Here is a 57,671-nt window from a genome sequence, read left to right on the forward strand (position 1 = left end):
ATAGATGAAACAGATTACTGGATGCATCATCTTAAAGAATCAGAGATTACATCATGGCGTGGAATAGCATTTGAGGAGGTTTGTTTGCAGCATATAGAGCAAATTAAACAGACACTGCAGATAGCAGGAGTTTCATCTCGTGAATCATCCTTTATTCTTCGTGGCGATGATGGACAGGAGGGTGTGCAGATAGACTTGATTATCGATCGTGCAGATGATGTAGTAAATGTCTGTGAGATGAAATTCTGCAAATCTGAGTATATTGTTACAAAGGCGTATTCAGAGAAAATAACTCATCGCATAGAGGTATTAGAAAAGATGATGCCATCGAAGACATTCCATCCTACTCTCGTCAGTGTTGCACCAGTGCGTCGTAATGAATACTCTGACACATTCCTCTCTCAAATAACCATTGACGATCTTTTTATATAACATCTGCGCCTAAATGGACGAGAAAGCATTATTAGATTGGAAGGAAATATATAGAAAGGGCTTTTGAATGTCACAAAACCTCTGTGACTATCTGTGACACAAAAGCGGAGACTGAAATAAAATGTTTACGCATTGTTTACGCAAACATGAAAAAAAGGCGCTACGCGATTTGCGTAACTCCTTGATTTTTAGTGTGGACCAGCCAGGGCTTGAACCTGGGACCTCCAGATTATGAGTCTGTTGCTCTAACCAACTGAGCTACAAGTCCGAAATTTGGCTGCAAAGGTAAGGATAAAAACTGATACAAACAAATTTTTTTGTCGTAAAAAGCGTAAAAATAATGATTTGTCTGCATATTTTTCGCTAACTTTGCAGACGTTTCTATGAGAATAGTGTATTATCCTGACAATAGGCTCGAACAGGGCCGTTATGCTGCCACCATTGGTTTTTTTGATGGTGTGCATAAGGGACATCGCTTTGTGATAGACAACCTGAAGAGGGTTGCAGACAAGCAAGAGTGTAAGTCTATGGTCATTACCTTTGAACGGCATCCCAGACAAGTGGTACATTCTGACTGGCAGCCTCAATTGCTCACCACTTTAGAGGAAAGAATTCATCTTCTGGATCAGACGGGTGTAGATGTGCTGGTGGTATTGCGCTTTGATGAAGCAATGGCAGCCCTGTCGGCTCGTGATTTCATGAGCAAGGTACTACACGATGATCTGTATGTAACTACTCTGCTCACAGGCTATGATAATCGCTTTGGCCACGACCGATCGGAAGGTTTTGAGGATTATGTGGCTTTTGGAAAGCAGCTGGGCATTGAAGTGTTACAGGGCGATGCTTTGGATGTTGAACAGTATCGTGTCAGTTCGTCTGTGATAAGGCGCTTGCTGACGGATGGTGACGTGGCAGAGGCGGCTCATTGTTTGGGCAGATACTATTCGTTGACTGGCATGGTGGTTCATGGTGAACAGGTTGGGCGCCGTATTGGTTTTCCCACTGCTAATGTTCAGTCTGACTGTGATGAACGACTGGTTCCTGCCTCTGGCGTCTATGCCGTTCTCGTAGAACTGGAAGCCACACCGTCCCGCTGGTATCATGGGATGATGAATATCGGTACCCGCCCCACTTTTGGCGTACATCATCCTACGCTTGAAGTGAATATTCTGGATTTTGAGGGAGATTTGTATGGTCAGCGTCTTAGGATAAGATTTATAGAAAGGTTGCGTAGCGAGCAGCGTTTTGAAAGTCCTGAGGCATTGGCTACCCAGATAGAGAAGGACAGTAGGCAGGTGCGCGCTATCTGTTCTAAAATAAATATTTAATTAAAATTTGACATAAGATGAAGAATGCGTTGAAGTACACGCTCGTATTTGTAGCGATTCAAGTTGTGGCCTCTATCCTGGTAAACCTTACGCTTGAATTATCCGGACATTCTGAATTAAGACAGTCGCCTTATGCCATGATAGCTTTAGACCTGCTATTCTCTGTGGTGACATTAGTGGTATTTCTTAGGACCCGTTGGGCTGAGGCTTCTGCCGATTATCTTCGTTCACGTCCATGGACAGTGATTGTGTGGAGCGTAGTAGCTGCCTCGGGAGCGCTTGTACCATCGATTGCCGTGCAGGAGATGATGCCTGAGTTGCCTAATTTTGTGGAGGAAGAAATGGGAGGTATGATGAATGCCAGAGGAGGTTATTTTGTGATATGCCTGCTGGCCCCGCTGGTGGAGGAACTGGTGATGCGTGGTGCGGTGCTCCGTGCATTGCTTCTTTGGAGAAAGGATCGTCCCTGGACAATGATTGCCATCTCGGCTTTCCTGTTTGCCCTTATTCACATGAATCCGGCTCAGATGCCTCATGCTTTCGTAATTGGCCTATTGTTGGGATGGATGTTCTACAGAACGGGTAGCATCGTTCCTGGCGTTGCCTATCATTGGGCCAACAACACAGCTGCGTTTATACTTTTCAAATTATATCCCGATCCAAGCACTCATTTGATAGATATTCTTGGAACCCAGCGCAATGTAGCTGCAGCCGTAGCTTTCTCACTACTCATTCTGCTGCCAGCCATTTACCAGTTGAACATCTGGATGAAAAAGGAGTGAAAATGAAAAAAGGCCACTCATCACACTCGATGAAATGGCCTTTTTTGCATTCAGGAGGGCAACTTCACAGTTACGACTCTTTCCTGATTCTGATTGTTTTAATTCTTAAATGATCTATTATTATAGAGAAAGCATAGAAATTCCTCATCTATGTCACCCGTCAGATTGACGATGGTGAACTTATCGTTTTGCGGCTCTTCGCGGAGCATAACCATTTCCACTGTATTACCGCCTTTGTCTCTGCGAAGGAAGAAAGCTCCGTGAGAAGTCTCTTTCCTGAACTCGCGTTCGGCCTTGAAACGATTTTTATTTTTTTCCAGCAGCTCGACAGCTTTCTGGTAGTAGTCGGCATTACCGCTTACAATGCGTGCACTCTTCAGTTTTGAAATGGCCTGAATCATATTTTCTGTTCGGCCTTCTTCGTGCTTACCCGCCAGCTGCTCCATCATTTTCGGACTCACTGTGATGCATTTCAGGGTTGAATCACTTTTATAGAGCGTCATGAACTTCTCCGCGAAGTCGGGCGCATGCTGTGCAAAGACAGCGGCCTGAGCCAGTATGGCAGTGAACAGGAGAACAAACAATCGACAGCGTCTCATCTTCGGATGTATGTTATTGCACTTTCTTCAGTTCACTATAGAGTGAGTCGGTCTGTAGAACGGAGTCAGCCTTCTGTGCCTGACTGTACCCGTCGGAGATGAGTTGCAGTGCATCCTCTATCTTGTCGTAGGCCATGGCGGGATCGTCGTAGGTGTCTTTATAGTCGGCATAGTTGATGTCGTCGCCATTCTGACTGTCGTCCTGACGGAAGGTGATGTTCATGGCATTGCCTAATGTGAGCACGATAGCCACAATGGCAGCTGCGCGGAACAATGGACGCAAGCGTTCGCCCATGCTGATGGTACGGGCTTTTACCGTTACCTGTTTGGGCTCGTCTGCCTCAACAGTAAGTGCCAGCAAGCGCTCGTCGAAATCATCACCGAGTACGTCTTCTGTTTCCATTGCTGAAAAGAGAGGCTGGTACTGCTGTAATGGCTGGGGCAGTTCTTGCTCGTTCTGAGCGAAGAATGCTCTCAGTATCTGCTCTTCCTGTAGGGTTGTCTCGCATTGGAAGTAGCGTTCTATCAGCTGTTCTATGTACTTATAGTCCATATTTCTCGGTGTCTGTAAATTTCTGCTTAATAGCCTGTCTGGCTCGGAATATGTTGATTTTTACTTGCTGCTCAGTGATATTCATCACATCGGCAATTTCTTTGTAGGATTTTCCTTCGATATCGCGCAACTGCATGCAGGAGCGTTGTTTCTCGGGAAGTTGGTCAATGAGTCGTCGTACAAGATTGATGCGATCGCGCTGCATGACCTGTTCCTCTGGGTTTGAGGTGTAGGAACTGTCGGGCGGGTCGTGCCCTTCGTCGAGCTGAGCGTTCTGGTTCTCTGCAAGTTTTGTACGGTCGAGTGCCAGATTTCTGCAGATGGTCAGGCTGAATGCCTCTATCGACTCAATGTCGTCCCACTGCTCTCGGCGGTTCCATATTTTAATCATCGTATCCTGCACAATGTCCTCAGCCTCCGCAGGGTTGAGAGTGATGCGGAGTGCCAACCTGTAAAGTTCATTCTTCAGGGGCAGAACGTCTGTGCGGAAATCGATTTTTTTCATCCTCTCGTATAGAATGACGATTGAGCGGCACGAAAGTTACAGTATCTCTTCACTTTTTTGAAAAAAAATTTCCCAAGGAGAGAATTACTGTTCAAAACCATTGTATTCATTGCCAAAGTCCTCGCTAGCGCCCTGTTGATCGTCGCGCTGTGGCTTTTTCTTCTGGTTCATATTGCCAAAGTTCCAACTGAGCTGGATGTTGATGCGAGGATCGCGCCAGTTCTTTTGGTGGCGCCAGAAAGTGGGTCCCTCTGTATAATTCTCCCAGTGTTGTGTGTTGAACACGTCGCGCCAGTTGATAGCCAATGCGAACATTTTGTTCATGAACGTTTTGCGCATGCCTAAGTCGAGTGAACCGTTTGCCTTGCGATAGCCCTGCGTGATGACCTGACGTGAGCGGTAATTGCCTGTGGCCTGTACTGAAATGCTGTAAGGCAGGATGACCGAAGCCAATATGCGTGCATCCCACGCAAAGTTCTGGTCGGATTCACCCGTCACGCGTTGTCCTTCAATCATTGTTTCAAAACCGTCAAGGTGGTAGTAGTAGCCGTTGAGGGTAGTGGTGAGGTCGAGGATTTTCCACAGTTTGTCCTTACCGATAATCTCTATGCCCGCACTCTGACTCTTGGCAACGTTCATATTGGTCATGAACATAGTGCTCTGTCCGTTGTATTGTCCCTGATAGCGAATGCGTTGCATCACGTCTGTTGTGGGACGATAGTAGGTGCCTACTGACAGTGTGTGGCCTTCCCATGTCTTCAGGTAGTTCAGTGAGAAGGAATTGGTGAATTCGGGCGTAAGCTCAGGATTACCGAATTCTATCATTGATGCATCGCGGGTGTTCTTGAACGAATTGAGCTGTCCGCCCCACGGACGGCGCAAACGGCGTGAGTAGTTCAGCTGAATCTGCGAAGTCTTGGTCAGCTCGTAGTTCAGGAAGAGTGAAGGGAAGAGTTGGAAATAGTCTTTCTTGAAAGGTGTTTCCGTTTGATAGTAGTCAATACTCTTGGTATCCACTTTCCAGTATTCACCGCGCAGACCGGCCATTACGCCCAATCGTCCAAACTTCATGTTGGCTGTTCCATAGAAGGCGTGAACATCCATATCGTAGATGAAGCGGTTGTAGAAATAGGCTTCGTCTTCATATTGATTGGTTAGTTGGTTCCACATCTGTGACTCCTGCGGCGTGTTCTCGTGCGAGAATCTACCGTTATAGCCGGCTTCCAGTTTGAAAGTCTCTGTCAGTTGGTTCTCGTAGTCGAGTTTGGCTTCCCAGTTGCGATTGTTTACGTTCATGGGGCGATTTTGTCTGCTCCAGGTGGTGGGTGAACCATCCGTATAGGTAGTGTCGTTCTGATAGACGGTAGAATTGTTCATCTCCCATTTATTGAACGAGAGAGAGGCATCGAGCTTATGGGTTCCTTTTTCGTTGAACTTATGCGTATAGGCCAGTTCAGCGTTATACATGTTCATACTGCCGTCTTCAGAAGTGGCAGTGCGCGTCATGTGCTTGGTAACCTGTCTGGTTGAGAGTACTCCGTAGTCGTGACTGGTAACATTTTCCTGTGAAGGCTTACCTCTCATGAACATGCCCGATGCCGTAAGGTCGTCATTGTCTGTGAGGTGGAACGTAAGGCCTCCACGTCCGAAAAGTCCGCGGCCTTTATTCGTGTTGTCTGATTCGCTGTCCAGGAAGGTGTCTTGCAGTGGATAGTGCTGTTCGCTGATGTTGCCACCGTTGCCGCGTCTGCGGCGCAGTCCCAGATTGGCATAGGCATCTATCCACTTGCTGCTGTAGTTGATGTTTCCGCCTACGTTCCATCCCTTTTGGTTGTTGGCACCCGTTTGAACAGAACCGTAGTAGCCGGCCTTTCGGTCGCGTTTCAGTATAATATTGATGATACCGGCTGTTCCTTCTGGTGAGAACTTAGCCGACGGGTTGTCTATCACTTCGATGCGTTCAATGCTTTCGGCGGGAATCTGTTGCAGAATCTCTGCGCGGTTGTCACTGGTCAGTCCGCTTTGCTTGCCATTGATCCATACTTCCACACTGGTGTTACCGCGCAGTGAAATCTCACCGTCGGTGGTCACCTCTACTGATGGAATATTCTCCAGCAGGTCGGTCACTGAACCACCTGCTGCCGCCAGCACTTCATCTACAGAGAAAGTCTTTCTGTCAACTTCCAGTTTCATTTGCGAGCGCTGGCCCACCACTTGCACCTCTTTCAGCGTTTGTGCGTCTTCGCTGATGTAGAGCGCATTGTAGTGAACGCGTCGCTGTTGTGGGGTGATTTGAAATTTTCGTGTTGCTGTTTTGTAGCCTACGAAAGTAACCTGTAGTGTGTAGGCGCCGTCTTTTAAGTTGTTAACCTGAAATGAACCGTTTACGTCTGTCATGCCTCCGCCGACCATTTTTCCGTTGGAATCGGTGATTTTTACGTTTACAAACTGCATAACCTCGTCGGTCTGTTTGTCGAGAATACGGCCTTTCACTGTGCCTTGAGCCTGTGCTGCAATAGTGGCCAGCACTAACCATAATAAAAGAAAATAACGATGCATAATGTGTATTTGACATTGCAACCATAGAAAGGTTTAATGTCACAGTCTAAATAATGTTAAGTCTAATGATTCATGAAGTATAATATCACTGCAACAAGAACAAGCAGATAGGAGCATCCTTTCCATATCTTACCGAATATATAGCATGCTACCACGAGTAGAACAATCATTAAAATGTCGGAGAATGTCAGATTGAACCCTTCCACGCCATCCATCATCTCGTCCATTTCTTCCACTTCCTCCATACCCCTTCTGCCTCTGTCTGAGGCGCCGTAATCGTCTGACTGTGCGTGCGTCTGAAGCCACCATACAGTGGTGCAGATAAGGATGTAAATGCGTAGCGAGAAAGAGTTCATTTTAGTTTTGGCTTGTACTCCAACCGAGAATCGAACTCGGATCTACTCTTTAGGAGAGAGTTGTTCTATCCATTGAACTATTAGAGCCCATTTTTTTAGTGGATGCAAAAATACAAAGAAAAAGGGAGAAACGCAAATGTTTCTCCCTTTTTATGATTCATTTACCTATATAATAAGGTGTAATTACTTTCATAGAGATAGTGTCCCTGTCTTAGAAAGTGAGTGTGTTCAGATTGCGGTCACTCTTTTTCTTTCCGCCCCATGCTACATTCAGACCGAAGTTGAAGCTTACGTTTGAATCGAGGGGAATCATAGAAGCGCCTGTCTTACCAATCATGTGGTCCATACCCACGAATACGTTCATGCCTACGGGGTGGAAGTTCAGAATCCAGCCCATGGTGGTGCAGAACGATGTGAAGGCAACGTTGATGCCGCCATCTACCCAGCTAAGGGGTTTCACGTTGGCGCTGATGCGTTCTTCAGTCCATGAATACTTGCCGTCGAAACGATGGCTGAGCAGTGAACCGAAGGTCAGTTTGTCGTAGTAGGGCAGAGGATATTCCAGACCGAAGCGCATAGTTGCAGCCAGTGCTGTTGTTGAACCTCCGTTGCTGCCTTTACTCTGCAGATTGGCAAAATCCTTGAAGTCGTCAGAGATGTTGTCGCCGCCGTTGTCAAACGAGCGTTCGCCATCCTTGTCCTTATAGCCCATCTGGAAGCCTTCAAATTCAAATTTGTCGCCAGATGACTCGGCTACGATACCATCGCTCCAGCTGATAAAGCCCAGGTCGGTCAGTGCCAGGCTCACTTTCAGGTTGTCGAGCCATTCTACCGAGCAGTCCTTAAACTCATAGACACCACCCAGGTCGAGTCCCATACCGAAACCGGCCAAACCGGCTCCATCATTGTCGATTCCATCCACACGCTGGTATTTGCCAGGTTTAGACTTGTATTCCTCTTCCTTCTCCTTGAACTTCGCACCCTTCATGTTCAGTTCAGCCTTGGCCTTACCGTCAATCAGCCATTTGTCGCCACTCAGATTGGCATGCATATTCTCCATGGTCAGGTCGGCATGAACCGTACCGAAAAGGAGTTTCACCTTTGCGCCTACACGAAGATTTTCGAAAAGCTGGCGAGAATGTCCGAAGGCCAGTTCTGTATAGCTGAGAGCATTCATGCCCATGTCATCGAACGAATAGTCCTGGTTTGTCATGTTCTTGGCAAACTTGAAGAAGTCGTAAGGCATTGACAGACCAAGGTGAACACGTTCCTTCAGTTCAATGGTGTTGTAGCCTTCGAAGGCTTTGAAACCAACCGATACGATGGGTAGTTCCATGTCCATTAAGATGGTGTTGGCTCCTTTGTCAAAACCTTTCAGTGCTTCATCGGCTGAAATGCCCGGGTGCATGAAGGTTGTTGTTTTCTTGGCGCCTGGCTTTACACCGTAGTCGGGGTTCTTGAAGAAGAAGTCGCCCACGCCCAGTGAACCTTGCAGCGACATGTTCAGGTTACCCAAAATGGGAATGGCGGCATAGCCCTGTTCGTTTCCATAAGCCGGGTTCAGGTCGTGGCGATACTTGAAGTCATCGGTGAAATAGGCCGAATTCAGTATCTGGGCTGTCATGGTACCTGCTTGTGTCATCAGTGCCACAGCAAGTAAATATTTCTTATATGTCTTCATATTCATTGTCATGTTTGTTATGAATGTCTTCTATTTATTGCGTTTACACTGATTTATTAGTCTTCCACGTCGATGGTGAGGCGACCAGTCAACTTGATTTTAATATCTTTGATGTTGATAGTATGCTTCTGAGTGTTCAGTGCCTCAGGACTGCCACTGGTTGTCTTGGCTTGTACTTCAAACTTCACACCGTCCAGGTTCTCGAGGGTTCCTGAAACCTTCATGCGGAGCATCTTGTTGCCGTTTTTGTCGACAACAAGACCTTTGGGCAATACGTTTCCATTTTCATCGAGCAGTTCCACCTTTGCATCGTTAATAATCTTAGCATAGCCCTGTGCATCTCTCTCTACGCCAATAGCCTGAGGCTTGTTGATAACCAGCTGGTCAAGTGGGGTGTTGTTGTTCACCTCTGCTTCCACTATGATGCTAGCATCGTCATAGAAGTCAATCTTGTTGTCCTTGATATCCTTGTTCCAGTCGTTGATACTGTCGTTATATACAATTACAGAACCGGCTTCCAGTGCCAGTGGGGCAGAGAACTCATAGATTGGCTCAATCTCGTAGCCAGTACCTGGAGCACCAGGAACGTCCTCAGTTCCTTCTTTATAGAGGTCAATGGCTCCCAGCACATTTGTATTGGCATGAGCATCAAAGTTGAAATCGATGAAATCAGGAATTTTGTTCAGGATGTTGGCAATATCTTCCACTATCAGGGTCTTTCCGTCAGTGTCAGTCTTTGTTCCGGTTCCTCTCAACTCAATATACTGTGTGTTGGGGTCGGGATTTGCAGGCTTGTAGCGGCAGATCACAATCTTGTTTTTCTTGGTTACAGAGGCTTTCTTCATCACAATCATTTCCGTACCGCCCTTTGTCACGTCAATTTTTTTCTTGCTGCCATCATTGTAGGTAGCAGTCAACGTACCCGTCACGTCGGCCTCTACATCAATATTGTTGTTAATTTCAAAAACAATCTGAGGATTGTAGAGTTTGATGCTTACACGCTCATCGTTCAGAAAGTCAGGAATATCGTTGATATCCACATGACTCTCATTAATATTGATGTCAGGATCGAAATAGCCCTCAGCATGTGTCAGGTTTATGTTTTCGCTCAAGGTCAATCCAGTAGATATTTCGTAAGGCGTTATACTAGCGCAACCCGTTTGGAAATCCTTGGCGTTAAGCTTCATACGCATCTTTATCACAGCGTTCAGTTCCGGTCCGTTCTGATCAAACAGCAAGTAGGGGTCATCTTCACCCCACGAAGCTTCCTTCTTAGTAACAAAGCCGGTGAACTTCGTCACTTTCAAGGGAATCGCAAGGTTTTTGTCTGTAGGCACATTCACACATCTTAGAATCCAGAAATCTTTGAAGATTCCAGTGGTTCCGTGTTCAATCTCATAGCCTTTGGCTTCAATATCAGCCTCATCTACATTGATGAATTTGGGAATGAACAGTTCGAGCGTAGCCAGCGTAACCTTTCCGTTGAACTGTTTCAGACCGATGGTCAGTGTCACATTGCCATCCACGTCTGCCTCTGTGAGACTTACAATCTGGTCGTTTGGATCACCGTCAAATGAGAAACTGGCCACCTTCTTAGGATCTGATGGTTTTGAAAAATCGCCATCGTTGGGGAACCACACCGTTTTATCTTGCCCAAGATATGCTTCCATAGCTGTAGTAATATATACGGGCAAGCTTCCTGGATTTTGTGAAGGATTTTTCAGAACAACCTGTTTTACTTTTGGCTTGGCAGGGTCGATGGTGTCACCTTTTGAGAAGTAATAGTCGCCTGTGGCAGTAGTATCAATCACATCGCTGTTCTTTATGTCCAGCACGTCGCCTAAGCGAGTGTCCTTGGCCGAACCTCCGGGTATTACAAAACCGTCGCCGCCAATTCCGATCGTCTTGTCGAGATCGCCCAAATCGATATTGTCATCGGTGGAGCAACTCGTTACAAACGTGGTTCCTGCTAGCATGGAAAATGCCAACAGCATCCATCCTGTGGTTGTTGTTTTCTTCATTTTTCAGGTAATAATTAGTTAATAATTAATCTATTTAGGTGCAAATATAAATAAAAATAGGTAAAAAGCAATGAAAAAATATTAGAAATTTTAAAAAAGTAGTACATTTTGTCGGTTTTGGTTGAAAAAAGAAGAATAATGGCCAGAATTGCTATAATTCTGACCATTATTCTATTAAGTTTTATAAAAAGTGTCTAAGGGTGGATTACTCCAAATAGGTGTAACCATAAAGACCTGAGCGGTAGTTGGACAGGAACTCTTTGCCCTCTTCAAGGGTGATCTTTCCTTCTTTTACGCTCTTTGTAACCCAGATTTCCAGTTGGCGCACCAGTTTCTTGGGATTGTACTGAACGTATTCCAGCACCTCTTCCACGGTCTCGCCGTCGAAAATCTGATCGATGTGGTAATGACCGTCTTTCACGGTGATGTGCACAGCGGTGGTATCGCCAAACAGGTTGTGCATATCGCCTAAGATTTCCTGATAGGCTCCTACGAGGAATACCCCCAGATAGTAGTCCTCATTCTTCTTCAGCGTGTGTACGGGCAGTGAGTGGGAGTTGTGACGGTTGGTCACGAAGTTGGCTATCTTTCCGTCCGAGTCGCAGGTGATGTCCTGTAGTGTTGCGTTGCGTGTAGGACGTTCGCTCAGTCGCTGAATAGGCATGATGGGGAATATCTGGTCGATAGCCCATGAGTCGGGCAGACTCTGGAACAGTGAGAAGTTGCAGAAATACTTATCGGCCAGCAGCTTGTCAATGTTCATCAGTTCCTCTGGAATATGCTTCAGGTTCTTGGCCAGTGCATTGATTTCGTGACACACGCTCCAATACATAGCCTCGATTTCGGCCCTTGTCTTCAGATCGACAATACCGTGTGAGAACAGGTCCAACACCTCTTCACGAATCTGTTCGGCATCGTGCCAGTCTTCAAGTACGTTTCTGGGCGACAGGTTATCCCATATCTCGTAAAGGTCTTTTACCAGCTGGTGCGAGTTCTCATCGGGTTCAAACTCCTCCGGCATCTCGGGCAGTGAAGCCGTTTCCAGCACGTCGATCACCAGTACTGAATGGTGGGCAGCCAGCGAGCGTCCGCTTTCCGTGATGATGTTGGGGTGGGGCAGGTTGTTCTTGTTGGCAGCATCTACAAAGGTATAGATACAGTCGTTCACATACTCCTGTATAGAGTAGTTCACCGAGCTCTCACTCGATGGCGAGCGCGTTCCGTCGTAGTCAACGCCCAGTCCGCCACCGCAGTCCACAAACTCTACGTTATAGCCCAGTTTGTGCAGTTGAATATAGAACTGTGAAGCTTCGCGCAGGGCTGTCTGTATGCGACGAATCTTGGTGATTTGGCTACCAATGTGGAAATGAATCAGTTTCAGGCAGTCGCGCATGTCTTTCTTGTCCAGCATATCGAGTGCTTCCAGCAACTCGGCGCTGGTCAGTCCAAACTTTGAGGCGTCGCCGCCACTTTCTTCCCACTTTCCGCTGCCGCTTGAAGCCAGTTTGATGCGGATACCGATATTGGGGCGCACACCCAATTTCTTCGCCTCGCGGGCTATCAGTTCCAGCTCGTTCAGCTTCTCAACAACAATGAAGATACGCTTGCCCATTTTCTGTGCCAGCAATGCCAGTTCTATATAGCTCTGGTCCTTGTAGCCATTACAGATAATGATACTGTCGCTCTGGCACTGTACGGCAATCACGGCGTGCAATTCGGGTTTCGAACCGGCCTCAATGCCCAGGTTGAACTTGCGTCCATGCGAGATAATCTCTTCCACCACCGGTTGCATCTGGTTCACCTTGATAGGGAACACCACGTAGTTTTCTGCTTTATAGTCGTACTCTTTTGAGGCCTTTTTAAAACAGCTCCACGTCTTCTCAATGCGGTTGTCCAGAATGTCGGGGAAACGCAGCAACACAGGTGGAGTGACGTCGCGCAGCGACAGTTCGTCCATCACCTCGCGTATGTCTATCTCTGTGTTATCCTTACAGGGAGTCACATACACGTTGCCTTTGTCGTTGATACCGAAATAGCTTGTGCCCCAGCCGTTGATGTTGTATAGCTCGCGGGCATCATCGATGGTCCATTTCTTCATTTTTGCCTGTCTTATTAGTTAAATGGCTAAAAGTTCTCTTAGTTTCTCTACCGATATTTTTATTTTCTCGTAATTGTCCATCAGGCTCACATCGAGGGTGTAGCGGGCCTTGGTGTAGAACGGTTCACGCTTCTCGAGCTGTTCTTTGATAAAGGTGATCAGCTCTTCCTTGCTTTTCCCCTTCAACAGAGGGCGTTCCGTTTTTCCCATCATCAGATGCTTATGGAGCACTTCGGGTTCGCAGTGCAGATAGACCACATCGCCCTGACCGTTCATATAGTCGATATTGTCGAAAAAACAGGGGGTACCACCGCCGCAGCTGATGATGACATTCTCGAATTCTGCCACCTCGTGCAGCATGTTATACTCTATTTTGCGGAAGCCCTCCTCGCCCAGTTCGGCAAAGAGCTGGGGAACAGTCTTGCGCCGGCGGCTCTCGATATACCAGTCAAGATCATAAAAGGGAATGCCCAACTCTTTCGAGAGGGCCTTCCCTATTGTAGTCTTACCGGCACCCATATAGCCGATGAGGATGATGCGGCGGGGGAGCCTCTCAAGACTCTCCCCCAGTCCCTCCCTGTGAGGGAGGGGAGTGGTTAGACTGCTATGTTCTGTATTATTCATAATTGAAATAATGCTCTCTGTTACTTCCCTTCTTATTAGTAATACTATCTACTCCCCTCCTTATTACTTCTCTTCTTATTAGTAAGATGACCTACTCCCCTTTATTAGTAAAACTATCTACTCCCCTCTCCTTGGGAGAGGAGCAGGGGGTGAGGCTACTTATTCACAATCTTCATGCACTCCTCATACGTGAGCTGCTTGGCGCGGTCGTGCATAGATTTGGGCATGCGGTAGTTCTTTCCGTCATAGTACAGGTATGGGCCGTAGCGACCGTTCAACACCTCCAGTTTGGGATCTTCCTCAAACGATTTGATGTGCTTCTGAGTTTCCTGCTTACGCTTCTCCTCAATGAGACGTACTGCATCGGCGATATCGACGGTCAGAGGGTCGGCACCCTTGGGAAGCGACACATACTTGTTGGCGTGCAGAATATAGGGACCGTAGCGACCGGCACCTACTGTGACAGGCTCACCCTCATACTCGCCCAGCATGCGGGGCAGTTTGAACAGTTCCAATGCCTGTTCCAGGGTGATGGCCTCCATGCCCAGTTCTTTGGGCAGGTGGGCAAACTGAGGCTTATCCTTGTCTTCGGCAGTACCTATCTGAATCACCGGACCAAAGCGGCCAATCTTTACGAATACTGGCTTCTTGGTGCGAGGGTCGATACCCAGTTCGCGCTCTCCGGCTTTGTGCTCAGAACGGGCGTTCATGGTTTTCTCTACCGTGGGCTCGAAGTCTTTGTAGAAAGTTTTCATCATCTTGCTCCACGACTCCTTGCCTTCGGCTATCTGGTCGAAGTCCTGTTCCACCTTGGCGGTGAAATTATAGTCCATAATGGCGGGGAAGTTGTCCATCAGGAAATCGTTCACTACCATACCGATGTCGGTGGGCAGCAGTTTTCCCTTGTCGGAACCCGTCATCTCAACGCGGTTCTTCTCCGTGAGCACCTTGCCTTTCAGGGTGATGACGTTGTATTTGCGCTCTTCGCCCTTTTTGTCGCCTTTCACCACGTATTCACGCTGCTGAATGGTGGAGATAGTTGGTGCGTAGGTTGACGGACGGCCAATGCCCAGTTCCTCCAGCTTGTGAACGAGCGATGCTTCGGTGTAGCGCTGAGGACCGAGAGTGAAACGTTCGGTGGCGCTTACCTCGCGGCGTGTCAGTTCCTGGCCTTCTGTGAGTGGGGGAAGGATAGACACGGGGTTGTCTATATTGTTGTCATCTTCGTCCTGCGACTCGTGATAGACTTTCAGGAAACCGTCAAAATTCACTACCTCGCCTTGGGCAATGAATTGAGCGTTGAGGGCAGGGAATTGAGGATTATTGATTTGGATGTTGACCGTTGTCTTCTCTATCTCCGCATCGGCCATCTGACTGGCGATGGTGCGTTTCCAAATCAGCTCATAGAGGCGGCGTTCCTGTACGGTTCCCTCTATAAGTTTGGCATCCATATAGGTAGGACGGATAGCTTCGTGAGCCTCCTGCGCACCTTTCGATGAGGTGTGGTACTGGCGCACCTTGCTGTATTCCTGACCATATAGATTGGTGATTTCTTCCTTCGAGGCGTTGATACACAGACTGCTCAGGTTCACCGAGTCGGTACGCATGTAGGTGATGCGACCGTTTTCATACAGGTGCTGAGCCACCATCATGGTCTGGCTAACGGTGAAGCCCAGTTTGCGGGCTGCTTCCTGCTGAAGGGTTGAAGTGGTAAATGGAGGAGCAGGGGTACGCTTGGTTGGCTTCTTGGCTATCGTATCGACAGTGAAGGTGGCATCCTTACAAATTTCCAGGAACTGGCGGGCTTCCTCTTCAGTCTTGAAACGCTGACTCAGGGTGGCCTTCACCTCAGAAGCCGAACCATCGGGATTAAGAATGGCAAAAATACCATTTACATTATAGAAGGTCTCGCTCTTAAAGGCCTGCACTTCGCGTTCGCGCTCAACGATGAGGCGTACGGCCACACTCTGCACACGACCGGCAGAAAGGGCGGGCTTTACCTTGCGCCACAACACGGGCGAGAGCTTGAAACCTACCAAACGGTCCAACACGCGGCGGGCCTGCTGGGCGTTCACCAGGTTCATATCCAAATGGCGAGGATGCTGAATGGCATCCAGAATGGCCGATTTCGTAATTTCGTGGAATACAATACGACTGGTCTTTTCCTCGTCCAGTCCCAGCACCTCGCACAGGTGCCATGAAATAGCTTCTCCCTCACGGTCCTCATCGGATGCGAGCCATACCTTCTCGGCTTTCTTGGCTTGCGACTTCAGTTCGCTTACCAGTTTCTTCTTTTCTTCAGGAATTTCATATTCAGGTTCCAGCGTATCGTTGTCGATGCTGAGTTCCTTCTTCTTCAAGTCGCGGATGTGTCCGTAGCTTGACATCACTTTAAAGTCGTTGCCAAGAAACTTCTCAATAGTCTTTGCCTTGGCAGGAGACTCTACGATGACCAGATTCTTTTCCATCTTTTCTGCTTAGTTTTAATCTTTTGGGCTGCAAAAGTAAACAAAAAGTTTCCTACCACCTTATATATATGGTGTAAATTGTATTTTCTTAACGATTAATATGTTCTTCAACGAATCGTTTCACACCCTGACTGATGCTGCGCAACCCGAACTGCCTGTAGTCTATCTCTTCCAGTCTCATCCACCTTAGTTGGGCCACGTCGTCATCGGCCTTGGGATGTACGTCGGCATCTACTTCTACAATGAAAAACATGTCGATGGTGTGAATGGTCATGCCCGAATATTCATAGAGGTTGGGGATGGAGAAGATGTACCGGTGGTTATCGACCGTCATGCCTGTCTCTTCCTGTATTTCGCGCAGCAGGCCTTCTTCTATAGTCTCTTCCATATCCACAAATCCGCCCACCAGGTCGAGGGTGCCCTTGGCGGGTTCCTTGGCGCGAGTGGCCACCAGCAGTTCGGTGTGCCGTCTGCCATTTCTGTCTTCCACCGTGCGCGTGATGAAGGCCACCGTGGCCGAACAGGGATTGGCATAGTAGGTGAAACCGCAGTCCTGGCATTTCTTACTCTTGAAATTATTCTCCTCAAAACGACTACTGCCGCACACTGGGCAATAACTGAATTTGTTTAATGGATGCATAGTTGTTAAATTTGAATGTTGCAAAAGTAATATAATAATCTCTTTTATAAACTATGATTTTAAATTTTGGCCATTATTTTCAAAATTTTGGCCAAAATTCGAAAAATAATGGCCAAAATTTTTACCTTTGCACTTCAAATTGCCGAATAAAAAATGAAAAGACTGGTTCTTATTCTTCAATTTATGATTTCTCTTCTCACACCGACTGCTGCTCAGCAAGTGATTGACCTATGGCCCTCGGGGGCACCCAACGACAACGGCAACCCTGCCGACAAGGCCGAACTGACCGTTTTCCTGCCCGATGCCAAACGAGCCACAGGCCGTGCCATCGTAGTTTGTCCTGGTGGTGGCTACGACCATTTGGCCATGCAGCACGAGGGTACCGACTGGGCTGGCTATTTCAATCAGCAGGGTATTGCTCTTTTCGTGTTGAAATATCGCATGCCCCACGGTCAGCACGAAGTGTCCGTCAGCGATGCCGAACAGGCCATGAAACTGGTGCGTCAGCATGCCAAAGAGTGGAATGTGAAGAGAGATCAGGTTGGTATCATGGGCTTTTCGGCCGGTGGCCATCTGGCATCAACCATTGCCACCCATTCCAAGGGTGATGCCAAGCCCGATTTCCAGATTCTCTTCTATCCTGTCATCACCATGGACCCTTCTTTTACGCATAAAGGCTCGTTGAAGAATTTTTTGGGCTCCAAACCGAAGAAAAAAGATATTCACGAGTATTCTACCGACCGTCAGGTGTCGCGTGTCACCCCTCGCACATTCATAGCCCTGAGCGATGACGATACTGTTGTGCTGCCTATGAACGGTGCCAATTTCTATATGGAGTGCTATCGCCATGATGTGGCTGCCTCCCTTCATATTTATCCCACTGGCGGTCACGGATGGGGCTATCGAGCCTCGTTCGACTTCCACCTCGAAATGCTCAGCGAGTTGAAAGCCTGGCTGAAGAGTTTCTGAATTGCGGGTGCCCAGAATTGACGGGTAGCCTCTAATTCAACACCATTTTTTTAGTGGTTCCATCGCTCATGCGGATAATGTTCAGACCACGACTTGGATTGTTGAGTTTCTTGCCGTTCACTCCGAACCATTCTACCTCTTCGTTGTCATTGCTTTCATTTTTCTCAATGCGTATAAGCTTGAGATTGGTATTCTGCTTGTCGAACTGATAGATGAAATAGTGGTTGTAACCAGCTTCAACGGCATAACTCTTTATGTCGTATGGAGTAGCTGAATATAAATCGATGTCCTTTTTTATGGTGGTGGGATATACCTCATTCAATGCGCTGACCACAATATATGCCAGGTCCTCAACCTCTAAATAGTTTAGTGATACATAAGAACAGTAATAAGGGAATGTGGTCGATGAAATAACATTCCCATCCCAATCTACGATTTGAAATCCTGTGGCCAGCTTGGAATAATAGTTACTGACATACGATGGCTTTCCGGCAATGCCTGTCAGACTTTCACTAAACGTTGAAACACTATGTGAATTGAGAAAAACGTCATTGTTGACCTTGAAGAAAAATAATTTCTCCGCATCGCCTTCATAGAACTGTGTGAAATTGAAGATTGAAAAATCATACTTGTTTACATCGTAGAGGTTGCTGTTTGATGTCCAACTCTTCGTGTAAAATTTCTGGTCTTGTGAATCATATTCGTAACTCCTTGAGGCTGTTGTAGTCCCTGTCTGTAACTTGCTTTGGCCTGCATCGTGCGCTTCAAGTAGGTTCCATTCCTTATCATAAATCTTTGTGGCATGAGTGCCATAACCAATAATCTTGTCCTTGATCACCAAAAAATTGTATTGGTTGTTATCAACAATTTTCTTAAATACCGTGTTGTTTTCTGTCTGTGCCGACAAAGATGTGGAACAAAGAACGGTACTGATGAAGCATAGAGTTTGAAGAAAAAAATGTTTCATAAGATATTCTATTGATATGTGGGGCAAAGATATAGAAAAAAGATGACTTAACAAAGAATTCGTTTTAATAATCACTTTTTTAGCGATTATCTTCAACTACTGGGACGCAGTTGTTGATGACAATAGGGATGGTGGTTGTCTCCATGCCTTTTTCTGTAATTATCAGCTTTACCATGCATGCCTTTGAGTTCAGCGGTTTCGGTTGATCAAAGATGAAGTTGCCGATGCTGTAGTAAATTGCTTTTCCCTTGTATTGCTCAATGGTTTGCAGGGTGTGAGTGTGGTGGCAGACGAGTGCGTCGGCACCAGCATCTATCAGTCGGTGGGCTTCCAGTCGCTGACGGGGAACAGGCTTGAGTGTGTGTTCAGCGCCCCAGTGTAGAGAAACGATGATGACGGCTGTAGGGTCGCTGTTCCTTAGCTGGTGTACGCGTGCGAGCAGCGAGTCCATCGGCTGCTGACTCACGCAGGCTTTCTCCGGAAGGAAAGCCCAGTTTTCCAAAGCCATCTGTAGCGAAGTGATGAGCCATACCTTTCGCGGACTGTTTAGGAGCAGTACTGGCTGAGCCGCTTCCTGCATGTTGCTGCCGGCTCCCACAGGGGTGATGCCGGCTGCAAGGATGTTCTTGTATGTGTCCATCAATCCTTCGCGCCCTTGGTCGATGGAGTGGTTGTTGGCTAAATTCAGGTGTGTGAACCTATGGCGGCGCAGGGCCAGCAGATATTCCGGTTCGCCTCGGAAGATGAAGCGCTTATAGACGGGTGCCTTTATCGTTGTGGCCGGACATTCCAGATTGCCCACTACCACATCGGCAGAACGCAATACAGAGTCAACGCTCTGTGAGAAGAGAGCGTCAACTCCGTTTTTGTCAATCGCACGGCGCACCCCACGATCCAGAAGAATATCGCCGGTGAAAAGAATAGTCCCCCCTTCGGCCCCCGAGGGGGCCACTATAGACTGACTCACTAAAGAAGTCCCCTCGGGGACAGCATGGGGGGCTAGAACCTCTGGGGCCGAAGGAAGGACCATTAAACTAACAACCAGTGCTATAAAAGAACTTATCATTGGGCGTGGGGTTCTTCTTCAGTGGCACCAGAATGTCGTTCATCCATTGGGGAACACCCTTGCGAGGATGACTCTTCAGGTGGTGCTGCCACTCTTCATCGTTGAGGCGCTGCTCGTTGGAAGGACGGGTAAACTCACGGTAGCTCAGTACGGCACCGCGAGTGAGGTAGAGATATCCGCCTATCTCAACCACCACGTAAATCTCGTCGGCCTGTCCTACACCGGCATAAAGGATGCTTTTGTTGGGATTGTTGTCGGCATTGGCTGTATATACATCAGCCACGAGAGCGGTGTTGCGATCGGGGCCCTGCACATCCTCCCAGCCCATCAGATACTGGTCGGGCTCACGAATCAGGTCGAGCGAGATGTTCTCAAACATGGCACCGATACATTTCAGATGGTCGTACTCGCTGTCGCTGAGCACTTTGTTCTCCAGTTCCTTCTTGCTGACATTGAGCAGGAACTCGGCATGCTCACGCAGTCCGTTGGTGGCATTCTTCATCTTCTCGGTCAGCATGTCGTGTCGCTTCAGAAGCATCTCGGTGACGGCGAGCAGGTCGATAGCTTTCTGCCAGAATCCGATATTCGGTTCCACGTAGGCCTTTACCACAGGCTCGGGGGGACCGCCACCGCCACACTCCGCTCCCATGGGCTGTTTGGCATAGAGAATGGCATTGTGTTTCAGTTCGGCCCAAGAAGAGAGGGCGCTGTTCAGCGATTTCTTGTCCCATTCGGGCGTGAGCATGAAATAGGGGGCGTTCTCGGGGGTGTCGTTGATGGTTTTCAGAGCCGACAGCCAACGGGTGGCAATGGTTCCCTCCCAGTTGATGGAGTCCATACGGGCCTTCATCTTCTTCATCATCGGCTCAAAGCCTTTCCATTTCTGCCCTTCAGCCATCAGCAGTTTCTCGGCCGCTGTGACTCCCATGGCGCTCATCACATCGAGACCTTCGGGAACGGCACGCTGAGAGGGCTCACTCATGTAATCGACCATTTCCTGCAACACCTCAGCATCAGGCTGATAGCGCTGGGGCATCAGGCGCACCTTGTTACGTCCTGAACGTAGGAATTTTGGGCGTATGCGGGTCTGTTTTTCTGCGATTTCATCGACGATTCTGCCCAATTCGTTCGGATCGACCTCACATGTTTCCATGATGTCCAACTGGCTTATTTGCATGATGCTGACATCGTCGGGGTGCCCCATGAGGAAGTCCATGGGTTCGGTCAGTTTTTTATAGATAGTCCTGAATTTCGAGTTGTTGATGAGTTCGGAAGCCAAGATGCTGACCTTGAGCATGTCAAAAGGAACATCTGTTCTGAATGGAACGGTTTGCAGCCACATCATGGTGCGGAAATAACGCTTCAGCGCATCGTTGCGAGTGTAATGGCCGCGGGGACGGAACAGACTGTATTCGAACATGGCGTTTGTGTAGCCCAAAAACTCGGAAAAGTCGTTCTCGCTCTTCATTGCACGCTCATATTCAGCCAATGCATCGGTATTGCCTTTGGGGGCCTGTTCGTGCAGAAGCGCATTGGCCACAGCAAAATAGGTGGTGAGCCATGAAGCGGCTTTAGGGGTGTCGTAAACGTCGTTGTTGTTGAGCGACTTGCCGGCAAATGCTTTCTGTCCTTCCTGGCAGAACTCGTCCAGGAGTGACATGAACTTGTGTTCCTCTACTTCGCGCAGCATGCAGTCGATATACAGGTGAAACAACTGCAGGTACAGGTCGGTGGTCACGAAGTTGGGCATATTGGCATAGTCGTTCTTCTCATAGACATGGAACAACTGCTGGTGATCGGCCGGCACAATGGCAAAACCGTTCTCGGCCAGCTTTTGTTGAAGTTCGGCAACAAACTCAGTCAGTTGGCGAGGGTTCAACAGGTTCTGCATGTTCACACGATAACCCTCGGGCACATCGAAGTTGTGTTTCAGCAGTTCCGCCTCGCGCTCTTTCAACTTCTCAATAAAGGCTAACTGCTCTTTGGTGTAGGGAATGGCATCGTCGCGTACAGAACGATAGAATTCATCGCGCCACGGCTCGTCCTTGATAGGTTCCACCTCCTTGATGTAGCGGGGATCGTCCCAGAATACCCACTGAAGGGAGTCGTACCAGGTAGTGGTTTGGAAAATGCCGCGCAGATAGGCATCACGGAAGGGATAGCCCACGCGTGCGGCAAAGCCGTTGCGCAGGATGCGGCAGTCGGCGAGCGATAGTTGCGAGATGTCTTGTGTGATGTCGATGGTGTCGATGAAACTCTCCACGTCGAGGACAGTAGGTTCTACCAGTGCCTCGGGAGGAAGCGCTTGTTTCGTCGGCGAGGCACAGGCTGCAAATAAGGCGGCAGCAAATGCCCAAATCAAGTTTTTTGTTTTTCGCATGGTTTATTGTTTTATGGGTTAGAGTGATTATCTGAGTTTGGATGTACTATAAAGGTTTTTGGGATAGCAGATAAGAGTATCAGCTACTCATTGAACTTTTTCAGGGCCGTTTCCTTGTCTGTGTTTTTAATGAGGAAGCGCTGGAAGGCGAGTCCAAACCCTTCCCATTGATATTCGGCCACCACATAGCGATGGTCGGTAGTGGTCTCCAGACTACGAATGGTTCCTTTTCGGGTCAGTGTTGAGTCGGCGGGAGGCAGATAGCGGAAGTCTTGCAGAATACCCCCTAATTTTGAACCCATCCATAGTGGGCGAGGCTTTCCGTCAACTTGTTTGAAAATAAAGATTCTTCGTCCTTTTTCTCGATGGAACCGTGTGTTTTTGATAACTCCCACCAGTGCGTCAGTTGTTCCGTCGCCATCTACATCGCCCGTGCAGAAACGGTAAACAGGATAAGGCAGTCGGAAGTCGTTTAGGTGGTAGAGGGAGTCGTGGGTTCTGTGGAGGCGGTATGGGGTAGATGGGGTGGATGGGGTTAATGGGTTTGATGGGTTTGATGGGGTGGATGGGTTTGATGGGGTTAATGGGCTGGATGAAGAGGGCTGCTGAAAGAGCAGCAACAGCAACAAAAGTACCAATTGAAGATACCATCTAATCATACCTCTCACCTCTCAATTCTCACCTCTCACCTCTCAATTCTCACCTCTCACCTCAGCATCGCCTTTATCTCCCCCTCAAGGTCCTTCATCTGTGATGAGCGCTTCTGAAGCTGGTTCTGACGGTCGATAAGGAAGAACTCAGGTACCTGCTGAACATTGTAGCTATAAGCACTGCCACCCTCGCCGTCGCGAACACAAATCCAAGGCAGGTTTTGGGCCATCTGGCGCCAGAAATGCTCGTCTTGGTCCAGTGCAACCTGATAGATTTCGAAACCTTCAGCGTGGTATTTGTTGTACAGTTCGCGAAGCATCAGAATGCGCTGGGGAGAATCCTTCAGCGTGAAAGTATGGAAATCGAGCAGTACCACCTTGCCCTTCAGACTGGTCAGTGTGCGTTCAACTCCGTGATTGTCGGGTAGGGCAATCTCAATTACACCCGACTCAACAATCTTCGATTCCTCCAGTTGATTCAACTGTTTGGAAGCGATGATACGGCGGTTTTTCATTCCCTCAATGGTGATGTTGTGCAAGTTCTCTGTGCGCTCGGTTCCCGGATAGAACGAGTCCCAGCAGGTGGCTACAGCAGCAAACACGCGCATGTCGCTCTGGCTGTTCTGTGGGTCGAAGAGAAGCCATTGTCCCAGCGTTTGAAACAAGGCAAAATAAGATGAGGCTTTTTCCGGCTGACGGAAAATATAGTTTTTGGTCACATCATTCTTATAGTTCTCAATCAGAGAATTAAGGGAATCCTGTGCCTGTTTCATAGGAACGTTGTGATTGTTCTGCAGGGCGATCACCTGACGGTGCAGCTCCTGCTGTTTCAGCGTCAGCTGGCGGATGCGCTCGCAGTTTTCCGAACCTTCCACCTCATATCGGGCAGCCATGTTCGGATATTGAGCCTTTACGGTAACCGTCTCGGTAGAATCGATGGAAATATTGATGATTTGGTTTTTGATACGAAGGACATAAAACTCCGGACTGCTTTGTCTTTCACCTTTGAAACAGAATTGCCCGTCACTGCCTACCTGGGTGCTGTCCAGCATTTTCAAACCGGTAAGTGTGGCTTGTTCAAAATAAAGAGTGGAATCCTGGGCGCCCTCAATGGTACCCTCAATAGTGAAAGTTTCCTTCCTGTCACAGGCCGTCAGTAGCATTGCTGCAGCCGCCAAAAAAAGTAATTTCCTAATCATGTGTAAAAGTGCGGTTGATGTGTGCAAAGGTACGCAAAAATCATAAAAAACAAAAATTATTCCAAGTTTATTCTTTTATTTATATATTAATATGTATCTTTGCGTGATTTTATTTTATTTTAGATGTTTTAAACAAAGATGAACGTAATTACAAAAACCATTCAATTGGCTGATGGCAGAACCATCACCATTGAGACCGGGAAAGTGGCAAAGCAGGCCGACGGCAGCGTTATGCTGAAGATGAACAACACCGTACTTCTGGCCACTGTTTGTGCCGCAAAAGATGCAGTTCCCGGAACTGATTTCATGCCTCTGCAGGTGGACTATCGTGAACAGTACAGTGCCGCGGGCCGTTTCCCCGGTGGATTTACCAAGCGCGAAGGTAAAGCCTCTGACAATGAAATCCTGACATCGCGTCTTGTGGACCGCGTACTTCGTCCACTCTTCCCCAGTAACTATCACGCTGAAGTTTTTGTCAATGTCATGTTGCTCTCTGCCGACGGAGTTGACCAGCCCGATGCGCTGGCCGGATTTGCCGCTTCGGCTGCACTGGCATGTTCAGATATCCCCTTCGAATGCCCCATCAGTGAGGTGCGTGTGGCTCGTGTAAACGGCGAATACGTAATCGACCCCACCTTCGAGCAGATGAAGGAGGCCGACATGGACATCATGGTAGGTGCTTCTGCCGAGAATATCATGATGGTGGAAGGCGAGATGAAGGAAGTTTCTGAACAGGATCTTCTCGGTGCTCTGAAAGCCGCTATGGAGGCTATCAAGCCTATGTGCGAACTGCAGAAAGAGCTCTCTAAGGAACTGGGCAAGGACGTGAAGCGTGAGTACAACCACGAGGTGAACGACGAGGCTCTGCGCGAGCGTATGAATAAAGAGCTGTACCAGCCCGCATACGACATCACCAAGCAGGCTCTGCCCAAGCAGGACCGTGCCGATGCCTTCGAGAAGATTCTTGAGGACTTCAAGGAGAAGTTCTTTGCTGAGCGTGCTGAACTGGCCGACGATGCAAAGGGCGAAATCAGCGACGACGAGTACAGCGCTATGATGGACCGCTACTACCACGATGTAGAGCGTGACGCCATGCGCCGTTGTATCCTCGACGAGGGTATCCGCCTCGACGGTCGTAAGACCACCGATATCCGCCCCATCTGGTGTGAGGTTTCTACTCTGCCTATGCCTCACGGAAGTGCTATCTTCACTCGTGGTGAGACACAGTCGTTGAGCACTTGTACCCTCGGTACCAAGCTCGACGAGAAGATGGTTGACGATGTGCTCGACAAGAGCTATCAGCGCTTCCTGCTGCATTATAACTTCCCTCCATTCTGTACTGGTGAGGCTAAGGCTCAGCGCGGCGTAGGCCGTCGTGAGATTGGTCACGGCCATCTGGCATGGCGTGGTCTGAAGGGTCAGATTCCTGAAGACTTCCCTTACACTGTGCGTCTGGTGTCACAGATCCTTGAGTCAAACGGTTCTTCTTCAATGGCTACCGTATGTGCAGGTACCCTCGCTCTGATGGACGCTGGCGTTCCCATGAAGAAGCCTGTTTCAGGTATCGCAATGGGTCTGATTAAGAATCCCGGAGAAGATAAGTATGCAGTTCTTTCAGATATCCTCGGTGATGAGGACCACCTGGGTGATATGGACTTTAAGACCACCGGTACTAAGGACGGTCTGACAGCTACTCAGATGGATATCAAGTGCGATGGTCTGTCATTCGATATTCTGGAGAAAGCTCTGATGCAGGCTAAGGCCGGTCGTGAATATATCCTCGGTTGTCTGACTGATACTATTGCTGAGCCCCGTGCCGACTTCAAACCTCAGGTTCCTCGTATCGTTCAGATCGAGATTCCTAAGGAGTTTATCGGTGCTGTCATTGGCCCTGGCGGTAAGATCATTCAGCAGATGCAGGAAGACACCAAGACCACTATCACCATCGATGAGGTTGACGGCGTAGGTAAGGTTCAGGTGAGCGGTCCCGATAAGGATTCTATCGATGCTGCAATGGCCAAGATCAAGGCTATCGTGGCAATTCCCGAGGTAGGTGAAATCTACGAGGGAACTGTTCGCAGCATTATGCCTTATGGCTGCTTCGTTGAGATTATGCCTGGTAAGGACGGTCTGCTGCACATCAGCGAGATTGACTGGAAGCGACTTGAAACTGTTGAAGAGGCAGGTATCAAGGAAGGCGACAAGATCAAGGTGAAGTTGCTCGAAATTGATCCGAAGACCGGTAAGTACAAACTCTCACACCGTGTGCTGATTGAAAAGCCCGAGGGTTATGTAGAGCGTCCTGCCCGTGAGCGTCGTGAGCGTCCAGAGCGTGGTGAGCGTCCTGCACGTGGTGAACGTCGCGAACGTCCTGACCGTGGTGAGCGTCGTCCTCGTCCAGAGCGTGGCGAGCACCGTCAGCAGGAGAACCGCGAGGAATTCCACGAGCCCAACAACGAGCCAAAGGATTTCAACGATTCACTCGACCACATGGATTTCTAAATCATAGAAATTCGTAGCTTTATATTCAGGCCGAAGACTTCCAAAAAGTCTTCGGCTTTTTTTGCTAGTTCCACTAGTTCCACTAGTCTCACTAGTTCTACTAGTTTTCCTAGTCCCACTAGCTCCATAATTTATATATTATATGTACGCTCGTACATTAAATATTATATTATCTGGTTCAGTCTCTCTTGTTCTCAGTATCTCCCCCAAAACGTTACTTTATCCCTGAAATTGTAGAGTCCGAAATAGCAGTTTAAGTTTTCTCCTTTCACTAAATATCAAAAATGTGTTCCTTTTACACTTTTTATAAGTGGCGAAATGAAAAATATTTTGAAAAATGATATGAGTTATTAAATTTTTGATTATATTTGCAACCGAATTAGTGTCTCTTGTACAAACAATAGGGGATTACTATGATACCTGAAATCTATTTTTTATTCAATTTTATTTTACTAACTTTACTAAACCTTAAGCTTATGAAAGTTTCAAGACTTCTAGTTTTGAGTGCGCTGTGGATGCTCGGTCTCGGAGCCAGTGCACAGGACTTTGAGCCGCGTGTAGCTCCTACATCACCCAATCCGGTGATTGACGAGGAAACTTTGGCTCAGATTGACAAGACTCCTCAGGAGTTTGTTGTCGGTGAGTACTATGTTATTTACAACGTAGGAACTCAGATGTATTTCTCGCAGGGTAACAACTGGGGTACCCGTGCTTCTGTTGATGCAAAGCATCCCTTGGTAGTGCAGTTCACTCTGCCTAGCGGGAAGTCTCTCGAGGACAATGCTTTGTTGCTGAACGACTACTGCTTGTATAACAAAGCATGGAAGAACGCTTTCTTTGATTCAGAAACAGCAATCTTCGTTGACCGTGCCAGTCAGGGCAACTACTTCTGGCAGGTGGTTCCAGCAGGAGACAAGACCTACCGTCTGCAGGCTTCTCCCGCCAACGCCTCTCTGAATCCTACCGCTTATCCCAACAAGTTTGTCGGACGTGATGAGTCTGTAGCTCAGGATCTGGGTAATAACCAGGGTTCACGCAATGTAAACCTCGAGGCTCTTCCTTTGTCTCCGTTCATTGAGGCTAAGGCTGGCAATCATGTTGACTGGCAGTTCTTTGCTGCTCCTGGCTGGAAGGAATATGCAGCCCAGAAGGTGCTCTTCGATAAGTCAGAGGATCTTCGTATTGCCATCGAGAAAGGTATGGATGCAGGTATTGAAGATAACATCCTTACCAACGCTATTGAGGTATATAACAATCTTGAGAGCACCGTTGAAGAGATGGATGCTCAGATTATGGCTATCATGAAGGCTATCAATGGTGAAGTAGGTGATGGCGCAACTGCCAATGATCCTGTTGACGTAACCGCCGATTTGCTCGTTAATGCTGACTATGAGAATGGTAACAACGATGGTTGGAAGGGCGATGCTCCCGCTGTTAACGGCAGCGCTCTGAATGCTGAGTTCTTCAACAAGAACTATACTTACTTCCAGCCTCTGCAGGGTATTCGCAATGGTGTTTACTCTCTGAGCGTTCGTGGCTATTATCGTGTTGGTTCTACACAGAATTCTTATAATGAGTTCCCCCTGCGTTCTAACCTGAATGCAAAACTGATGGCTCAGACTGCTGCCGGTGAGGTTCATTTCCCCATTGCAAACATCTTTGCAGGTGCTGCTGAAGAGGATGTTGCCGGTTCTGGTTCTGCAAACATCAACGATGAAATCTTCGTTCCTAATACAATGGTTGCCGCTGCTTCTTATTTCGATGAAAGTCTTAATGAGAATGCTGCCAACTATGACAATACTCTGTTCTTCGTTGTTACCGATGGCGTTGCAAACGTTGGTATGAGAAAGGACAAGACTATTGATAATGACTGGACTCTGTTTGACAACTGGACCCTGAACTACTATGGTAATGAGGCTGACGCTTATCAGCTGATGTTCACAAGTACTAAGGAGGCTTACCAACTGCCTGAGGATGGCTATGTAGTAACTCGTGCTTATCTGGAAGCTTTCAACAGTGCTGCTCCTGCCGGCAGTGATGCAGCTGCATACGTAGCTGCTCTGAAGAATCTGGAATCTGCTTACGATACCCTGACCACCAACGCTACTTTGTGGGTTGAGCTCGACAAGGTGAAGAGTGATGCCGAGGGGGTTGCTGCTAATGACAAATTGGATCCTGCCTATACTGCTCCTCTTGGTGAGTGGGCTATGAGTGTTATGATGCTGAAAGGCCAGGCTGCCCTGACCAATGCTGAACTGCGCACTTTGATTGCCACTAAGAAGGCTGAGATTGAAGAAGCACGCAAGCATGTTATTGAGCCAAATACCGACGTTACTGATATGCTGGTGAACCCCGACTTTGAGCAGGGTGCCGCTGGTTGGTCTGGAAGCCCTGTAATGGGTTCAGGTGGCGGTAATACATGTGCCGAGGCTTACAACCGTGCAAACTTTGATATCTATCAGGAAGTAAAGAATGCTCGTAAGGGCTTGTATCGTATTGAGGTTCAGGGCTTCTTCCGCTTAGGCCGTCCTAAGTTTGAGGGCGCTTCAACCAATTCTTGGGCTATCTGGGAACAGGGAAAACAGGTTGCTCCTGCATTTGTTTACTTGAACGATGTACAGACAGCTCTGCAGTGTGTCTATAACGAAGGTGTTGCAGAACCTGGGGAAGGCAGCGAGTCTATTTACACTCAGGATAAAATTGACGCTCCTGGTAACGGTATGCAGTATCCTAACACAATGGAACAGGCTGCTCAGGCATTCGCTGCCGATATGTACAAGAGCACAGCCTATGGTCTCGTAATCAATGATAATGATCCTCTCCGCATTGGTGTGAAGGGTAGTCTTGATGCTAGTAGCGCTGGTTTCGATGGTGCAAACTGGGCTATCTGGGATAACTTCCACCTGATCTGGGTTGGTTATGAAGCACAGTATATTTCACCCGTACTTGAAGAGCAGGCAGCTAAGTTTGAGGCACTTCTTGAAAAGCCTATGGGTAAGACAGCCTTTGAGACTCTTTCAGCTCGTTTGGCCGATTGTAAGAATGCTTTGAATTCTGGAGATGGTAAGCAGATGTTTGATGCTCTGGGTGAGCTGCTGAAGGTTGACTCTCTCGTAAATGCTTCTATCAGCAAGTTCGCCACACTGGCAGACGCTTATGCTAAACTGGTTGATGCTATCGGCGCGAACGAAACTACTGCCGGTGAGAATGCTCTTAACGTTGCTAGAGCACTCGCTTCTGAGATTGAGGGATTCCTTCCTGCACACACTAAGGAGGATGCCGATGTTGATGGCTATATTGTAAAGATTGATGAGGCTATTGCCGCTCTGCGTGTAGATGTTAATTCTCTGGATGGCGCCAGCGATGATGATCCTAAGGACGCTACCTCAGCTATCAACAATCCTGACTATGATGATACCAATGACGGTTGGAGTGGTACTGCTGCCGCTCGCAATGGCGACTATGGTAATGCTGAGATCTTCAACAAGAACTATGACTACTATCAGGATCTCATTGGTCTGCCCGCAGGTACCTATGCTCTGAATGTTCAGGCTTTCTATCGTGCTGGTCTGGCTGAAGAGGATTACAAGACACTTGACAATGAGTACGCCAATAAGGCTTATATTTATGCAAGAGCTACTGTAGGTACTGATACTACTTACTATGCTAAGCCTGTGACTCGTCTGGCTTCTGAAGCAAGTGATTGGACAGATGAGATTGTTGAGGGTTACACCTTCTGCGCAACCGACTCTACCAATGCTACAAAGAATGTTGATATTGTTGAGGATAAAGAAGTTGTAACTTGGGAAGGTGTTATGTACAAGTTGGTTGCCAACACTATGGCTACTGCCAGCGATGAGTTCCTCTCTGAGAAGTACATGGACAACGAACTGATTGTGAAACTTCCTGAGAATGGTCGTCTGCGCATTGGTTTGATGAAGAAGGGCCTCGTGAATAACGACTGGACTCTCTTCGACAACTGGACACTGACCTACTTCGGTAACGAGAGCTCTAAGCAGGCTGACGCTGTTGACATCGATATCGTTGCTGTTGAGAATGTTGCTGCTCAGCCTACAGTTCTCAGAACTGAGATGTTCACTCTCGATGGCCGTCGTGCTAACAGCATCCAGAAGGGCATCATGATTGTGAAGACCACCATGAGCAATGGTAACGTTGTAGTGAAGAAAATTCGCAAGTAAACTTGTAACAACAAAATGATCAGACAATTAGTACTGACCAATCTCTGAATAAAGGGACTGGAGGCGGACTGAAAAAGACCGTCTCCGGTTCCTTCGTTTTTTTTCTATAGTTCCTATAGTATTTATAGTTCCTATAGTATTTATAGTTTCTTGCTGGGCAGTGCCTGGCCACTAAACATGAAAACAATCGGTCGCTTGCGGCCGTCCACATATAAGCAAATAATACTAACAAAAATATTAACGAAAATCAAAACTATGAATCGAAAGATGATCTTGATGCAAGGAAGACAGGTGGCCCTGGTTGCCTGTTCGTTGCTGATAGGAACAGCCTGCCTGCAGTCGTGTAAGGACGATGATGTGGCCCTTACAGGACAGCCATCGTGGTTGGGCGAGTCTATCTATGCACAGCTGCAAAAGGAAGGCAACTACACCACGTTGCTGAAGTTGATCGATGACGTTGACGACAACAAGGAAGTGTTGAGCACTACCGGTTCGAAGACTCTCTTCGCTGCCAGCGATGAGGCCTTTAATAACTGGTTTGCTGACAACAATTGGAAAGTGTCCGACTACAGTCAGCTGTCACCTGTGCAGAAAAAAGTGTTGCTGAACAACTCGATGCTCGACAACGCCTATCTGTTGGAACTGATGTCGAATGTGAAAGCTACCGCCGACGAAGGAAAGCCTCAGGCTGGTTTGGCAATGCGTCGTCCCAGTTCAGCCAGTATTTACGACTCTGTTGCTGTGCTGACTCCAGAGGATATGCCTACTTCGGCTTATTGGGACGAGGTGCGCACGAAGAATAAGCCCATCTACATTTTCAAGGACAACACCCCAGCTCCGCTTATTCACTTCCTGCCCGCTTTCATGCAGCGCAATGGTATTACTGCCGAAGACCTGAAGTATTTGACAAATGGTCGTGGAAAGAGCACCAACGAGGCATGGATTAATGGTGCACAGATCATTAATTCGGATCAGCCAGACCGTCAGGGTATCGACTATGATATTACCTGTAAGAACGGTTACATCCATAAGGTGGACCGCGTGATTGAGGCTTCACCTAATATGGCCGAGATTATTCACCTGCATGCAAAAGATGCAAAGAATTCCACAGGTAAGTGGGCCAGGATTATTGACCGTTTCTCAGCTCCCTACGACAAGACCGCTTCGCAGACTATGGACAATAACGAGACCCAGCTGAAGAAGTGGCAGCGCCTGTATAACCGTGCCGACAATGACACCGTATATACTTGGCGTTATCTGAGTTCGCAGTTAGAGACATCGGGTAGCTCCAAGAAGAGAAATGCTACCCCTCCCAACAGCGAGAAAGAGGCTGAGGCACAGCTGCGCTTCGATCCGGGATGGAACAGCTATATCTACACCAATACTGCAGGCCAGGACTTGTACTATGATGCCGGTGCCATGCTGGTACCTACTGACGAGGCATTGGAATATTGGTGGAACAATGAAGGTTCTGACCTGAAAGAGGAGTATAAGGAGATTGACAGTATTCCTTTGAAGACCATTTCGAAACTGGTGAATGTGAACATGCTCTCTAACTTCATCGAGACCGTTCCCACCAAGTTCAGTAATATTCTTGATGATGCCAAGGAAGAACTGGGCGTGAAGAAGGAAAATATCGTAGCCTCTTATATGGGCTGTAACGGCGTTGTATATGTAGTCGATAAGATGTTCACTCCTGCCGAGTTCGCTTCAGTAGCCTATCCCGCTACTGCCCACCCCTCGACCATGAGTATTATCTATTGGGCTATCGAGCAGTTGAACTTCCTGCCATATCTGTTGGCAATGGATCAGACTTACTCGCTGATCCTTCCTTCCAACGACGCCATGTTGCTCTATGCCGACCCCATCTATTATAATACCAAGAGTCCCTCGTGCATTTCTTTCTATTGGGATCCTTCCAAGAGTGAGGACGAGCGTGTGCGTGGCAATCGTCACAACATGACTATTGATGAGAATGGTAACATCGTACCAGGTTCAGTGTCAAAGACCGACCTTGACCAGAGTATCGTCAAGAACCGTCTGAAGGATCTGGTGGACCAGCTGATCGTCTTGGGTGATATCACCGATGGACGTGAGTACTATAAGACCAAGGGCGGAAGCTATGTACGTGTGACCCACGAAGGTGGCAAACTGAAGGTGCAGGGCGCTTTCCAGATAGATCATAATGGTGGCTTCGTTGTGAATCCCAGCGACAGCAAACAGGTCGTGCCCAAGCGCAATGGTAAGTCAGTTCTTATCAGTGACGGTATTCCCCTTACTGGCGAGAACTCAGTATATAACATCCTTTATAACAATTCCGACCAGTGTCAGGAATTCCTTGATTTGATGAATGGCGGTGATGCTTCACACAAGCTGCTCATTCAGTCTGATGGTACTGGTAACGATCGTCGCACACCTGCCGGTGGTAATGCCAACTATAACGTGCGCCTGTTCAATAACTATAACTATACCGTCTATGTACCGCAGAACGACAAGATTCGTCAGCTCATCAATGACGGTTATCTGCCTACATGGGCCGACTACAACTCTATCAGTGCTACTTCTCAAGAATGGAAAGATGCAGCCTCTAAGGGTAGCAGCGGTATGACCGCCAAACAGTTGGCCGACAGCGCTAAGACTATTCTGCAGGATATCATCCTCGACTTTGTACGCTATCACATTCAGGATAATGCCCTGGCTATCGGTTCAGTTCTTAAACCGACCGAACAGGAGTATGAGTCCATGCAGCGTGACGTAGAGACCGACCGTTTCTATGGTTTGCGTACTGTTTCTACTCCCACTTCTCTCACCATCACCGATGCCCGTTACGGTCGCGATGAAAATGGCAAGCTGAAGGGAGAAACCTGTAACGTAGTTACCTCAAACGGTATCTATAATAAACTCTGCCGTGAGTACTGGTTCAAGGGAGTTGCCGCCACAGGTACACTCTACTTCGTGTCGAGTGCTGTGGTTCACCAGATTGATGGTGTACTGTTGGCCAAGCCATTGAAGAAATGGAAGGACATCCTGGAAGAACTGAAACAATTACCTGAAGAATAATTTACTGAAAGTATGAGAAAGCTTAAAGCCATAATCATGACGCTGGCACTGCTTGCTTCGGTAGCTGCTGGTGCACAGACGATAACCACCGTACATGGTACGCTGAGCGACGATATGGGTCCGCTGATGGGTGCCACGGTGTGCGAAATTGATGCTACAGGCCGTATCATTGAGTCGGCTATCACCGACTTCGATGGTAACTTCAATATGAAGATCAAGAACCAGAAAGATAAGATTCGCTTCAGCTATGTGGGTCTGAAGACTATTACGCTGCCCATCAATAAGACCACCTATAATATTAAGATGGAGTCGGCCACCCAGCTGAAGGAAGTGGTGATCAAATCAAAGAAGCGTGCACAGGGCAACGGCCTGCCTATCCCTGAACGTGAAATCTCGTATGCCTCACAGACTATCTCGATGAAAGAGTTTGAAGGTCTGGGCATTACCTCTGTCGATGAAGCCCTGCAGGGCCGTATCGCAGGTTTGGATATTATTGGTAACTCTGGTGACCTGGGTTCCGGTTCAACCATGCGTCTGCGTGGTGTATCGTCACTCTCTTCACTGACCGATGCCAACCCGCTGATTGTTATCGATGGAAACATCCGTGAAGTAAACCTCGACAACTTTGATATGGCATCGGCCAATAATGAGAAGTTTGCCGAACTCTTGAACATCAACCCAGAGGATATCGCTTCTATCACGGTGAAGAAAGATGCTGCTGCTACAGCTATCTACGGTTCTCAGGGTGGTAACGGTGTTATCGAGCTGACCACCAAGCGTGGTGTGCGCGGTAAACCAAAACTCACCTACTCACTGAAACTCACCGGTACCTACCAGCCAAAGGGCTATGACCTGTTGAGCGGTGACGACTACACCATGCTGCTGAAAGAGAGCTACTTCAATCCTCAGCAGAGTAGTGAAGCTGCCAACATCCCTGAGTTGATGTACGATCCTAACTTCTCTGAGTATCAGCAGTACAACAACAATACCGACTGGCGTGATGCCGTTACACAGTGGGGTCTGCGTCAGAACCACTACGTCAGTATCTCGGGTGGTGGTGAGAAAGCCTCTTTCCGTATTGGTGGCGGTTTCGACCATGAGACCGGTACCATGATTGAGCAGAAACTGAACCGTTTCTCCACCCGTGTTGCTTTGGACTATAATGTCAGTGAGCGTATCCGTGTGAGCACCAACTTCTCGCTCACTTATACTAAGAACGATATGAATAGTGACGGTCTGCTCGATCTGGCCCTGCGTAAGATGCCTAACATGAGTATCTACGAACAGGATCCTGTAACCGGTGCCGACACCGACCGTTACTATACTATGCTGCAGTCGGGTAGTGCTGTGTTCAACGAGTCAAAGGCTAATGCCAAAGACAACCAGAAGGGATATGTGAACCCCGTGGCTTCCGCCCATCTGGCCAAGAACCAGCGCCGCACCTACGATATGTCGCCTGAGCTGATTATTAACTATCACCTGCTGGGTACCGACGAGGAACACCTGCAGTTGAACTGGCGTGGTTCTGTCTATATGAACGTGTTCAACCAGTATGACGATTCCTTCTATCCTCAGGAACTGCGCAGCGTGAGCTGGCAGGATGGTGTGAACACCAGCTATTCTGGTTCGTCTAAGAGCGTGTCTATCAACACCAAACAGACCTTGACCCTTATTCCTGCCTTTGCCAATCCCGACCATAAGGCTATGGTGATGGGCCGCTTTGAGCTGACATCAGGTTCCAGCAACGGACAGTCGGCCAGCGGTAGCGGTCTGCCTTCAGGTGGTATTCAGAGTCCCGATGCAGGCGGTATTATCACCGGACTGTCATCATGGTTCAATGAGTGGCGCTCCATGTACTACACCGTTTCTGCTCACTATGCCTATAAGGAACGCTATGTAGCCGATTTCACCGTACGTGCCGACGGTACCACCAAGTTCGGCCCGAACAACCGCTGGGGCTATTTCCCCTCAGTTTCTCTGAAATGGATTATCAGTGACGAGCCTTGGATGGCTTTCACCAAGCCTTTCCTCTCTATGTTTGCCATTCGTCCCAGCTGGGGTCGTGTAGGTAACCAGCCTCGTTCCGACTACCTTTATACTTCTAAATATGTTACTACGAGCAGCTATCTGAATCAGACAGCCATGGCTCCCGATAATATCCGACTCACCGACTTGCGTTGGCAGATCGTGTCATCCTATAACGCTGGTATCGACCTGTCGTTCTTCGAAGGTGAGCGTCTGCGTCTGACTTTGGAGGCCTACCGTTCTACCACCACCGATATGTTGATGGAGAAATACCGCATTCCTTCAAGCACAGGTTTCGCAACATTGCCTTACCGCAACTCTGGTAAGATGCGCAACATGGGTTGGGAGTTCCATATCAGCACCAGCGGACTTATCAAGGCCGGTAAGTTAGGTTTCGATATGAATGCCAACTTCGGTAACAATAAGAACGAAATCCTGGAAATGGATGAGTACATCCTGAATGGACTCAACTCAACCTTCTCTTATAAGAATGGTGAGTGGCTGCGCCGCGTTCAGCTGAACAACCCGTTGGGCGCTATCTATGGTTTCCGCTCACAGGGCGTTTACCAATATACTTATGACTATGTGGGCAATAAGCTGCGTGAGTTCAATACCGAAGCAGAGTATCGCAATTGGGTAGAGAATGTGTTCCTCGCTTCAGGCAAGACTGCTCCTATCGTTGTCAATGCCCAAGGCAAACCCGTCTATGGCTCTGATGGTAAGCCTCTTCGTATGATGTACAACTACACCAACGACGGTACTGGTAAGAACTACGAGTTCAATGGTGGTGATGCCATCTATGAGGACGTGAACAGCGATGGTCAGATCAATGCCCTTGATATTGTTTATCTGGGTTCTTCACTGCCTAAGCTGACCGGTGGTTTCGGTTTCACCTTCACTTATGGCGACTGGCGTCTGAACACCCAGTTCACCTATCGATTCGGCAACAAGATTCTGAACTTGGCCCGTCTGCGTGCTGAAGCAATGACCGGTAACGACAACCAGAGCCAGGCTGTGAACTACCGTTGGCGTAAGAACGGTGACGTGACCACTATTCCACGTGCTATGTATGGTGCCGAGTCACAGTTCAACACCTTGGTGAGCGACCGCTTTGTGGAGGATGGTTCATACCTTCGTATGGGTTACGCCCAGTTGTCGTATGCCATCAAGAAGAAATATCTGAAGTGGATTGGTCTGAACCGCATCAATCTCTATGCCAGTGTGAACAACCCGTTTGTCATCACGAAGTACTCGGGTGTTGACCCCGATATCTCTCAGGGAGGCTACGATCCTGCTATGGACAATGCCCAGACACCACGTTCACGTTCATATACTTTGGGTTTGACGGTTGATTTCTAAAACGTCATAACGTATCAATGAAATAACGTCATAACGAAATAACAACGAGAAATTATGAAGAAGATCATCTATAATATACTTTGTGCCACCTGTTTGACCGGTGCACTGGCTTCTTGCTCAGACTTCCTCGAGATTGAGCCACAGAACGTGATTACTTCCGATCAGTTCTGGAACGAGAAAGCCGATGTTGAGGCTATTATGCTGGGTTGCTACACACGCATGCAGACCGATGACGTAGTGGCCCGAATGATGGCTTGGGGCGAGTTCCGCAGCGATAATATCAGTGTGGGTCTGAATGCCGACAAGGACCTCAGTCTCACCAATCTGCTGAAAGAGAACCTTACCGCCTCTAACGCCTATACCAACTGGGAAGGCTTCTACAGCGTTATCAACCGTTGTAACACCATTCTGAAATATGCACCTGAAGTGGCTCAGAAAGATCCCGGCTATACCGACAGTGAACTGCGTGCCACAATAGCTGAAGCCACTGCACTTCGCGACCTGTGCTATTTCTACCTGATTCGTACCTTCCGCGATGTGCCTATGTCGTTTGAGGCCTTTGTCGATGACGACCAGTTGATGGCAATGCCTGCCGTTCCTTTCAATCAGGCACTCAACACCCTGATTGCCGACTTGGAGAGCGTGCGTACCAATGCTGTGAAGAACTATCCCAGCACCCAGCCCCTGTATCAGACCGGACGTATTACACAGGATGCTATTCATGCCATTCTCTGTGATATGTGCCTGTGGAACAAAGACTATCAGAAGTGTATCGACTATGCCGACCTGGTGATTGCTTCCAAGAAGGAACAGGCCAAGAAAGGTTCGACGGGCAGCTACTCAATGGGTGGCAGTATGACATCTACCGATACCGAGCGAACCAACGGCTATCCTCTCCTTTCAGAGTATTCCGGCAACCGTTTCGGTGCTGCTTATAACAGCCTGTTCATCACCGGCAACAGCTCAGAGGCTATCTTCGAACTGACCTACTCCGGTAAGGAAACAGAAAGCAAGAACACCTTGTCTAATAAGGCAGTGAGTGTGTTCTATGGTAATGGCAAGGTAGCTCGTGGCTATGTATCACCCTCTTCAGTAGTGATGGGCGATAACAGTCTGGTGTTTGAAGATAAGCGCGATGCCCGCTACTATGAGGCTTGTAATGAAACGAACGAGGGAATCACCAAATTCGTGTACCGTTCGTTGTCCATCGATGCTACCAGCACCAGTGAGGATCCAAAGGCTTCCTATGGTGCCATGTGGACTGAGGACCTGTGTAAGAGCAACTGGATTATCTACCGTCTGACCGATGTGATGCTGATGAAGGCCGAGGCCCTCACGCAACTCATGGTACAGGGTACCGACCTGCCCGAACCTAAAACGGCTCCCGGTTGTTATCTCTATCAGTTGAATACTTCAAAAGGTGCTGTAGGCAACGATACTGAAAAGAATAAGGATACGCTGACTGTAAAAGGCGCACTCGATGTGATTAACACTCTTGAGATTGCAAAATCTACTGAGAAATACTATTTCATCAAGGGTACCATTACCGATGATGAAGTTGTTATCGACAGTGAGACAGGCAAGGCTACCTTTACCATTGCCAACGAAGACGGTTCAGCTAAACTCCTTTGTGTAGATGTGAACGGTCTGAAGAATAAGGCCATCGGTAAGACAGCTTCAAGCCGTCCGAAGTCTGGCGATGCCGTGATCATCTTTGGTAAGCTGATGAAGGGTATGAAGCTTGATGTGGCTGCGCTGGCCAAGAACAAGGAGTACATTGAAAAGGCCTTCGACCTTGTCAATGCCGTCAACAAGCGCTCTATCCTGGTGCGTAACCTCGGTGGATCAGATACGCTCAACTTGGACAACTACCAGTCAAAATCCATTCTTTCCGACCTGATTATGAAAGAACGCCAGCGTGAGTTCCTGTTCGAGGGTAAGCGCTATTATGACTTGGTGCGTCAGGCATGGCGTGAGGGCAACAGCGAGCAATTGGCTACAACCGTGGTGAAGAAACTCACCAGTGGTGGCGAGGCCGTTCGCATGCGTCTGTCTAAGATGGATGGTATCTTCTGGCCCTACAACATTGACGAGTTGAAAGTTAATCCATACCTGAAGCAGAATCCTGCCTTCGGTAGTGGTGAGAACAGTAGTTACTCTCAGAACTGATTGTTGAACACTGAAGAATCTGGATGATTATGAAAATTCAAAAGAAAATATTTGCTCTTGCAGCCATTGCTACTGCAATGACATGGGGCCTGACTTCATGTTCAGACGAGCCCGATGGTGAGAACTTCTACACCTTCACCGGTGAGATGGCCAGCGACTATCTGAAGTCTCGCTCACAATATAGTGATTTTGCTACCGTCGTGGAGCGTGCCAATCTCATGGACCTGTTGGCCAGCTACGGACACTACACTTGCTTTGTTCCCGATAATGACGCATTCGCTGCTTATTTGAAGAAACGAGGATTGAGCAGTCTGGCCGACCTGACCGATGCCGACTGTGACACCATTGCCCGTACCCACTTGGTGAACAATATGTATTCTACCATGGATATGAATGGTACACAGTTGCACGATGCCAACCTGATGCGTCGCTATCTGCCTACCATTGCAGGATTGGACGAGAACGAGAATGCCGTGGTGTTCCTGAATACCCGTGGCGCACACATCTATTATGAACTGCGTGACGACTCGGTTGAAAACGCTATTATGCAGCCTATCAACCAGGTGCTGGAGACCTCCAGCGGTAGTATCCTCGAAGTGCTGAAGGACAATGACAAAGTTTCTCTGTTCTATAACGCACTTATGGCAACAGGCGTTGGCGAGGTGATTGCCAATACCGATCCCGAGGACACTAGCTGGGATCCAAGAGCCCACGAGAAATACCATTATACTTCCGACTTCTGGAAAGAGGTGGCTTGGGTGCCTGATACCAAGAAGACGGCTTTTACCATGTTTGTCACGCCCGATGCTGTGCTGAAGGAAAAGTATGGTATCGAGACACTGAGACAACTCTATGACAAAGCCTGTGAGATTTATGACCAGGTATATCCTTCTGATATCAACAAAGATGGTCATAAGTTTGAGAACCTGACTGATAGCGTGAACCCCCTACGCCGTATGATTGAGTATCAGATTTTGACCCGTTACGTACCGGGTAGTGATAAACTCACTCCGCTGATTCTGAACTTCCCCGGTAAGAAACTCGACGGCACTACACTGGGCTATGACGAGGATTTGCTGAACCCCATCGACTGGTACGAGACCATGCTGCCTCACACCATGGCTAAGATTGAGATGCTCACCGTGAACAAGTACAAAGGTGATAGCAAACTGCGCGAGCGTTATATCAACCGTCGTGTGGATGCCAAGTTCCCTGACGAGGCTGAATGGAACAAGGGACAGATGATTATCGAGAATGTTGAGCCCGAATATGAGCAGGATGCCCTGAACGGTCACTACTTCTATGTTGACGGTCTCGTTTGTTTCAGCAAGGATGTGCAGGAGAAGATTCATAACATGCGTATCCGTATGGACTTCGCCACCATCTTCCCCGAGCTGATGACCAACGACATGCGTCAGAAGGGTAATCCTACTGTTGACGATGCTTCTGGTACTGCCGATGAGGCTGCAAGCCCCAAGAACGGTAAGAACTACTACTTCCCCGACGGCTATCTGAAGCATATCAAGCTGAAAGGTAACAGTGCGTTCGTGTATCGTCGCCCCCACATCAATTTCTGGTCGTTCGAAGGCGATGAGTTCAATATCTTTGGCGACTACGACTTCATTCTCCAGTTGCCTCCCGTACCGTTCAGCGGTGAGTGGCAGGTTCGTCTGGGCTTCTGTGCACTGCGCACCCGCGGTGTGGCTCAGATCTACTGGGGTGATGATCCCAACCACATGATTCCACAGGGTATTCCTATGGATATGACTCGCTTCATCACCGACTCTGAGATGCTCGGACTCACTGAGCTGATGCCTGCTGAGGATGAAGGTAAGAACAATACAGCCTATGATAAGATTCGTAGCGACAACGAGTCGCTGGCCGAGAGCATGAAGGCTTTCCGCAACCTGGGTATCGTTCGTGGCCCTTACGGAACCTTCCATACCAATGGCGATGAGAAGATTCGTTGGACCGGCAACTGGCGTACCTATCGCCGAATCCTGTCACAGAACTATCAGGACTGCTCGAAGACCTACTACATTCGTATTCGTGTGGCCAGTGACGGTAAGCAAGGTAACAACAATGAGTTCATGCTCGACTATTTGGAACTGGTTCCAAAGAATGTCTATGACATCAGCGGTTCTGGACAGATGGAGGACGATCTCTAAAGAATTGAATATTGATAATTGAAAATTGATAATTATGATGACCAATAGCATAAAACAAATCATGATGGCCTTTGCCGTAGGCTGTGGCGCAGTCAGTGTGCTGACAGCATGTTCCGACAAGTGGGATGACCACTATGACGGAACGGCTTCGGGCGCTAACATGAATAGCGGTTCATTGTGGCAGGCCCTTGAGGACAATATTGAACTGAGCAACTTTGCCAAAGTGGTACAGGCCACCGGTTTCGACCGCTCGCTCAATGGCAGTCAGGTGTTTACAGTATTTGCCCCCACAAACGCTTCCTTCAGCGAGAGCGATGCCGAAGCCATGATTGATCTCTATAATCAGGAAAAGGCCGCATCAAAGCGTGATGAGGACAATAAGGCCATTAAGGAATTTGTGAAGAACCACCTGTCACTCTATAACTATTCTGTGGCAGAGGGACGTATCGACACCATTACGACCATGAATGGCAAACGCCATGCACTCACCAGCAGCCAGTTCTCAAATATTAACCTGACAACCAAGAATGCCCTGTACAGCAATGGCGTGCTGTTCACCCTTGACAAGGTGGTGCCTTATTATGCCAACGTGTTTGAATACCTGGAGAAAGATGCCGACCTGTCAAAGGCCAGCGAATTTTTCTATAACAAGCGCCACTACCGTCTGAAGTTTGATGCCGAGCGCAGTGTGCCCGATAGCATCCGTGACGGTGAGACCGTCTATTCCGATTCGGTAATGATTCAGGAGAACACACTGTTCGACTATGATGCCTTGGGTGCCAAACTGAATTCGGAAGACAGTACCTATTGGATGGTAGTGCCTACCAACGATGTATGGGATGCACTGGTAGCCAAATACGAGCCCTACTTCAACTACGACAAGGCCATTGAAAAGGACCTGAAAGGTATTGGCGATGCCGACTCGCTTGCCTATACCAACACCCGTCTGGCCATCATGGGCGGTACCATTTTCAGTCGTACACTGAACACCGACAAGATGCTGGCCGATTCAGCCATGTCAACCAATGCTTATGAATATGAGCTCCGTGAGTATAAGTGGGGTGCCGACACACTGGCCTACTACCAGTATCAGAAACCTATGCAAACCATCATGGCCAACACCACTAATGTGCTGTGCAGTAACGGTCAGGTGATGAAGAGCAACAACTGGAAGTTCGAGCCTAAGCAGACCTTCATGCGTGACATTATTGTTGAGGCTGAAGATGCCCGCGCTATTAAGGAACTGGTGAAAAAGAAAGTCAATAAGGATACTATCGAAACCGTGATTGCCAACCCTGTGTTCGTGCAGCCCGATAATCCTTATTACGGAAAAATCTCCGGACATTCCTATGTAGAGTTCACACAGTTGGTGACTGGTGGTAACACCCAGCACGAAGTGATCTTCTGGATTCCTGAGGTGCTGTCGAATGTTCCGTATGATATCTATGTAAGAACCGCCCCTGGTCTGGCTGGCGATACTGCTGCCGTTGACCTGGACCGTGCTCCTATCCGCCTGATGTTTGAAATCGGCTATCGCGGTCTTGATGGCAAAGCCAAGAAAGAAACCCTCTATACTCCTGCAGAGAGTCAGAAGGACTCGGTGGATATGCTATTGGTGAAGGAAGGCTACAAATTCCCCGTATGTTCGTATGGAGTGGAAGAGAGCGATCCTCAGATTACGTTGAAGGTGGGTACCTATGTGACCGATGCTGAAGTTAGCGCTATGGACTATCAGCGTACTATGCGTATTGACTGCATTATCCTGAAACCACGTGAAGAGTAATTACAGTTTTGAATTTTGAATCATCATGAATATGAAACAATATATCTTATTCGGACTTTCCCTGTTGCTGGCTTTCCCTTTGAATATTGCCGCACAGGACGAGACAGAGGAAGACGACGACACCACTGTGCGCACTTTCACTGTCAAGAAAAAGCAGTATGAGACACGTGTGGTGAAAGGAACTGTGCTTGATGCCACCACGCTTCAGCCTATCAGCGGTGCCATTGTCCGTGCAGCTGAAGTTGACGGCTATAGTGTGCTGACAGAGGACGACGGTACTTACGAGGTAAAGGTTCCCGTGTTTACCAACGAAATCGTGGTGTCAACTCCCGACCACAATGTAGTGCGTATGGGCTTGCAGAAAGGTGAACAGCAGAAAAACGCGCTGCTCTATCCTTCAGTGTTTGCTACCGACTATCTGGCTGCAACAAATACCCGCAACGAGTATCAGGCAAAGAATTTCCAATACTCAAATGCCATTAATATCAAGGACGAGATTCAGAAGCAAGTGGGAGCTCAGGTACATACCATTTCTCGCAATGGCACACCTGGCGTAGGTTCTGTAATGTTTGTGCAGGGCCTGAACTCACTGAATCGTAATGCCCAGCCATTGGTGGTTATTGATGGTGTCATTGTTGACCAGCAGTATTCACGTCAGCTGTTGCACGAAGGTTTCTACAACGATATCTTGTCAAACCTGAATCCTGCCGACATTGAGCGCGTTACCGTACTGCGTAATGGTACGGCTCTCTATGGTGCCCGCGGTGCCAATGGCGTTGTTCAGATTGAAACCCGTCGCAACAAGTCGATGGCCACCCGCATCACCGCCAGCCTGTCTGCCGGTGTTACCTTCGAACCTAAGTATATCTCGATGATGAGTGGCGACCAGTATCGTGGCTATGCTTCAGAAATGCTGAAGACCACCGATACCCGTCTGACCAATTTCCGCTTCCTCACCGAGAATCCTTCAAACTATTATTATACGCCTTATCATCAGGACACTGACTGGAAAGATCTGGTTTATCGCACTGCGCTCACACAGAACTACGGTATCAATGTTGAAGGTGGTGACGATGTGGCCAACTACAACCTGTCGGTGGGCTATACATCGGCTGAGAGCACGCTGAAGAACAACGATATGGACCGTCTGAACATCCGTTTCAACACCGATATCGTGCTGACCAAGAATCTGGGCGTTCGTTTCGATGCTTCGTTCAGCAATCAGACCCGTAACCTGCGAAATGATGGCGCTCCCGAAAGCTATGACGAAGGTACTCCCACGTCGCCTGCATTCCTGGCCTATGTGAAGAGCCCCTTCATCAGTCCTTATACCTATGCCCGTGGCCGTTTGAGCGACGACCATCTGGATGTTGAGGATGAAAGTTATCTGAACGAGGCACTTGCCAGCTACACCAAGTACAACTGGCGCCTTGCCAACCCTGCTGCTATTAATGAATATGGTGACGGTGATATCAAGAACCGTTTCGAGAATTCAATGCTGAACCTCACCATCACTCCGAAGTATCAGTTCAATCCCAACCTGTCGTTGAGCGAGCACTTCAGCTACAACCTGGTGAACACCAGCGAGAAGTTCTACGTGCCAGTGAATGGTGTGCCTGACTATTATGTGAACAGTGTGAATGCCTATTGTCAGAACGAGGTTCGCTCACTGGCTTCAAAGCAGAATTCTGTGATGAGCGATACACGTCTGGACTGGCATCAGCGCTATGATGCACACTTCATCCATCTTTTCGGCGGTGCACGCATCAACTGGGAGGATTATTCAATGAACTCACAGCTAGGCTACAACACCGGTAACGATAAGACTCCTTTCATGCATGCAGGCTTGAAGAATGCCAGCGATGAGGGTATTAACGAAAGCTGGAACATGATGGCTTGGTATGCACAGGCAGAGTACAACTATCTGGGCCGCTATTTCCTGCAGGCCAATCTGACTGCCGAATCCTCTTCTCGCTTTGGTAAGGATGCCGGCGGACTGAAAATGGGTGGTGTGTCATGGGGCGTATTCCCCGGTGTACAGGCTTCATGGGTTGTTACCAACGAGCCTTGGATGTCGGGTATCTCAGGTCTTGACTACCTGCGTCTTACTGCCGGCTATGATGTCAGCGGAAATGACGATATTGACTTCTATGCTTCGCAGAGCTACTTCCGTGCTTCCCAGTTCCTTCACACTGTGTCGGCATTGGCATTCGAAGGCATTGGCAGTAACAAGATCAAGTGGGAGACCACCCGCCGTTTCAATGCAGGCTTTGAGTCGAAGTTCTTCAACAACCGTCTGGGCATCAACTTCAACTACTTCCGTTCTACCACCAGCGACCTGCTGATGAAACAGTCATTGGGCTTCCTGTCGGGTATTGCCGATAGCTGGGTGAACAATGGCAAGATGGAGAACCAGGGCTACGACGTCACTGCTACCATGAAGGTGATTGCTCATAAGGACTGGCAGTGGCAGTTGGGTGCCAGCGTTGGTCACTACAAGAACAAGATCACCGAACTGGCAGGTGTTGACTATATCGACAATGAGGTGTATGGTGCCACCATCCGTACTCAGGTGGGTCAGGCTGCCAACCTGTTCTACGGCTATCAGACTGAAGGCGTGTTCTCAACCACTGCCGATGCCGTTGCAGCTGGCAAAAACGGTGAGGCACTCTATATCATGTCTGAAAACGGACGCGATAAGATGTACTTCGGTGCCGGTGACATGCACTTTACCGATATGAACGGTGACGGACAGATTTCCGAGGCCGACCGCGTAGTGATTGGCGATCCCAATCCCGATATTTATGGTAACATCTTTACCACTGTGGGCTTCAAGCGCTTCAAGCTCGATGTGAACTTCAACTACTCACTGGGCAATGATGTTTACAACTATATGCGCTCACAGTTGGAAGGCGGAAGTCGCTTCATGAACCAGACAAATGCCATGAACCGTCGTTGGCAGGCTGAAGGTCAGGTGACCGATATGCCTCGCATCACTTTCCAGGATCCTATGGGCAATGCCCGCTTCAGCGACCGCTGGATTGAGGATGGCTCTTATCTGCGTCTGAAGACGGTGACCCTGTCTTACACCTTGCCTTTGAAGTCGGAGTACATCCAGGGACTCCAGTTCTGGGTACAAGGCAACAATCTGCTGACCTTCTCGAAATATCTGGGCAGCGATCCGGAGTCCTCAATGACCACTGCCGTTATCGGTCAGGGTATCGACCTCGGTCAGTTGGCACAGAGCCGTTCGATTGTAGCCGGTGTGAAGATTAACTTGTAATTGAAAATTGATAATTGAAAATTCATAATTATGATTACAAAGATAAACAACAAGGTAGTAGCAGGAGTCCTCTCACTCTTTCTCCCTCTCTCCACTTTTCTCTTCACCTCTTGTGAAGACTTCTTCGAGCAGGAATCAGACCATGTTATCTATGCTGGCAGCGAACATCTGAACAATTCTGTCGATACGCTGTATTCGGTAGCTGGCATCCTCTCGAAAGTGCAGGCCCTGGCCGACCGTACCATCCTTTTCGGAGAAGTGCGCGGCGATTTGGTTGACCTGACCAATACCGCCGATGCCGACTTGAAAAACCTGTCGCTCTTCAATGTTGACGATAACAACAGTTATAACACACCGCGTGACTATTATGCCGTGATCAATAACTGTAACTATTTCATAGCCCATGCCGATACAGCCCTGCGCAACAGTCGCAACGACTATGTGTTCATGCGTGAGTTCGGAGCCGTGAAGACCATTCGTGCGTGGACCTATCTGCAGTTGGCCTTGAACTATGGCAAGGTACCTTTCGTCACCGAGCCAATCCTTTCGCAGGAGGATGCAGAACAGAACTATCCTATGTACACCCTTGAAGATGTGTGCCGCTTCTTCATCAACGATTTGCAGGAACTCACCGGCAAATACGTCAGTGAGGCATTCGATATCACCACAGCCACACCTCTGTATGGCAAGATGCTGAGTATCGAGTCGCATTTCTTCTTCTATCCCATGAGCGTGCTGTTGGGCGACCTGCACCTGTGGCTGGCCACGCTGACCAATAACACCAGCGAGTATCGTCAGGCTGCTTTGGCCTACTACAACTACATCAGCCGTCGCAATGGCAGTAACTCTGCCTATCCTTCTGGTACAAACAGACTCTGCTGGCCTGTAGGTGCAAGCAACTACCTGTCATATCGTGAATATGGCTATTCCAGCGATTTCCTTTCAATTGCTGAAGAGAACTGGACGCGCGATAATGAACTGATCACCGTGATCCCTGGCGACTCACTGCCTTCTGATCCTAACTACAGCAAACTGCGCGGGTTCTTCAATTCAGAACTGGACAATAACTTCCAGCCAAGCATCGTGCCTTCCACGGCATTGATTAATATTTCTGCTGCCCAGAAGTATTGCAACATCAATAAAGATGCTACGGTGGTGACCTATGCTCCTGAGAATCTGAGTGAATATCGTGCCGGTGACCTCCGCTTGGCTTATGCCTGGCGTCAAAGCAGCAATGTGACAGTAAACTACGGCGACGGTGACCTGCGTACTATCGACAGCTATCAGCAGGTTCTGAAGTATCAGACTCGCAATATCCATATCCTGCGCCGTCAGATGGTTTATCTGCGTATGGCTGAGGCCCTGAACATGGCCGGATTCCCACGTATGGCTTTCCAGATACTCTCTACTGGCTTGACCGATGAGGTGATGGACAAGTATGTCTATCCCACTGTGAGCAAGTCTGACTCGCTGAGCATGGTAGCCCTGAACATGAAGTTCCCTGCCAGCTATCGTATGTTCAATGAGAAGAACTGGGCAGGCACAACATCCGATAATGCCAACACGATGGGTATTCACTCGCGCGGTTCCGGCTATACACCTATGAATGAATACTACCAGTTGATTGACTCAGTACCCGATACTACTGACCCCACCAAGAATGTGGCAGTGCCTCTGGCCGAGAAGCAGGCCTATGTGGATAGTCTGATTCTGAACGAGAGCGCATTGGAGTTTGCTTTCGAAGGCACCCGCTATTACGACCTCATGCGCTATGCTTTGCGCCAGTCTAACCCAGGAGCAACCATGCAGAAGCTGGTGTGCGGCCGTCGTGGCGAAGCTAAGCGTGCAGAAGTACAGGGCGAGTTGAAGAAAGACCTTACCAACCAGTCCAACTGGTTCATTTCATGGAACGGTAAGATAGGATTCTGATCATCAGTAGCATAAAAGACTAAGAGGACAGGTTTTTGAATGAAACCATATAATGGATTTCACTTCAAACAACCTGTCCTCTTTTTCCATCTCTTTTTTTCGAAAATCAAGACAAATAAAATTCTCAATCTAGAACGGGAACCACTTCTTTTGCCCCCTCCATCTGTACTCTCATCTCATGTCTTAGAGCTGAAAAACACCATTTTTTCCACCTTTTTCCAGTTTTTTTATAGAAAAATGCATATTTTGGCGCACTTTTCCTTGACAGGATGGAATTGCCTTAACTACTATGGTGAAATAGCACTTATTTTCCACTGCAACTAAATGTCCGCTATACTGCAATAGAACGGTAGTTACAATCTAATAGAATGGTGGTTGCAATTTAATAGAATGGTGGTTGCATTACAATAGAATGGTGGTTGCGGTATAGTAGAAGTTCCATTGCGGCATCATTGAACTTCTACAACAGAAGTATATCAGAAGAATAGTGATATTCTTGCAACAGTTTGATATTCAGGTAGTTCTAAAAACCACTAAAACCCTTCAAAACTCGCGTATTTCAGCCCCACTTCCCGTTTGGTGAATTTGGCGCGAGTTTTGAGCCCAGTAAGCAAGAAAAAAATCGATAAAAAAGCGCAGCAGATTGGTGTCTTTTTCAGCAAATCGAAAAATTATGCTGACAGGTGTTTGAAGTGCAATCCATTCAATGTATAAAGTACGAGATTGTTATTTCCAATCGTTTCAAAAAGGACTTTTTAGCTTTATGACGTAAAATAGAGGCTCAATTATTTGGAAGTTTCAGGAAAAGTACCTATTTTTGCACTAGAAAATCCCCCTTGTATGATAAGTACTTGGGTCAGTTACTGAAAAGTGACTTAGAAACAATCCCGCTCGGATGAGATATGCCGAAGCTCAAGCCTCCGCAAGGGGGCTTTATTTTTATAACTAATCATAATTAAGGAGGAATATTATGCAGCAAAGAGATGACATTATGAGCGTTGACGCCATGATGGACGAACGCTATGGAAAGGTGGGAACACCAGAGCGCGAGGCATTCCGTAAGGAGGCCTACGCCTATTGTGTCGGCCAGATTATCAGCGATGCACGGAAGCGCGAGAAGGTCACCCAGCAGGAACTGGCTCAGCGAGTGGGAACCAACAAGTCGTATATCTCTCGCATTGAGAAAGGCAGCGTGGAACCGGGGGCAGGCATGTTCCTCCGTATCCTCAGTGCGCTCGGCTTACGCTTTGAGGTAACACCGCCTCTGTCAATCGGCTGAGAATGATTTTGATTTATAGTTTAATGTAATACTGTACGCCAATGGACAGATAATAAACTATAGGACATAAGACTGAACGTCCACTTTTGTTTCTTGTTGTTCGATAATTGGGGAATTTGACAACAATCACCAAGAACTGAAGTAGATAGTTCACGCCGTTCAACGTGGGCATTTACACGTTTAAGGTGATAGGCTTTCACGCCGTCAGCAGCATCGCCGCCCGCTCGACCTTGGTCGCTTGCTACTGAAGGGACGCAAGTAATCGGCTTGCCGCTTGCTACTGAAGGGACGCAAGAACGGCCAGAACAAAACTTTTCTGTTCATCATTTTAATAGAATTTAATTGTTTTCTGGGACTATTCCCATCCTCAATATAACGCTTTCTTTTGACAAATTGAACAGTATTCTGCACAGAAATCGTGTTAATATCCTCCCCAAATGCAGTTTATTTGAATCATTTTTTGTACCTTTGTAGCCGAAATTTCACTTAAATACGTATTTATTATGGCCAGACCGATTAAAGAAACACCCATCCTCTACGGTGAGGACGCACGACGCTTCGAAGCACGCATGAAGGAGCGTCGCCGCATATCGCCCGAAGAACGGGCTGAAATGAAGGCCACTTATGAGGCATTGAAAAGCGTTTGCGACTTCATGTGATATGGAAGACAAGGAGTTTACAGAACGATATACCATTCACAGAATGGCTGAACAGGAAATTGTCGCCGCATTCGATTGCGGCGATGAGGATTTGAACGGCTTTATCCTGACCGACGCACCGTTGTACCGGAAAGAAAAACTGGCTGTCACATATACGGTTTTCGAGAAAAGCAACCACAATCATATTGTTGCGTTCTTCAGCCTCTCCAACGACCGCATATCCATTTCCGACTTCGACAGCAAGACAAAGTACAACCGCTTCAGCCGTCGCTTCAACAACCACAAGCGGCTGAAGAGTTATCCCGCAGCCAAGATAGGTCGTCTGGGAGTGAGCGAATCGCTGAAGGGCATGAATATCGGAAGTATGTTGCTGAAATTCATTAAACTTTACTTCACCACCGACAACAAGACCGGCTGCCGCTTCATCACCGTCGATGCCTACGCCGCAGCCATCCCCTTCTACCTCCGCAATGGCTTCGTGCCACTCAACGAAGAGGATGCCGACGAACCCACGCGGTTGCTCTACTTCGACCTCAACGACTTGGACGAAGACTAGACTCCCTCCCCCGCCCCCTCTCTTTACCTCTCAAAAACAAACAATCTAACCCCACAAATCGAATAACAAATCACTCATGCCCCGCTACCTCCACATACCCCACACTCCCGACACCGCCGCGCCGCAGACTGAACTCATCGACCAGACCGAGTGGCGATAGCGCTACGACGACAACCGCGACGCCGTCCACGAGCCCTTTCTCACACGCCGTCAGCCCCAGCATTGCCATGGCCGACGCAATCAATGATAAATTCTTCATTGTAAATTAACAGTTTAATGATTATTTGGGACTATTCCCATAGAAATTAACACCAGAACACGGATAATTTGCTAATTTTCTTTATTTTTAACTATAAATATTACGAAATTTGATATATTTTTGTATCTTTGCACACAAAAGCGTGCGAGTCTGCGTGAGCAGACTTTATAGATTATAACAAACTATCTAACCCTAAAACAAATAACAAGAAAACAACTCATGCCCCGCTACCTCCACATACCCCACACTCCCGACACCGCCGCGCCGCAGACCGAACTCATCGACCAGGCCGACCGCGACTGGACCTGAGCGCGACTCATCGAGGACGGCAAAGCCCTCCTGGCCATCGACCCCGACCAGCCCGCGCGCATCCTCTCCACCGACAAGAAGGCCTAGAAGGCCGGCGGCCTCTGCCTCGCCCTCAAGGGCGTGCCGGTGAAGCCCACCGACGACGTGGACGTGGACAAGGAGTACCAGCTCATCCCCCTCGACAGTCTATAAACATCATTTTTATTTATTAACAAATTAAATTTTCAAGTTATGCTCAAAACAAGATTTATTTCAATGCTCGTGCTGCTCGCAGCAGTAGTAACGGGCGCGTGGGCGCAGGCGCAGGCGTGGAAAAGTGGCGACTGCACAGTGACAATTTCTGGTGACGTTATGACCGTTAGCGGCACTGGCGCCATGGCGGATTATAAGGATACTAATTTCACCCCTTGGTACGGCTATCCTTCCGATATCAAGACCATTGTCATCGAAAGTGGTGTGACCAGCATCGGCAATTCTGCCTTCTCACGTTGCAATTATTTGGAATCGGTCAGCATCCCTGCCAGCGTGACCAGCATCGGCAATTTTGCCTTCCAAGAGTGTGGATCATATGCCGACGCCCTGACGGTATCTTTTGCTGAAGGATCGACACTTTTGACCATCGGCGTAAGAGCCTTTTATTATGCCAATCTGACATCTATTGACATCCCTAATAGCGTGACCAGCATTGGCGAACAAGCCTTCTCTGGTTGCAGTAATTTGGAATCGGTCAGCATCCCTGCCAGCGTGACCAGCATCAGCGAAGAAGCCTTCTTTAATTGTGGCATGCTGGCTAAAGTCTATATCTACGCCCCCAGTCTGACGACATACGGCGCCTACGCTTTCCAAGACAACGCTGCTGTCCGTAAGATCTACGTGCTCCCTGAGGCTGTGAATACCTACAAGGCTGGCTGGCCGGACTATGCCGCCGACATCGAGGCAATGACAGTCTATGCCACTTCCGTGAAGGAAGGCACCGAGGATGCCGAGAACTGGACCATCAGCCCCGCCAGCGCCGCTGAGAACGCGACAGTGACCATCACCTACGCCGGCACGAAGAGCGTGAAGAGCGTCTCGGCCAAGAAGAAGACTACTACTGGCAACATCACGGTCTATTTCACGGATTCCAAGAACTGGGGCGACGTGAAAGTTTACTATTGGAGTGACGGACCCGAATGGCCCGGCACTGCAATGACCGAGGTAGGAACCAATGAATACAGCCAGAAAATCTATAGGGCAGAGATTCCCGCCACAGCAGTGGGTGTCATCTTTAACGGCAACGGCAAGCAGACGGCCGATATCACCACGAACATTGCCGACGGCTCCTGGTGGTATGCCACCGACAATGTCAACGGCTTGAGTCAAAACGAGGCAGGCTATGTTGGCAAGTACACCGTAAACATCGAGGTGACAAACGTTGATGACAACAAATGGACCTTCACGATGCCTGACGGTGACGTGGAGCTGGAAGTGACATACTACACCGACGCAGAACTAGCTGAACTGGCTGCCAAGGAAGCCCTGCAGACAGCCATTGCCATCGCCAGCAACATCAATCCCGAGGGACTGGCCGACGCTATCACTGCAGCCCAGGCTGCCCTGAACGACGAGAACGCCACTGCCGAGTCAATGGCCCAGGCTGCCCAGACGCTGGAAGCTGCCATCAAGACTTACTTTGGCGAAGTACTGCCTAATCTTGGTGCCATTGTTACGGCTCTCAACGAAGAGACGTTGAACACTGCCTACGCCAATGCTCAGACGGCACTTGCTGATGAAGATGTCACCCCGCAGGAACTGGCCGCTGCCATGCAGAATATCATCGTTGCTGCACAGGCTGTGGCTCCTGAGCACTTGCAGAACCTTAAGGGCTATGCCGTGAAGTACGGGGCAGGAGATGCTGCAAGCCTCATTGACGACGCTCTGGCCGCCATCGAGGCCGGCAACGTATCGCAGATTATTGCCACGATGACCGCCGTTAAGGAAGCTGCCACACCGCTTGCCCAGACGGTATTAGGCACAATGAAAAACTATGTTGAGGCCTTCGGCCTGACAGAGCAGGCCGCTCAGGCACAGGCTGCCCTGGATGGTGGCAACTATATCACCATGATCACCACTGCCAAGGCACTGTTCACTCACCTGATTGCTGCAGCTAAGGAATACCTGCCGAAGCTGGGTGACATTGCTGAGGGTCTCAATGACGAGACGCTGAACACTGCATACGCAGCAGCTCAGGCATTACTCGCCCAGGAGAGCATCACTCCCGAGGAGCTGGCCGCTGCCATGCAGAATATCATCACCGCTGCACAGGCCGTGGCTCCCGAACACTTGCAGAACCTTAAGGGATATGCCGTGAAGTACGGGGCAGGAGATGCTGCAAGCCTCATTGACGACGCTCTGGCAGCCATCCAAGCCGGCAACGTGTCGCAGATTATCGCTGCGATGACCGCCGTGAAGACAGCAGCCACGCCGCTTGCCCAGCAGGTGTTGAGCACAATGATTAACTATGTTCAGGCCTTCGGATTGACAGAGCAGGCCGCCCAGGCACAGGCAGCTTTGGAAGGTGGCAACTACATCACCATGATTACCACTGCCAAGGCCCTCTTCACTCACCTGATTGCTGCCGCTCAGGAATACCTGCCCAAGCTGGGTGCCATCGCTGAGGGCCTCAATGACGAGACGCTGAACACTGCATACGCAGCAGCACAGGAATTACTCGCCAAGGAGAGCATCACTCCCGAGGAGCTGGCCGCTGCCATGCAGAATATCATCACCGCTGCACAGGCCGTGGCTCCTGAGCACTTGCAGAACCTGAAGGGCTATGCCGTGAAGTACGGCGCAACAGATGCTGCGACCCTCGTTGACAATGCGTTGGCAGCCATCGAGGCTGGCAATGTTGCCCAGATCATCGCTACGATGACCGCTGTGAAGGAAGCTGCCACACCGCTTGCCCAGACGGTATTAGGCACAATGAAAAACTATGTTGAGGCCTTCGGCTTGACAGAGCAGGCCGCTCAGGCACAGGCAGCTTTGGAAGGTGGCAACTACATCACCATGATTACCACTGCCAAGGCACTGTTCACTCACCTGATTGCTGCAGCTAAGGAATACCTGCCGAAGCTGGGTGACATCGCTGAGGGTCTCAATGACGAGACGCTGAACACTGCATACGCAGCAGCACAGGAATTACTCGCCAAGGAGAGCATCACTCCCGAGGAGCTTGGTGCTGCCATGCAGAATATCATCACCGCTGCACAGGCCGTGGCTCCCGAACACTTGCAGAACCTTAAGGGATATGCCGTGAAGTACGGCGCAACAGATGCTGCGACCCTCGTTGACAATGCGTTGGCAGCCATCGAGGCTGGCAATGTTGCCCAGATCATCGCTACGATGACCGCTGTGAAGACAGCTGCCACACCGCTTGCCCAGCAGGTATTAGGCACAATGAAAAACTATGTTGAGGCCTTCGGCTTGACAGAGCAGGCCGCTCAGGCACAGGCTGCCCTGGATGGTGGCAACTATATCACCATGATCACCACTGCCAAGGCACTGTTCACTCACCTGATTGCTGCAGCTAAGGAATACCTGCCGAAGCTGGGTGACATCGCTGAGGGCCTCAACGACGAGACGCTGAACACGGCATACGCAGCAGCTCAGGCATTACTCGCCCAGGAGAGCATTACTCCCGAGGAGCTGGCCGCTGCCATGCAGAATATCATCACAGCAGCCAAGGAGGTGGCTCCCGAACACTTGCAGAACCTGCGCGAATATGCCGTGAAATACGGGGCAGAAGATGCCGTTGACAAGGTAGATGCCGCTCTGGCAGCCATCGAGGCCGGCAACGTCTCGCAGATCATCGCTACGATGACAGCCGTGAAGGAAACCGCCACGCCGCTTGCTGCCAGCATCCTGACACAGATGATTGGATATGCTCAGAACTACCATGCATTAGCAGAGGATGTAACCGCAGCACAGCAAGCCCTGGAGGGTGGTAACTATATCACCATGATCATCACTGCCAAGGCGCTGTACGCTAAGCTGATTGCTGCCGCTGCAGAGGAGACCGTGATACTGGCCGACGGCGAAACTTACACGCGGACATTGGATATGACGGTTGCTTCGGCCACCTACAAGAAGAGCATCGCCGAGGAGCGCGTGGGCCTGCACCAGGCTTGGCTCGTGCCCTTCGACTACACCCTCACCAGCGACGATATGAATGCCTTCTCGTTCTACAAGATCAACATGATTGCCAACGCTCCGAACCCCGAGACCGAGGCATCGGACGACATCTGGGTGTTCCTGAAGAGGATGAACGAAGGCGAGGTGCTGCACGCCAACATGCCTTACGTCTATAGGGCAAAGAGTGCCGTGGATAACTATGAGTTCACCACCGCTGGCGCTATGCTGAAGGCAAAGACCACCGATGCCCGCATCACCATGATGACGGCTGAGGAGACCTACACGCTCTATGGCACCTACGAGGGCACGACGGCCACAGCCGAAGACCCGTTCTACTATGTGAACATCGACGGCGACCTGAGCCTCGGCAACGACGGCACAGTGACCGTGGGCGCCTACCGCTGGATCATGCGCGTGGAGAGCAAGTTCGGCTCGACACCTGCCTACGCCCGCAACGTACACTTCTTCGACGGTGAAGACAGCGAGACAACGGGTATAAGTGAAGAGCGAAGAGTGAAGAGTGAAGAATTTGCTACCGCCGAAGGGTGGTACTCGCTCGACGGCCGCCGCGTGGCACAGCCGAAGAAGGGCGGACTCTACATCGTAAACGGCAAGAAGGTTGTAATAAAGTAAATGGAGGGCACAACTATGAAAAAAGTATATTTGAAACCCGCCATTGAATTATTGGAGGAAGAACTGACTCAGATGCTCTGCTCCAGCACCGTGATTAACCCGGGCGAACCCAACAAGCCCGCCGGCGCACGCGAGTCTGGCTGGGACCTCTGGGACGATGAGGAAGACAATCCGTCGGGTAGCGGCAGCTTCTGGGACGAGTAACTGCAACCCTCACAGAACCAGTCATCGGGGGCCATGCGCCAAGAGTGCGCATGGCCCCCGATTTCTGTTTTCTCTGAACGCCGTGAATATAGAGGCACCTCCAGAGACGACTACTTTCCATTGTCGTTACATTGGCTTCGCATGGGCAATGTTCACAAATTATGGCTGCGCAGCCAATTCTTTGCAAGCCGCTCGGCGACGATAGGAGACGCCATTCCCGCTGACGCGTCTACCCGTAGCCTTTGCCAGAGCAAGAAGTAAAGCAAGGAGGACACCGATATGACAAAGAAAGTAATTGATTTTAATCGCTTGCCTAAACAAGAATATCAGAAGCCCGTGATGGAGGTCATAGAGGCTGACATTGAGCAACAGATTCTGGCCGGGTCTGTTACGAGCTATGCCAGAATCTTTAACAACGATTGATTCTTATAAAGCATATAACATGAAGCATATATGCTGGGCATATGAGAATGAAATCAGACTTTTAAGCAATAATACAAGTACAGATAGCGCCTTCTTCTCTGAACCAATGGAGGACAATGCAGAAATAGATGAAGTTATTTTTGGCCGACTTTGTCCTAAAAACATATGGAGGTTATCTGCAATATTCTGCGAGATAAGAATGTAGATTTTTTCAAAATGACAACAGACCCAAGAAACGCCTGTGCCCAAAATCATGCCTTCACAATCATTTTTAATGCATAATTGTCATTATTCTTGATAATTATTTGCAAATTTGTGAGAAAATATGTATCTTTGCAGCGTTCAGTGGAATGAGGGGCTTGACAAAAGCTCCTCATTTCTGTTTAAATCAACTATCGAATGATAAACAAAGACACAATCAAGACATTGGTGGAAGAGTGGCTCGAGAAGAGTGACTACTTCCTAGTAGACATTGTGATGGATGGCGATCGTATTGCCATCGAAATTGACCACGCCGATGGCGTGTGGATTGAAGACTGCGCCGAGTTGAGCCGTTTCCTGCAAGAGAAACTTGGCGAGGAACTTGGCGACTACGAACTCGAAGTGGGTTCGGCAGGTATCGGTCAGCCCTTCAAGGTGGAACAGCAGTATCAGAACCATGTAGGCGACGAAGTGGAGGTGCTGGCTGCCGATGGAAAAAAACTTACAGGCGTACTGAAAAGCGTGGAAGGCCGTAACTTCGTGCTCACCGTAAAGGAGAAGCAGGTGCCCGAAGGCAAGAAACGCCCTGTGATGGTCGAGGTAGATAAGAACTTCTCTATG

At 48.7% G+C, this 57,671-nt stretch carries 36 protein-coding genes and 2 tRNA genes (2 of these 38 only partly in view); 20 read left to right on the forward strand and 18 right to left on the reverse strand.

What is annotated here, in order from left to right; translation table 11 throughout:
• Nucleotides 1-432: the 3' portion of an ATP-binding protein gene (locus L6475_RS00850; RefSeq protein WP_237821583.1), read on the forward strand. It extends 1,011 nt beyond the left edge of the window; the window shows 432 of its 1,443 coding nt (coding positions 1,012-1,443); its start codon lies off the left edge, out of view; it ends in the stop codon at nucleotides 430-432.
• 194 nt (nucleotides 433-626) lie between these two features.
• On the opposite strand, the gene L6475_RS00855 is transcribed toward L6475_RS00850, so the two are convergent.
• A tRNA-Ile gene (locus tag L6475_RS00855) sits at nucleotides 627-700 on the reverse strand.
• Between the two features lie 115 nt (nucleotides 701-815).
• Here L6475_RS00855 and L6475_RS00860 point away from each other — a divergent pair.
• Both L6475_RS00860 and L6475_RS00865 read left to right on the forward strand, forming a co-directional pair.
• Nucleotides 816-1,760, forward strand: a complete 945-nt coding sequence (locus L6475_RS00860) for a bifunctional riboflavin kinase/FAD synthetase (protein ID WP_237821584.1) — start codon at nucleotides 816-818, stop codon at nucleotides 1,758-1,760.
• Nucleotides 1,761-1,777: 17 nt separating this feature from the next.
• Nucleotides 1,778-2,542, forward strand: a complete 765-nt coding sequence (locus L6475_RS00865; protein WP_237821586.1) for a CPBP family intramembrane glutamic endopeptidase — start codon at nucleotides 1,778-1,780, stop codon at nucleotides 2,540-2,542.
• 98 nt (nucleotides 2,543-2,640) lie between these two features.
• Here L6475_RS00865 and L6475_RS00870 read toward each other — a convergent pair whose 3' ends face one another.
• From L6475_RS00870 to L6475_RS00925, 12 genes are all read right to left on the reverse strand, one after another.
• A complete protein-coding gene (locus L6475_RS00870; RefSeq protein ID WP_237821588.1) occupies nucleotides 2,641-3,141 on the reverse strand; it encodes a DUF4252 domain-containing protein in 501 nt (166 codons plus the stop codon).
• Nucleotides 3,142-3,154: 13 nt separating this feature from the next.
• Nucleotides 3,155-3,694, reverse strand: coding sequence for a hypothetical protein (locus L6475_RS00875; protein WP_237821590.1), 540 nt, complete (start codon nucleotides 3,692-3,694; stop codon nucleotides 3,155-3,157).
• Nucleotides 3,684-4,199 carry an RNA polymerase sigma factor gene (locus L6475_RS00880; RefSeq protein WP_237821592.1) on the reverse strand — a complete coding sequence of 172 codons (516 nt, stop codon included), beginning with the start codon at nucleotides 4,197-4,199 and terminating at the stop codon, nucleotides 3,684-3,686. The genes L6475_RS00875 and L6475_RS00880 overlap by 11 nt, the downstream gene beginning before the upstream one ends.
• 84 nt (nucleotides 4,200-4,283) lie before the next feature.
• Nucleotides 4,284-6,758 carry a TonB-dependent receptor domain-containing protein gene (locus L6475_RS00885; RefSeq protein WP_237821594.1) on the reverse strand — a complete coding sequence of 825 codons (2,475 nt, stop codon included), beginning with the start codon at nucleotides 6,756-6,758 and terminating at the stop codon, nucleotides 4,284-4,286.
• A 62-nt stretch (nucleotides 6,759-6,820) separates the two neighbouring features.
• The gene (locus tag L6475_RS00890) at nucleotides 6,821-7,114 is read right to left on the reverse strand and encodes a hypothetical protein (RefSeq protein WP_237821596.1); all 294 of its coding nucleotides are present in this window, start codon (nucleotides 7,112-7,114) and stop codon (nucleotides 6,821-6,823) included.
• 15 nt (nucleotides 7,115-7,129) lie between these two features.
• Nucleotides 7,130-7,201: transfer RNA gene (locus tag L6475_RS00895), tRNA-Arg, on the reverse strand.
• Nucleotides 7,202-7,325: 124 nt separating this feature from the next.
• Nucleotides 7,326-8,795: a DUF5723 family protein gene (locus tag L6475_RS00900; RefSeq protein ID WP_237821598.1), complete on the reverse strand. Its 1,470-nt coding sequence runs from the start codon at nucleotides 8,793-8,795 to the stop codon at nucleotides 7,326-7,328.
• Nucleotides 8,796-8,851: 56 nt separating this feature from the next.
• Complete coding sequence (locus tag L6475_RS00905; protein ID WP_237821600.1) at nucleotides 8,852-10,816, reverse strand: hypothetical protein; 1,965 nt, start codon at nucleotides 10,814-10,816, stop codon at nucleotides 8,852-8,854.
• Nucleotides 10,817-11,021: 205 nt separating this feature from the next.
• Entirely contained in the window at nucleotides 11,022-12,914 is a 1,893-nt protein-coding gene (gene speA, locus L6475_RS00910) for a biosynthetic arginine decarboxylase (RefSeq protein WP_237821602.1), read from the reverse strand.
• An 18-nt stretch (nucleotides 12,915-12,932) separates the two neighbouring features.
• On the reverse strand, nucleotides 12,933-13,538 hold the full coding sequence (locus tag L6475_RS00915) for a shikimate kinase (RefSeq protein WP_255777553.1): 606 nt from the start codon (nucleotides 13,536-13,538) through the stop codon (nucleotides 12,933-12,935).
• Nucleotides 13,539-13,693: 155 nt separating this feature from the next.
• The gene (topA, locus tag L6475_RS00920; RefSeq protein ID WP_237821604.1) at nucleotides 13,694-16,006 is read right to left on the reverse strand and encodes a type I DNA topoisomerase; all 2,313 of its coding nucleotides are present in this window, start codon (nucleotides 16,004-16,006) and stop codon (nucleotides 13,694-13,696) included.
• Between the two features lie 88 nt (nucleotides 16,007-16,094).
• Nucleotides 16,095-16,646: an NUDIX domain-containing protein gene (locus L6475_RS00925; protein WP_237821606.1), complete on the reverse strand. Its 552-nt coding sequence runs from the start codon at nucleotides 16,644-16,646 to the stop codon at nucleotides 16,095-16,097.
• A 153-nt stretch (nucleotides 16,647-16,799) separates the two neighbouring features.
• On the opposite strand from L6475_RS00925, the gene L6475_RS00930 reads away from it, so the two are divergent.
• Nucleotides 16,800-17,615 (forward strand): alpha/beta hydrolase, encoded by an 816-nt coding sequence (locus tag L6475_RS00930; protein WP_237821608.1) that lies wholly within the window; start codon nucleotides 16,800-16,802, stop codon nucleotides 17,613-17,615.
• Between the two features lie 31 nt (nucleotides 17,616-17,646).
• Here the strand turns inward: L6475_RS00930 and L6475_RS00935 are convergent, their stop codons facing one another.
• The 5 genes from L6475_RS00935 to L6475_RS00955 form a co-directional block, all read right to left on the reverse strand.
• On the reverse strand, nucleotides 17,647-18,582 hold the full coding sequence (locus L6475_RS00935) for a hypothetical protein (protein ID WP_237821610.1): 936 nt from the start codon (nucleotides 18,580-18,582) through the stop codon (nucleotides 17,647-17,649).
• A gap of 79 nt (nucleotides 18,583-18,661) precedes the next feature.
• On the reverse strand, nucleotides 18,662-19,648 hold the full coding sequence (locus tag L6475_RS00940; protein WP_237821612.1) for a CapA family protein: 987 nt from the start codon (nucleotides 19,646-19,648) through the stop codon (nucleotides 18,662-18,664).
• Complete coding sequence (locus L6475_RS00945) at nucleotides 19,617-22,028, reverse strand: DUF3160 domain-containing protein (RefSeq protein WP_237821614.1); 2,412 nt, start codon at nucleotides 22,026-22,028, stop codon at nucleotides 19,617-19,619. The genes L6475_RS00940 and L6475_RS00945 overlap by 32 nt, the downstream gene beginning before the upstream one ends.
• A gap of 83 nt (nucleotides 22,029-22,111) precedes the next feature.
• On the reverse strand, nucleotides 22,112-22,687 hold the full coding sequence (locus L6475_RS00950) for a hypothetical protein (protein ID WP_237821616.1): 576 nt from the start codon (nucleotides 22,685-22,687) through the stop codon (nucleotides 22,112-22,114).
• 47 nt (nucleotides 22,688-22,734) lie between these two features.
• A complete protein-coding gene (locus L6475_RS00955) occupies nucleotides 22,735-23,877 on the reverse strand; it encodes a TlpA disulfide reductase family protein (RefSeq protein WP_237821618.1) in 1,143 nt (380 codons plus the stop codon).
• A gap of 138 nt (nucleotides 23,878-24,015) precedes the next feature.
• Here L6475_RS00955 and L6475_RS00960 point away from each other — a divergent pair, with 138 nt between their 5' ends.
• The 16 genes from L6475_RS00960 to rimP all read left to right on the forward strand — a co-directional run.
• Entirely contained in the window at nucleotides 24,016-26,379 is a 2,364-nt protein-coding gene (locus tag L6475_RS00960; RefSeq protein WP_237821620.1) for a polyribonucleotide nucleotidyltransferase, read from the forward strand.
• A 476-nt stretch (nucleotides 26,380-26,855) separates the two neighbouring features.
• Nucleotides 26,856-30,578 (forward strand): hypothetical protein, encoded by a 3,723-nt coding sequence (locus L6475_RS00965; protein ID WP_237821621.1) that lies wholly within the window; start codon nucleotides 26,856-26,858, stop codon nucleotides 30,576-30,578.
• Between the two features lie 255 nt (nucleotides 30,579-30,833).
• Nucleotides 30,834-33,638: a fasciclin domain-containing protein gene (locus L6475_RS00970; protein ID WP_237821623.1), complete on the forward strand. Its 2,805-nt coding sequence runs from the start codon at nucleotides 30,834-30,836 to the stop codon at nucleotides 33,636-33,638.
• 12 nt (nucleotides 33,639-33,650) lie between these two features.
• Nucleotides 33,651-37,022, forward strand: coding sequence for a SusC/RagA family TonB-linked outer membrane protein (locus tag L6475_RS00975; RefSeq protein WP_237821625.1), 3,372 nt, complete (start codon nucleotides 33,651-33,653; stop codon nucleotides 37,020-37,022).
• Nucleotides 37,023-37,076: 54 nt separating this feature from the next.
• Nucleotides 37,077-39,191, forward strand: a complete 2,115-nt coding sequence (locus tag L6475_RS00980) for a RagB/SusD family nutrient uptake outer membrane protein (protein WP_237821627.1) — start codon at nucleotides 37,077-37,079, stop codon at nucleotides 39,189-39,191.
• A gap of 29 nt (nucleotides 39,192-39,220) precedes the next feature.
• Complete coding sequence (locus L6475_RS00985; RefSeq protein WP_237821628.1) at nucleotides 39,221-41,359, forward strand: fasciclin domain-containing protein; 2,139 nt, start codon at nucleotides 39,221-39,223, stop codon at nucleotides 41,357-41,359.
• Nucleotides 41,360-41,393: 34 nt separating this feature from the next.
• The gene (locus tag L6475_RS00990; protein WP_237821630.1) at nucleotides 41,394-43,142 is read left to right on the forward strand and encodes a fasciclin domain-containing protein; all 1,749 of its coding nucleotides are present in this window, start codon (nucleotides 41,394-41,396) and stop codon (nucleotides 43,140-43,142) included.
• Between the two features lie 31 nt (nucleotides 43,143-43,173).
• On the forward strand, nucleotides 43,174-46,425 hold the full coding sequence (locus L6475_RS00995) for a SusC/RagA family TonB-linked outer membrane protein (protein ID WP_237821632.1): 3,252 nt from the start codon (nucleotides 43,174-43,176) through the stop codon (nucleotides 46,423-46,425).
• Between the two features lie 30 nt (nucleotides 46,426-46,455).
• Nucleotides 46,456-48,354 carry a RagB/SusD family nutrient uptake outer membrane protein gene (locus L6475_RS01000; protein ID WP_237821635.1) on the forward strand — a complete coding sequence of 633 codons (1,899 nt, stop codon included), beginning with the start codon at nucleotides 46,456-46,458 and terminating at the stop codon, nucleotides 48,352-48,354.
• A 970-nt stretch (nucleotides 48,355-49,324) separates the two neighbouring features.
• Entirely contained in the window at nucleotides 49,325-49,633 is a 309-nt protein-coding gene (locus L6475_RS01005; RefSeq protein ID WP_237821637.1) for a helix-turn-helix transcriptional regulator, read from the forward strand.
• A 503-nt stretch (nucleotides 49,634-50,136) separates the two neighbouring features.
• Nucleotides 50,137-50,292: a hypothetical protein gene (locus L6475_RS01010; protein ID WP_237821639.1), complete on the forward strand. Its 156-nt coding sequence runs from the start codon at nucleotides 50,137-50,139 to the stop codon at nucleotides 50,290-50,292.
• 1 nt (nucleotide 50,293) lies between these two features.
• Entirely contained in the window at nucleotides 50,294-50,848 is a 555-nt protein-coding gene (locus tag L6475_RS01015) for a GNAT family N-acetyltransferase (RefSeq protein WP_237821640.1), read from the forward strand.
• A gap of 799 nt (nucleotides 50,849-51,647) precedes the next feature.
• On the forward strand, nucleotides 51,648-56,222 hold the full coding sequence (locus L6475_RS01020) for a leucine-rich repeat protein (protein ID WP_237821642.1): 4,575 nt from the start codon (nucleotides 51,648-51,650) through the stop codon (nucleotides 56,220-56,222).
• A gap of 15 nt (nucleotides 56,223-56,237) precedes the next feature.
• Entirely contained in the window at nucleotides 56,238-56,426 is a 189-nt protein-coding gene (locus L6475_RS01025; RefSeq protein WP_237821644.1) for a hypothetical protein, read from the forward strand.
• A gap of 279 nt (nucleotides 56,427-56,705) precedes the next feature.
• On the forward strand, nucleotides 56,706-56,849 hold the full coding sequence (locus L6475_RS01030; RefSeq protein WP_237821646.1) for a hypothetical protein: 144 nt from the start codon (nucleotides 56,706-56,708) through the stop codon (nucleotides 56,847-56,849).
• Nucleotides 56,850-57,248: 399 nt separating this feature from the next.
• Nucleotides 57,249-57,671, forward strand: the 5' portion of a protein-coding gene (gene rimP, locus L6475_RS01035; RefSeq protein WP_237821647.1) for a ribosome assembly cofactor RimP. 42 nt of this gene lie beyond the right edge of the window; the window shows 423 of its 465 coding nt (coding positions 1-423); the start codon lies at nucleotides 57,249-57,251; the stop codon falls past the right edge of the window.

This window comes from Prevotella sp. E9-3 (assembly GCF_022024015.1).
Lineage (GTDB): Bacteria > Bacteroidota > Bacteroidia > Bacteroidales > Bacteroidaceae > Prevotella.

Coding starts and splice junctions, on each gene's coding strand:
- L6475_RS00900 (WP_237821598.1), bottom strand. CDS start 8,795: ATGAAGACATATAAGAAATATTTACTTGCTGTGGCACTGATGACACAA.
- L6475_RS00945 (WP_237821614.1), bottom strand. CDS start 22,028: ATGCGAAAAACAAAAAACTTGATTTGGGCATTTGCTGCCGCCTTATTT.
- speA (WP_237821602.1), bottom strand. CDS start 12,914: ATGAAGAAATGGACCATCGATGATGCCCGCGAGCTATACAACATCAAC.
- L6475_RS00925 (WP_237821606.1), bottom strand. CDS start 16,646: ATGCATCCATTAAACAAATTCAGTTATTGCCCAGTGTGCGGCAGTAGT.
- L6475_RS00915 (WP_255777553.1), bottom strand. CDS start 13,538: ATGAATAATACAGAACATAGCAGTCTAACCACTCCCCTCCCTCACAGG.
- L6475_RS01020 (WP_237821642.1), top strand. CDS start 51,648: ATGCTCAAAACAAGATTTATTTCAATGCTCGTGCTGCTCGCAGCAGTA.
- L6475_RS00890 (WP_237821596.1), bottom strand. CDS start 7,114: ATGAACTCTTTCTCGCTACGCATTTACATCCTTATCTGCACCACTGTA.
- L6475_RS00860 (WP_237821584.1), top strand. CDS start 816: ATGAGAATAGTGTATTATCCTGACAATAGGCTCGAACAGGGCCGTTAT.
- L6475_RS00970 (WP_237821623.1), top strand. CDS start 30,834: ATGAATCGAAAGATGATCTTGATGCAAGGAAGACAGGTGGCCCTGGTT.
- L6475_RS00955 (WP_237821618.1), bottom strand. CDS start 23,877: ATGATTAGGAAATTACTTTTTTTGGCGGCTGCAGCAATGCTACTGACG.
- L6475_RS00980 (WP_237821627.1), top strand. CDS start 37,077: ATGAAGAAGATCATCTATAATATACTTTGTGCCACCTGTTTGACCGGT.
- L6475_RS00865 (WP_237821586.1), top strand. CDS start 1,778: ATGAAGAATGCGTTGAAGTACACGCTCGTATTTGTAGCGATTCAAGTT.
- L6475_RS01015 (WP_237821640.1), top strand. CDS start 50,294: ATGGAAGACAAGGAGTTTACAGAACGATATACCATTCACAGAATGGCT.
- L6475_RS00885 (WP_237821594.1), bottom strand. CDS start 6,758: ATGCATCGTTATTTTCTTTTATTATGGTTAGTGCTGGCCACTATTGCA.
- L6475_RS00950 (WP_237821616.1), bottom strand. CDS start 22,687: ATGATTAGATGGTATCTTCAATTGGTACTTTTGTTGCTGTTGCTGCTC.
- L6475_RS00960 (WP_237821620.1), top strand. CDS start 24,016: ATGAACGTAATTACAAAAACCATTCAATTGGCTGATGGCAGAACCATC.
- topA (WP_237821604.1), bottom strand. CDS start 16,006: ATGGAAAAGAATCTGGTCATCGTAGAGTCTCCTGCCAAGGCAAAGACT.
- L6475_RS00995 (WP_237821632.1), top strand. CDS start 43,174: ATGAAACAATATATCTTATTCGGACTTTCCCTGTTGCTGGCTTTCCCT.
- L6475_RS01000 (WP_237821635.1), top strand. CDS start 46,456: ATGATTACAAAGATAAACAACAAGGTAGTAGCAGGAGTCCTCTCACTC.
- L6475_RS00935 (WP_237821610.1), bottom strand. CDS start 18,582: ATGAAACATTTTTTTCTTCAAACTCTATGCTTCATCAGTACCGTTCTT.
- L6475_RS00880 (WP_237821592.1), bottom strand. CDS start 4,199: ATGAAAAAAATCGATTTCCGCACAGACGTTCTGCCCCTGAAGAATGAA.
- L6475_RS00940 (WP_237821612.1), bottom strand. CDS start 19,648: ATGATAAGTTCTTTTATAGCACTGGTTGTTAGTTTAATGGTCCTTCCT.
- L6475_RS00870 (WP_237821588.1), bottom strand. CDS start 3,141: ATGAGACGCTGTCGATTGTTTGTTCTCCTGTTCACTGCCATACTGGCT.
- L6475_RS01005 (WP_237821637.1), top strand. CDS start 49,325: ATGCAGCAAAGAGATGACATTATGAGCGTTGACGCCATGATGGACGAA.
- L6475_RS00875 (WP_237821590.1), bottom strand. CDS start 3,694: ATGGACTATAAGTACATAGAACAGCTGATAGAACGCTACTTCCAATGC.
- L6475_RS01025 (WP_237821644.1), top strand. CDS start 56,238: ATGAAAAAAGTATATTTGAAACCCGCCATTGAATTATTGGAGGAAGAA.
- L6475_RS00990 (WP_237821630.1), top strand. CDS start 41,394: ATGATGACCAATAGCATAAAACAAATCATGATGGCCTTTGCCGTAGGC.
- L6475_RS00905 (WP_237821600.1), bottom strand. CDS start 10,816: ATGAAGAAAACAACAACCACAGGATGGATGCTGTTGGCATTTTCCATG.
- L6475_RS01010 (WP_237821639.1), top strand. CDS start 50,137: ATGGCCAGACCGATTAAAGAAACACCCATCCTCTACGGTGAGGACGCA.
- L6475_RS00930 (WP_237821608.1), top strand. CDS start 16,800: ATGAAAAGACTGGTTCTTATTCTTCAATTTATGATTTCTCTTCTCACA.
- L6475_RS00965 (WP_237821621.1), top strand. CDS start 26,856: ATGAAAGTTTCAAGACTTCTAGTTTTGAGTGCGCTGTGGATGCTCGGT.
- L6475_RS00975 (WP_237821625.1), top strand. CDS start 33,651: ATGAGAAAGCTTAAAGCCATAATCATGACGCTGGCACTGCTTGCTTCG.
- L6475_RS01030 (WP_237821646.1), top strand. CDS start 56,706: ATGACAAAGAAAGTAATTGATTTTAATCGCTTGCCTAAACAAGAATAT.
- L6475_RS00985 (WP_237821628.1), top strand. CDS start 39,221: ATGAAAATTCAAAAGAAAATATTTGCTCTTGCAGCCATTGCTACTGCA.